Genomic DNA, 42,029 nt, shown 5'->3' on the forward strand with positions numbered 1-42,029 from the left:
CCACTCTGCGGCCTCCGATGCCAGTTCGCTGTGTTCCCTGAGTTTCAGAATTTCCATAGCGTATCATTCCTCCTCATCTCCGCCCTTTTTAGAACGGCTCTTGTAGACATTGTACTGGTTCTTGCACCGTGGGCTGCAAAAGGCAGCGTTGGATCGGCTGCCCAGGAACACCTTCTGGCAGTGCTTGCACAGGCGCAGGGGCTGGTCACCGTCCACCAGCATGAAGCTGAACATCATCTGGATACCCAGCAGCAGGGAGTGAAAATCCCAGTAAATGGTGGGCTTATCCAGCAGCTCAATGTGGTATGTGGGGGCAATCCCGCCAAATGCGGCCATAGCCTTGCGGTGCAGCCCCCGTTCGTCCTCGCCCATGAAATCATAGTCATTGTAGTAGAAAAAGGCGGTGGTCAGCGTAAAGGCCCAGTCCTTGAACTGTTGAGCAACCCACTCGTAGGGTTCCGCATATTCCCGCTGGAAGCTCATGTTTTTCGCCATCGGCTCGTCCATGAAGGTCATGGTCAGGGCAATCATCGTCCGGTCACCGGACACATTCCACGTGGATTCTATGCCTTTCTTCACCAAGTCCAGCTGGTCAAAAGGATAAAACAGGGACAGGTATTTGTCTGTCGCCATGGATTCTTCCTTAATGAAGTGGTTTTTGGGCAGGTATACCGCCTCATAGTCCATAAAGGACGGCGTGGTGGGCAGGGCGGTCATCAGCCCCAGCAGGCCGTACCGGGTGATAAACTCCATTACCGCCTTTTCCACTTCTGCTTCCGGCTTGCGCCCCATCATCAGCATCCCCACATTCAGCGCATCCAGCACAATGTTGGGGACCTCTTTCAGCGGATTGTAGACATCCGGCTTTGCGCTCTTGCCGGGGGTGATATACCGCTTGCCATCTTCCGCTGTTTTCAGCTCATAGTGATCGTACCGCACCCAATGGGAACGGGACTGTTCAAATAAATTTTTCATCATACACGCCCTTTCTCCTTAATCGTCCCAATTATCAGGGGCGGTTTTTCTTTTTTCTGCGCTTGGTCTTATTCTCCCGCCGGATCACGGCGTCCTTGCCCCGTTTCCTTGCAATTTTCGAGTATTCCTCCAAAAACTGGCGTTCCCGCAAGGTCAAGCTACTGCCATGCTCCTGCTTGCCACACAGATGGTCATACATCTGGCGCTGCAATTTTTTGTGGATGGTCTTTCGCAGCTTGCGGATATTGCGGTCAGACTGCCCACGGACAGCGGCAAGCCGGGTGGTGCTGTACAACCGCAAAGAGAGAAAATACAAAACTTCCTTGTGTTCCTCGCTTAGTTCCTCCACCATGCGGGAAATAAAGGGATCAGCGGTCAGGTTGTGCATCTCATAGGGGCAGTCAAACAGGATGTCCAGAAAGTTCCCGGCCATCAGCTGACGGTATGCGGGGTTGTTCATCCAGCGGGGAATGAGTTTCGGTTCCGGCACCGCCTGATATTCCAGCGGCACATCCCCACGGAAGTTTTCGTGGTCCCGTTCCCGGCGCTCCCGGTTCCGGTCCAGCTTGTTCCATTCCTCCACCACGGCCCGGAAATCCTTTTCGGTGCGTGCGGCTTCCTCCAGCCGCCGTATGGCCTCGGCCCGCAGCTCCCGTTTCAGTCGCTTTTCGCTGACCGGGGCGGCTTCTTCTTCCTCGGTTTCCAGTTCGGCATCATAATCGACGGGATGCTCGTCCTGCTCCAGCTCATTTTCCAGCTCGGCCAGACGTTCTTCCGCAAGCGCCTGTTCCAGCGTTTCTTCCGCCCCTGCGCCTGTCCCATTGTCCCATCCGGTGAAGCCACCCTCGGTATCCAGAAGCTCGTCATCAGACAGATACGCCATGACCCCACCTCTTTTAAAAAAAATATTTTGCGATTTTTCAAAAATGGTTCCGTTTTGCACCCCGGATTTCTCCTATTAGTGAAAGAGTAATCTGAAAACAAGTTACTTAGGTTACATTGGCTCGTTCATGCAGGAGAAAGGGGGCTTTCGCCATGTTCAGGCTTGACACAAAAAAGTAGTAACATAATCACAGGTTACAAGCAACGGAACTATAACAACAGTATACACCGGATGCACTGAAAGCGCAAGAAAGAGAGGTTCTATGGCAGATAAAAACGCCGTGTTTCTGACCCGGCACATTTGTTATGGAACAACCATTTACGCACAGCGGCACCCGCGACCCGGCCCCGAGCCCACGGGAACAGGAGAACGCCGCCCTGGCCCGCCAGGCGGCCGCCGCGGGGATCGTTTTGCTGAAAAACCGCGGTGTGCTGCCGCTGAACCCCGGCGCGCCGGTAGCGCTGTTCGGCGCCGGGGCCGGGCGGACGGTCAAGGGCGGCACCGGTTCCGGCGATGTGAACAACCGGGCCAGCGTCTCGATCTGGCAGGGCCTCAAAGAGGCCGGCGTCCCGCTGACGAGCGAGGACTGGCTGGCCGACTGCGAGGCCCGCTATACCCGCGCGCGGGAAGACTGGCGGGCGCAGGTGCTGGCCGCCGCCAAACAGGTGGACAACCCGTTTGACGCCTACGCGACCCGCCCCTTTGCCCTGCCCGAGGGCCGCACCATCCGGCCGCAGGACCTCAAAGGCGCCAAAGCGGCCCTCTACGTCATCAGCCGCATCGCCGGCGAGGGAAAGGACCGCCGGCTGGAACCCGGCGACTACTACCTCAGCGACGCCGAGCGGGCCGACCTGCAAACGCTGGACGAAAGCGGCCTACCGGTGGTCCTGCTCCTCAACGCCGGCGGCCCGGTGGAACTCGCCGGCCTGCTGGACGGCATGCAGCATCTCGACGCCATTTTGCAGCTTTCCCAGCTCGGGCAGCAGGGCGGGCAGGCCGTGGCCGATGTGCTGCTGGGCCGCGCTGTGCCGGAGGGCAAGCTGACCGCCACCTGGGCCCGCCGGTACGACGACATCCCCTGCGCCCGCGCGTTCGGCAGCCTGAACGGCGATGTCAGCCAGGACACCTACCGCGACGGGGTCTATGTGGGCTACCGCTACTTTGACAGTTTCGGCGTCCGGCCGCTGTTCGCCTTCGGGTTCGGGCTGTCCTACACGACCTTTGCGCTGCGCGCCGCCGGGCTGGATGTCCAGCCGGGCCACCTGGCCGTGCAGGTGGAGGTGGCCAACACTGGCGCCCGCTTTGCCGGGCGGGAGGTTGCGCAGGTCTACCTCAGCGCCCCGCAGGGGGAACTGCCGCGGGAACGGCGGCTGGCCGGCTTTGCCAAGACCCGGCGGCTCGCCCCCGGCGAAACCCAGACCCTGACCCTCGAGATCCCGCAAAAGCAACTGGCGGCCTTCCACCCGGAACAGAACGCCTGGGTGGTGGACGCGGGCCTGTACGGCGTCTGGGTGGGCAACAGCAGCGACGCGCTGCGCCTGTGCGCGCTGCTCGAGGTGGATGCGGCGGTGACGATGGAGCGCACCCATCCGATCTGCCCGCCGCAGCACCCCATTGGGGAACTGGGCGCCGCCCCCGGTGCACAGGACAGGGAAGCCGACCAGTGGCGCCAGAAAGTGGAGTACGACCTGCCGGTGTACAAGTTTGTGCCGGTGGCCCCGGCGGCCCCGGCGCCCGCCGCACCGCTGTTGGCCGAAGGGGATTTGGACAGCCTGGTGCCGCTTTTGTACGGCAACATCACGGCGGGGGCCAGCACGCTGGGCTCGGCGGGGATCCGGGTGCCCGGTTCCGCCGGCGAGACCTCCGAAGCGCTGGAGGCCAGCCGCCAGATCCCCAGCCTGATTATGGCGGACGGCCCCGCCGGGCTGCGGCTGCGCCAGTGCTACCAGGCGGACCGCGCCACCGGCGAGGTCTACGGCGCCGGGGTGCTGGGCTCGCTCGAAAACGGCTTTCTGGAAGCGCCGCCCCGCCACGAGAGCGCCGACACCTACTACCAGTTCTGCACGGCGTTCCCGGTGGGCACCGCCCTGGCCCAGAGTTGGGACCCCGACCTGCTGGCGCAGGTGGGTCGCGCCGTCAGCCGCGAAATGGACGAGTTCCATGTGGATTTGTGGCTGGCCCCCGGCATGAACATCCAGCGCAACCCACTGTGCGGGCGCAACTTCGAGTATTATTCCGAGGATCCGCTGCTCACCGGCACGCTGGCGGCGGCCATCACGGCCGGCGTGCAGGAATCCGGGCGGCACGGGGTGACCCTCAAGCATTTTGCCTGCAACAACCAGGAGGACAACCGTATGGCGGTGGACGCGCGGGTGTCAGAGCGCGCCCTGCGGGAAATTTACCTGCGCGGGTTTGAGATCGCGGTCAAAGCCGCCGCCCCGGCCGCCGTCCTGTCGGCCTACAATTGCATCAACGGGGTGCACGCCGCCAACAACCGGGACCTGTGCACCGTCGTGCTACGGCAGGAATGGGGCTTTGCCGGCCTGGTCATGTCGGACTGGAATACCACCGTGCCGCAGGACGGCTCCACACCCTGGCGGTGCGCCTGGGCCGGCAACGACGTCATCATGCCGGGCAACCCCCACGATGATGCCGACATCCGGGCCGCCCTCGCGGACGGCCGCCTGCCCGAAACCGCTGCCCGCCAGTCCGCCGCCCGCCTGATCGCCCTGGCCAGCGCCCTGCGCGGGGGGTGAGCACCGGACGGCCGTGACTTTGGGAGATTTCTTTCACACGCTGACATTCTTCTGTCTTGTATAGTACGCGGCGCGGGGATTTGTGCACGCCACACAAATCCCCGCGCCGTTTCGGTTTCAGCCCCATCGGCGGATGCGCGCTTTTCTGTGTTGCTTGCAGCGTTGGCGCTGTAAATCCATACCAAATAGAACGCAAACCGGACAGAATCGACAAACCAAATTGACAAAACCGGTGCTACCTTTTACAGTAAGTATAAGAAGCGGACAATTCGCGCCTGCCGCCCCCGGGACGGCCGCTATTTTCATTGCAGAAAGCGAGGGAACCACCCATGAACACACTCCTTCACGGTTTTACCGAAATCCGGCAGGCCCCGCTGCCCGAGCTCGACGCCACCCTACACGAGATGGAACACACGCAGACCGGCGCGCGGCTGGTCTGGCTCGAGCGGGACGAGGAGAATAAAACCTTTGGCATCGCCTTCCCCACCCTGCCAAAAGACGACACCGGCGTCTTTCATATCCTCGAGCACTCGGTGCTCTGCGGGTCGGACCGCTACCCGGTCAAGGAGCCCTTCGTCGAGCTGCTCAAACACTCGATGAACACCTTTTTGAATGCGCTGACCTTCCCGGACAAGACGCTGTACCCCATTTCCAGCCGCAACCCCAAGGACTTTCTGACCCTGATGCGGGTGTATCTCGACGCTGTGTTCCACCCGGCCATCTACCACAACCCCGCCATCTTCCGGCAGGAGGGCTGGCGGTACGAGTTTGACGCCGACGGCCAGCCCCACTACAAAGGCGTCGTGTTCAACGAGATGAAGGGCGCGTTCGCCGATGCGGATGAGCTGGAGACGAACGCCCTCAACCGTGCCCTCTTTCCCGACACGCCCTACCGGTTTGTGTCGGGCGGCGACCCGGCCTGCATTCCAGACCTGACTTACGAACAGTTTTTGGCCGCCCACCGCAAGTTCTATGCGCCCTCCAATGCGCTGATCTTTCTGGACGGCGCCGTGGACCTGGACACCGTGCTGCGGGTGCTGGATGAGGAATATCTGCGCAGTTTTGCGCGCAGCGAGCGCACGGTGTTCCCGCCGCTGCAAGCCCCGGTGGACGGCGGCGTGCAGCGCATCGAGTACGAGGTGGCCAGCGAGGCCGAGGAGCCCGGCCGCACCCGTCTGGGCTACGGCTTTGTGCTGGGCAGCTACGCCGACCGCGAGACGCTGGTGGCCGCCGGGGTGCTGGCCCAGGTGCTGGCCGGCGACAACGAATCCCCGCTGTGCCGGGCAGTTTTGTCCCGCCAGCTGGCCAAGGACCTGATGCTGCGGGTGTATGACAGCGTAGCCCAGCCCTGGCTGCAAATGGAGATCACCGACCTGCACGCCGAGAACGCGGCCGCCGCCGAGCAGGCGGTTCTGGACGAGCTGCGCCGCCTGGCCGAGCAGGGCATCGACCGCGCCAAGCTGGAAGCCGCCCTGGCCCGGCGGGAATTTGAGATGCGGGAGCGGGATTCCGGCCCCTACACGCCGGGCGTGGGCCTGTGTATGCAGACGCTGGAAAGCTGGCTGTACGGCGGCCAGCCGGAAGCCAACTTGCAGGTGGGCGCGCTGTTCGACAGCCTGCGCGCCAAGATGCGCGAGGGCTACTTTGAGGAGCTGCTGCGGCGCATCTTCCTTGAAAACCCGCACAAGGCCAAGGTGGTGCTGACCCCGAGCCACACCGCCGGCGAGGCCCGCCGCCAGGCCGAGGCTGACCGTCTGGCCCGGGAGGCCGCCGCCTGGACCGAAGCCGACCGCACCGCGCTGCAACAAAAGCAGCAGGAGCTGGACGCCTGGCAGCAAACGCCGGACAGCCCCGAAGCGCTGGCCACGCTGCCCAGCCTGACGCTGGCCGACCTGCCCGCCGCCCCCACCGACCTGCCGCTGGAAACGGCCACATGGGCGGGGATTCCGGTGCTGCGGCACCGGGTCAAGACGCGGGGCATTGTCTACGTGACCTTCTACTTGGACGCCGACGGCCTGCGCCCCGAGCAGATGAGCGAGCTCGGCTATCTGTGCCAGTTGCTGGGCCACCTGCCCACCCGGCATTACACGGCAGAACAGCTCAACGACTGCATCCGGCTGACCTGCGGCGAACTGCGATTTTACGCCACCGCCTATGCGATCCCCGGCGAGACCGACCGCTGCCATGTCAAGCTCTGCCTGAGCCTGAGCGCGCTGGAGCCCAAGCTAGACGCAGCGCTGGACCTGGCCGCCGAGGTGCTGACCACCACCGACCTGAGCGCCGAGCCTGCCGCCCGAGACATTCTGCGCCAGCTGCGGACGCAGCGGATGCAGAACTGCATCATGGCCGGGCACAATGTGGGCATTGGCCGGCTGGCGGCGCAGTTCTCGGCTGCCGGCGCGGCGCAGGAATATCTGACCGGGTTTGCGGGCTACCAGTGGGTCAAAGCCCAGGAGGATCATTGGGACTGGGCCGCCCTGCGCCCGGCCTTGCAAAGCCTGCTGGACGCCATCGCCTGCCAGGCCCGGCTGACGCTGGCCGTGACCACCGACCATGACCTGGCCGGGCAGACCGCCGCCCGGCTGGCCGCGGCCCTGCCCGCAGGCGCCGCCGCCCCCGAAGCCACCGCGCTGGCCCCCTGGGGCGCGCGGCGGGAGGGCATCGCCATCCCGGCCGACATCGCTTTTGCCTGCTGCGGCGGCAACGTTCTGGCAGGCGGGCAGCCCTACACCGGCGCCTGGCAGCTGGCATCCAAGCTGCTGGGGCTTGAATACCTGTGGAACGCCGTGCGGGTACAGGGCGGCGCTTACGGCACCGGGCTGGCGGTGCGGGACACCGGCCTGGCGGCCTGCTGGTCCTACCGCGACCCGCGGGGCGTGCAGAGCTTGCAGGCCTATACCCGCTGCGCGGAATTTCTGCGCCAGTTCTGCCGGGAGGGCCGCGATTTGACGGGCCTCATCATCGGCGCAGTGTCGGACAGCGAGCCGCTGCTCTCGCCCCAGGCCCAGGGCACCACCGCCGACACCTGGTACTGGCAGGGCGTGGACTACGCCGAGCGCTGTCGCCGCCGCAAAGCGCTACTGTCCGCCACGCCGGACACGCTGCTGGCCCTGGCCGACGCGCTTGAAACGGCGCTGCAAGGCGGCGTCTGCGTAGTGGGCGGCCGGCCCCAGTTGGAAGCCTGCGGCCTGGACCACATCGAGAGCGTTTGAAAGGCCACTGAGGAGGATACCATGGAGGACAAAATCTACAGCGAATACTGTGCCATCCTGGCCGAGGAATTGCAGCCCGCGATGGGCTGCACCGAGCCCATTGCCGTGGCCTACTGCGCCGCGTTGGCCCGCAAGACGCTGGGCTGCCTGCCGGAGGATGTGCAGGTGTACGCCAGCGCCAACATCATCAAGAACGTCAAGAGCGTTGTCGTGCCCAACACCGGCGGCCAGCGCGGGCTGACCGTCGCCGCCGCCGCGGGCATTGTGGCGGGCGACGCCGACGCCAAATTGCAGGTGCTGGCCGGCATCACGCCGGAGCAGGTGGAAGAGATCGCAGCCTATGAAAAGCGGGGCATCGTCCACGTCCACCCGTCGGACAAAGACTTTATTTTTGACATCCAGGTGCGGGTTTCGAGCGGCGGCCACACCGCCTTTGCCGAGATCGCCGGCTTCCACACCAACGTCATCCGGCTGGAACAGGACGGCGCCGTGCTGCTCGACCGCCCCTACACCGAGGAAGGCCCCAAGCACGCCACCGACCGCAGCCTTTTGACGGTGGAGCGCATCGTCGAGTTTGCGGACGCCGTTAAGATCGCCGACGTGCAGCCGGTGTTGCAGCGGCAGATCGATTGCAACACCGCCATTGCCCGGGAGGGCCTGCAGGGCCAATGGGGCGCAAACATCGGGCGGATTTTGCTGGAATCCTACGGCGACTCCACCCACAATCGGGCCAAGGCCTGGGCCGCCGCCGGGTCGGATGCCCGGATGAACGGCTGCGAGCTGCCGGTGGTCATCAACTCGGGCAGCGGCAACCAGGGGCTGACCGCCTCGCTGCCGGTCATCATTTACGCCCGGGCGCTGGGCTCGGCGCAGGAGGAACTTTACCGGGCGCTGGTGGTTTCAAACCTGGTGACCATTCACCTGAAAACCGGCATCGGCAGCCTGTCCGCCTACTGCGGGGCCACCGCCGCCGGGTGCGGTGCCGGGGCCGGGGTGTGCTACCTGCACGGCGGCCGGTACAAGGAGATCGCCCACACCATCGTCAACGCGGTGGCCATCGACTCGGGCATGATCTGCGACGGCGCCAAGGCCAGCTGCGCGGCCAAGATCGCCTCGGCGGTGGAGGCGGGGTTGCTTGGCTGGAAGATGCAGCAGCACCACAGCCAGTTTTACGGCGGCGACGGCATTGTGGTCAAGGGCGTTGAGAACACCATCCGCAATGTGGGCACCCTGGCCAGCGAGGGAATGCGGGAGACCGACCGCACGATCATCCGGCTGATGACCAGCGGGATGTGCTGAGAGGCAAGCCAGCCAAAGCCTCGCCGCCGGCGCCAAACCCAAACGAATAGCAATAAAAACCGGCCTGCCGGGAGATCGAGAGATGTCCCCGGCAGGCCGGTTTTTCAAAAGTCAATGTTGGCGTATTTTTCTTTCAGCAAGGCGATCAATTCGGGGTATTTGTCCCGGCTGAGCAGGATTTCGCCGTCATAGCCGTCAAACTGGATGGCATAGGTTTTGCTGTTGCCATCCGCCCGGATGAAGGAAACCTTGGACAGGTTGACGATAAAGGACTGGTAACACCGGTAAAAGCCGCACCCCTCCAGCATCTGTTCCAACTGGTTCATCGTGTAGCCCAGCGGGTGGATCTCGGTGCCGGACTGGGTGACGATGCGGTTTTTGCGGTTGCTGCGCTCGACAAACAAAATGTCGATGACCGGCGTGAGCTGGTAGCCGCTGCGCGTTTTGATGAGCAGGCTGCGGTTGGCGGCTTCCCGCTTGGTCTGCTGCAAATCGAACACATAGCGCAGGCGGTTGACCAGCGCCTGCAGCGCCAGCGGGTCGAAGGGCAGCAGCAGGTAGCCGGCGCACTGGCTGCGGTAGGCTTCAAACGCCCACTCTGTGGTGTCGGCGTACATCACGACCTGTATGTCCGGCTGGTTTTGGGCGAGAACCGTGGCCAACCAATCCCCCGTGCTGGTGCGGTTGGGCGGGGCCGGCTGGTGGTTGCAAAATACAACATCCACCTTCTGCTTCTGGAGCAGGGTCACAGCCTCCTCCGAAGTGTCCGCCTCGCCTGCCAGTGTAAACACTTGATACATGCGCAGCAGGTTCCACAGTTGCGCCCTGCGTTTTTGATCGCTTTCGACGAGAAGAGCCCGCATTTTCATCTCTTCACCCCGCTTCTGTTTCACTTTGCCCAAAGGCCATAAACGCATCGGTCAGCGCGTCCACGTCGCCGGTGTAGCCCGTTGTCAGCAGCGCGAACGGGCCGTTGCTGGCCGGGGAGATCAGGCTGCCGCTGTTGAACAGGTCAATGCTGCCCTCAGTTTTCAGGCTTTCATAGGCGGCGTACTCGGCGCTGTCCTTGTCCAGCGCATCCAGGTCCCACCAGTAGAACTCGGCCCCGCTCTCCGAGACGGCCAGCGAGCACAGCCCCATCGCTGGCCAGCGTGAGGCGCTCCCCGCTGATCAGCCCCTTCTCTTCCAAACAGGCAAGAAGGCTGTCCATCGTTTCGTTCCAGACCGGGGCGTCCGGGTCCTCCGCCTGCGCCGCCGGTACGGCGGCGGACGGCGGCACGAAATCCGGCGTGGCGGCCACATACGCAAGGGTGCCGCCAAAACAAAGCACCAGCAGGATCGAGAAGATCACCGTAAACCGTTTCATTTCGCCGCCTCCTCCCCGGGCAGGGCAAAGCCCTGCTTTTTCAGATAGTCCCGATAGGTCGGGCTGGCCGCCAGCAATTCGTCGTGGGTGCCGGTGGCTTCCAGTTCGCCGTGGTTCAGCACAACAATGAGGTCGGCATCCATCACTGTGCGCATATCGTGCGCCACCACAATGATGGTATGGCCCTTGAGTTCCTCGCGCACTGTGCGGAAGATCGCCGCGTCGCTGCGGTGGTCAAGGCTGGCCCCGGCTTCGTCCATCAGCAGGTAGGCGGGGCGGATATACAGGGCCCGCGCAATGGCGATGCGCTGCCGCTGGCCGCCGGACAGCAGCGCCCCCGCCGCGCCCACGTCGGTGTCATAGCCGTTTGGCAACTGGCGGATAAAGCTGTCGGCATCGGCCAGGCGGGCCGCCTGCTCGACCCGGCGCTGGTCGGCCGAGCCGGTTTCGCCGTAGGCGATGTTGTCGCGGACCGACCCGGAGAAGAGCGGGTTATTTTGCAGGATATACCCGAACTGCCGCCGCAGTTCGCAGGGCTTCGACTCGTCCACCGGCGTGCTGCCCAGCCAGATACGGCCGCTGTCCGGCGCATAGATGCCCTGGAGGAGTTTGAGCAGGGTGGATTTGCCCGAGCCGTTGTTGCCGATGATGGCCGTCACCTTGCCATGGGGGATCGTGAAGGACAAATCGTGCAGCACCGGCTGCTGGGGGATGTAGCCGAACGAGACCCGCTCCAGCCGGATATCCTGCGCCGTTTGTTTGTCCGGCAGCGGATCGCCGGCCTGGGGGTCCTCCTCCGGGCCGTCCAGCAGCACGCCCACATACTGCAAAGCGCCCTGGGTGCCCTTGAGGGTCTGGTAGTGGGTCAGCACCTCCGCCGTATACTGGTCCACCCGGCCCTTGTAGGTGGAGAAATCGTTGATGCCGGTCTCGGTCATTTTGCCCTGCCGGATCAAATCCGACCCGCACAACGCGATGACGATGGTGCCGATGGTGTTGTAGAGGGAGTTGGACAGCGTCTGAACCGCCACCATGAAGGCGTAGTAGAGGTCGGCCTTGTACCGCGAATCAATGGCTTTCAGTCCCTCCGTCACTTCCAGGTCCTCCATCGCCTGGGCCTTGACGTGTTTGGCCGCCGAGATATGCTCGGAGAAAAAGGTGGTCATCACGTTCAGGCTGTCGTACCGTCGGAGCATCATCTGGTATTGCAGATGGCCCACCAGCGCGAACACCAGCACCGCGATGGGTAGCAACAGCAGCATATACAGCGAGAGCGTGCCGTCAAAGCGGTACATCTCCCAGCAGCAGCGGAAAAAGCTGTACAGGGACACGATGGTGTTAAATGCCATCTGGACCACCAGGCTGGCCTGGGTGATGTCGTTGACCAGTCCGGAGATCAGGGCGGAGGGCTGGCGGCGCTCCACCTCCCGCATGGGCAGGTGGAGGATCTTGCGCCAGAGCAGTTTGCGCGCCCGCAGTGTGACCAGGGCGCTGCCGTACCCGCCGGTCAGGTTGATGAGCATGCTGAGCAGGGCGTTGAAAACGTTCATCAGCGCATAGCCGATGATGACCCCGTTGTACAGCTCACCCTTGTTGATGCGGATCAGATAGTTGGAGACGGCCAGAACGACCTCGGTGTTGGCAAAGCCCAGAAGCAGCGAGAGCAAAAACAGCCACCACGGGATCGGGAAGCGGGTAAAAAAGGACAGGTACGCCCCAAAGGAGAACTTGGCTTTCTGCTTGTTTTTCATGCGGAGGCCCCTCCTTTCAGGTCCATCATTTCACGGCAGAACGCGCTTTGCTGCAAAACCGTCTGGCGATCGCCCGCCGCGGTGACCGTCCCGTGTTCCAGCACCAGGATCCAGTCGGCGTTTTGCAGCGTCTGGGCGTCGTGGGCCACATACACCACCGTCTTGCCGGCCATCAGGGTGCGGATGCTCTTCCAGACACAGTCCTTGCCGGATATATCCATGGCGGCGGTCGCCTCGTCCAGCAGCAGGATGTCCGACTTCTGCAAAAGTGCCCGCGCTACCGAGAAGCGCTGCCGCTGCCCGCCGGACAGGCTGGCCCCGGCTTCCCCGACCGGCGTGTCGTAGCCTTCCGGCTGCTCCCGCACAAAATCCAGAATGCCCACGGCCTCACAGACCCGGTCCAGTTCCTGGTCGTCCGGCGTACGGTCCAAACCATACAGCAGGTTTTGCCGGATGGTGCCGGAATACATCACGCTCTCCTGCGTCACATACCCAACGGCCTGGCGGAAACTGTGCAGGGAAATACCGGCAATGTCCCGCCCGTCCACGGCGATGGTCCCCTTTGCCAGCGGGTACAGCCGGTCGATCAGGTTCAGCAGCGTTGTCTTGCCGCTGCCGGAAGGGCCCACGATCGCGGTAATTTTTCCGGCAGGGATCTCGGCGTTGAGACCGGTAAACAGCGCTGTGTCCCCGTAGGAGAAGCACACGTCCCGCAGCGAGATGTTCCCCCGGAGCACTTCCGCAGCACAGCCCTCGTCCAACGGCTCCTCCCGCTCGTCCATGATTTGGGACACGCGGTCCACAGATCCCTGCGCGCCCTTGAAATTGGACCAGGAATTGCAGTAGTTGCTGAGGATGTTTGTGAGCTGGATCGCAAACCCGTAGTAGGCGATCCACTGGGTCAGGTCCAGGGCGCCGGCGCTGTAGAAGGCACGGCCCGCCAAGATGATCGCCACGCTTTGCAGCGCGCTGGCGATGGCGTTGATCGGCAGCGCCAGGCCGCGCACCCACAGGTCGGTCACCTCGGCCTGGTAGGAGGCTTTCATCCGTGCTTCGCCGGCGACCGCTTCTTTTTCCTCGGTGCCCATCGACTTGATCAGCAGCATATTGTTGGCCCGCTCCGCGATGGCCGCGGTCAGCTGTGCGTTGCGCCGGTTGATCAGGTCCGCCACGCCAAAGCGCATCCGCCCCAAAACAAAGGAGATCAGGATGTTGACGGGCAGCACGATCACCAGCGCCCACATCAGCCGCTGGTCATAGCTGGAAACGCGCCCCAGCATCAGCAGGCTGGAGTACGCCGTGGTGAACACCGGCAAAAGCACCTGCATGATCAGGGTGCTGATGCTGGTTACATCGGTGGTGATGCGGCTGAGCAGCTCCTTGGGGTTGTTGGCCTCATAGAATTGCAGCGGCAGATGCACGACCTTTTTCCACACCATCCGCCGCAGGTTCCGGTCGATCCGCGCCAGGCACAGGTTGCTTGTCAGGCTGGAAATGGAGCCGATCACCAGCGATAGCAGCGTAAAAAACAGGTAGGGCAGCACGACGGCGAAAAGGCCCACCTGGCCGGCGAACAGCGCGGCGCTGTATTCGGTCGTGCTGACGCTCACATTGGCAATGAGGGCCGATACCGCCAGATACCCCACGATCCAGAGATAAGGCAGCCGCGCCTTGCCCAGCATGGCAAAAAAGCGCCGGAAACTGCCGTACCGCTTGCGGAACAATGCGTTCTGTTCCATTTGTTCCTCCCTTCCCTTTCCGGCAATGCCCCGGAAAGCAAGAGAGACCCGCCGGTTTTGCGGGGAGCGCGGCGCGCCCGGTGGCCGGGGGTGCCGCAGCCGCGCACAAAACTGGCTAGGTCTCCATTGACTTTACTGTCCTGCCTGCGCCCGGTCAAGCGTTCGGGCGGCAGGGGCCGGCGGCGCCGGGTTTGGCTGTGTGAGGGCTGCCGCTTTCATCCTGCACACATCCTTTCCCAGACGACCGGCTTGGTTATTGGCTGTATTTTACCACATTTTTACACGGGAAAACAGCAGCGGTGTCGATTTTGTCCGGTTGCGGGTCTATTCTGCCGCTTTCCGCCGCAGGGCTCAGTCATACATGTACCGGGCGATCACATCCTTGACCTGCTGCGGCTGCATCACGCCCACATGGCTGTGGACCAGCTTGCCGTCCTTGTAAAACTGGACGGTGGGCACCGCTCGGATGCCGTACTGTTCGGCCAGGCCGGGGTTCTCGGTGGTGTTGAGCTTGACGATGTTCAAAAAGGGAATCTCGGCGTCCAAATCCTCGAGAATGCGGGCAAAGAGCTTACAGGGCACGCAGGTGGTGCCGTAAAAATCGACGATCACAAAACCGTCTTGGACAAGGCTTTCAAAGTTTTCGCTGTTGGCCTGTTGAATCATAGGGGTGCCTCCTGTTGTGTTTCATGGGGATGGGTCATTCCGCGTCGGGCAGCGGGTTTTTGTCCCGGTACAGCCGGTCCGCGTGGGCGCGCCAGACCTCCTCGGCATGGGCAGCGTACTGGTTGAATGTATAGGTTTCTTTGGGCATGGCGGCCCGGGCCTCCTCCGCGGTGGTATGCCAGGTGGCGGCGTAGTCCTGCAGGAACGCGGCGTAGCCCGCCTCGGTCACGGCAAAGCCATCGTTTTGGGCGTAATGCTGCCCCAGCAGGCAGCAGCGCAGGCTGTCAAAGCAGGTGTCCTGGGTCATGGCCACCAGTTCGGCGTAGCTCTTGACCGGGATGTTCCCGGCAAACTGCTCGGGGGTCATCTGTTCCAGCACCATGCCGCTCTGCCGGGCGATGGCCCGGCAGCGGTCCAGCTCCCGCTCCACCGCCTGCTTCCAGTCCGCCTTGCAGAGCACAAACGCGGATTCGTCCAGCACCGCCCGCTTGATCCGGGCGGCCAGCGTCCAGGCGGCCTGCGCGGCGGCTTTGTCCCGCTGCTGCGCCAGCAGGTAGCGCCGGTACCCGGCCACCGTGCGCACCCCCGGCAGCTTGCACGCGGCGGCCATCTCGTCGGTCAGCGCGGGCACAACCCGCTTTTGCACGGCCTGCACGGTCAGGGCGACCTCGCCCTCCGGCAAGGTCGCCGTGCGGGTCTCGCCGGCCTGCATGCCGATGGCCAGGGCTTCCAGCGTTGGATTGTACATCCCGCTGCCCGCCACAAAGCGGATGCTGTCTTTTTGAAAGCGCGGCAGCGCAGAGTGCAGCGAGCAGCGGAGCATATCGCCGGCAGCCGCCGTGCCGCCCGGCTCCCAGGTCACATACGGGTTGCGGAGCCGGTCCAGCTCTTTTTGCAGAGCGGCCTGGTCGGGCACAAACGCCGGGATGTCCAGAGCCACTTCATGGTAGTCCTTGGCGGCAACAAGTTTGGATTGCATACGTTTCCTCCTATTTTCCCACCGGCAGGGGGATGCGCGCGGCGGTGAACCCCTGGCCCTGCACTTCCCGGACGGCGGCGATGGTCAAAAATGCGCCGGGGTCGATGCGGCGGATGGCCGCCTTGACGCCGTACAGCTTCTTGTTAGGGATGACGCAGAACACCACGCTGCCCGGCGTCCGCCGCAGGCCGGTGTCTGCGTGGAGCATCGTCACGCCGGCCTGTGCCTCGCAAAGCAGGGCCTGCCGGATCTCCTCGTAGTGGTCGGAGATCACCAGCAGCTGCAGCTGGGCGGCGCCCGCCAGCATGGTCCGGTTCATCACAAAAGTTTCGATGGCCAGGGCCATCACGCTGAACCAAAGGTTGCGCCCGCCAGCCATCCAGAACGCCATGGCCATCACGCCGTAGTCAGCGGCCATTTTGACCCCCGCTACCGGCAGCCGGATGGTTCGGTGCAGGATCATGGCCAGCGAGTCGCTGCCGCCGGTGGAAGCGCCGGCCCGAAGTGTAACCCCCACGCCGGCCCCCACAAAGCAGGCCCCGCACACCAGGGCCGCGAAGCGGTCGGTTTCGAGCAGGGAAAAGGCGGGCAAACGCTGGCACAGCCCCAGAAACACTGGATAGGCCAGCGACCCGGCCGCTGTGTTGATGGCAAACTCCCGCCCGATGCAGGCCCATCCGGCCACCAGCAGGCCCAGGTTCAGCACAAAGACGGACACAGCGGTGTCCAGCCCAAACAGTGTGTGGAGGATCAGCCCTACGCCAGTGGCGCCGCCCACCGCCAGCCCGGCAGGCAGGTAGACCGCTGCCACCCCGTAGGCCAGCAGCGCATTGCCGGCCAGCACGCCCGCCAGCCGCCCCAGGTAGCCCAGCCAGCCGGGTTTCATCGCGGCTCCTCCTGCGGTTGTGCCAAGAAAGCCAGCGCGCTGTGCACCGCCACATTGCCCTCGCCCACTGCCTTGGCGTACTGGTAGGGGCGGCCGGTGCAGTCCCCGGCGGCAAAGCAGCCGGGCAGGTTGGTGCGCTGGGCCCGGTCCACCTGGATATGGCCGTTTTCCATGGCAAGGCCGGATAGGAGCGCCTGCGGGGCCACCGTTTCCCGCAGGCAGAACACGCCCTCCACCGGGAGGGTCGCATCCGCCCAGCGCACCCCGGTCACCCGGTCGTCCCCCTCGATGGTCTGGGGCCGGCCTTTGTGGCAGCCCGGTGTATCGGCCAGGCCGCCCGCGTAGGTGCAGAACAGTTCCACATGGCCCGCCACGCTTTGCAAAAAGCGGACGTCCTCCTCCAGGCTCTGGCTTTCGCACACCACCGCGATGTTCCGCCCGCGGTACAGCTCGCCGTCGCAGGTGGCGCAGCAGCTGACCCCCTTGCCCAGCAGCCGGTTTTCGCCGGGGATCTGCCCGCGTGCCGCCACGCCGGTGGCCAGGATCAGGCAGCGCCCTTCATAGAAATCCGGCCCGGCGCAGACAGCATAGTGCCCGCCCATCTCGTAGACCGCCGCCACCCGTGCTTGCTGGATTGGGATGCCAAGATCATCCACCTGCCGCAGAAAAGCGTCCCGCAGCTCCCGGCCGGTCACCCGGGGCAGGCCGGGGTAATTCAGGATACGCTCTGCCTTTTCGACCTTGTCACTGAGCCGCCGGCTGCCAAACCAGAGGAACGAAAGCCCCCTGGCCCTGGCGGTCAACGCGGCAGATACCCCGGCCGGGCCGGTGCCCACGATCAGCAAATCCCACATGAACGGCGCCTCCTGTCCATCTTTTATTATGCAGTATACAGGGCCCGCTGCCGCAGCTCAAGGGGGATTGTCTATCTCGTCCGAAATCCGGCCTATTTTGCCGGGGCGAGGCTCAGGGGCCGCCAGCGTTTGAACTTTTTCATTTGGCCCTTCGATTTGCCCTTCGGCGCCGGATCTGTATGGCGCATATTTTGTCAAGTCTCCCACCTTTCCTCACAAGCGCCCTGCCCACCAGGCATCGGCCGACATTTTGGACATGCGGGCCGATTTGGAAAAGCTACCGAATTGCTATGGTTATCCAATGGGGCGGGCATATTTTGTCACGGAAAGAAAAAGCCCCCTTGACAAATCGCTTGCCAGGAACACATTTGAGCGATGCTCCCCTTTTCGATATGCAGAACTGCTATGATAAATTTCAAAAAAGAGGAATTGATATGGCATCTATCGTAAAACGAAACAAAAGTTTTGGCGTGGTTTACACCTCATACGAAGGCAAAAAACAGAAGCAGCATTGAGAGACCTATCACTCTTATGAAACGGCGCTTCATCGAAAAGAGCAGGTTGAACTCATACAAAAAAGCGTTAGGAGAGGTTACTAAGCCGTGCTGATAATCTGATGGAACTTCTTAAAGCAGACTTCCCTGTTGTGCATTGTACTTACTGCTGCAATATCATATACTTTGCCATCGACACAGATCGGGGGAATTCACACTCTGGTGGCAGGCTGCATATCATGAAACATCACATAACGAAATGGAGGAAAATCCCATGAACCACGATTCCTGTTTCAGCAACTGCGACCAGACTGACCACGGCCCCAACCCTTATGCAGCCAACATTCCCTGTGCCGCACGTGCAAACGAAAACTACCGAACTGCATTCTGGACCGGTCATCATCTCCAGATGACCCTGATGTGCATCCCTGTGGGCGATGACATCGGCCTTGAGATGCATCCCGATACGGACCAGTGCATCCGAGTGGAGGCAGGCAAAGCCATTGTCAAGATGGGCTCCAACAAATGTCATCTGAACACCACGTACACCCTGCATGTTGGTGACGCTGTCTTTGTGCCCTGCGGCACCTGGCACAACATTTTCAACGATGGCGATTGCTCTCTGAAGCTGTCGTCCATCTATGCGCCCCCTCACCACCCCTGGGGTACTGTCCAACCCAACAAGGAGGACGCCGACTCCTAAAAAAACACCTTTTTGACGGCTTACTGAAACAAAGCGGCACTTCTCAATAACCAATGAGAAGTGCCGCCACAAAACGCCCCAGACTCAGCAGAGCTTTCTGCCGTGTCTGGGGCGTTGTTCGTTTTGGGCGTTCTCCCTGCAGGAGATTGTCCGATTCAAGAACCCTCCGGCTTCTCCACGCAAGGTAAAAAGAAAAGAAACTTTCACTGTCCAACAAGGAACCGGCAAAGCAGCATGCCAGGGCATAACCGCACCCAAGGAAAAAGCAGCTTCACTTTCTGCTTCTTCCCTTGCTTTGTTTCTACCGAAAACAAGGACGAATGTACCACCATACAATCCGTAATGAAAAACGCAGGCGGTTTTGTCTTAAAAAAACCCGAAAATCTTTCTATAATAAGGAACCCTCGATGAACGGAGGGACAAGCCCTTCACGACCATAAGTCTCCCCTTCGAACTTACCGAAAAAATTTGTACGCAGCCATATGCAAAAAAACTGGAAAGAATCCGAAAAAGGGGTTTCATAAGAACCAAACAGCACAAATTCTTATACCCTCAGGAGGATTCGGCATATGAGCCATTCCAAAAACGACTTTCCGATCATGGGCGGAACCGGCCGCCAAGTCACCAAACCATATAGAGGAAGCTACGACGCTTTCTATAAGTTGATCAACCCCAACACCAAAAAGCCATATACCAATGCCGAGCTGGCTGCAGAACTGGAACATCGCCAGCAGGAATATTCTGTCCTCTCCCAGCTGATTACCCCGGATTTGGAGGAAATTCAAAGGAAGGCACGTTCCCATCCCAATGCCGAATTCAAACTCGCACGCCGCGGAAAAAGCCGTAAAAAGGCAGAAGAACTCCTTCACAGGGAAGCCTACCCGATACTGGAACGCATCGCCAAATTGCTTTTTCGCCCCCTCTGGAAAAGTAATTTGAAATGTGGAAACGTGACCGTGCGCGATTACGTCCATTTTGTGGGCGACACCCTTTACGCAGACAAATCTCTCAAAGAAGCTGCATCACTGCGGTCTTGTATCAACAGAATTATATTGCCGATGATCGGCGACATCCAGCTTCATCAGCTGTCGCCCGATCGGCAGAAGGCGATCGTTCAGAGACTCAATAGTCGGCTTAAAAACGATGAGACCATCTCGCTAACTGCAAAAACCCATACACAGGCGGCATACAGACTGTTGTTCCAATCGCTTGTGCAAAACGGATATCCTGCTGCACGCGAAGGAGTGCGACTCTCTGATGAAATCACCCGCATAAAGCGCCAGAACCGTGGGATCATCAACAGCTGCCGTGAAAATCATCTGGACGATACATTCCGCGCCGCTCTCTTTTCCATTCTTGCCCCCGCCGATCGTCTTTATGATCTCTGGCTGGTTGCACTGATCTACACCGGTCTGGCTCCCAACGAAATTCCCGCTCTGTGTTTTGGCGACATCGATCAGCTGGAACTGCGTGATGAAAACTGCTACACCATCACGGTGACCAAACAGATCCGGGACACAAACACTGTTTGCCGTGCAATCAGTGCCGATAATGACGATTTCCCGATTCATCGTTTGCGGCGTGTCGTTTTCCCTCCATGGGTGGCAAACGTTATGCTGAAGTATATTGAGTATCTGCACAGCTCCGGGTATTCCGATGCTCAAATTGCTGACATGCGCCTTTCCGGCACGATTTCGGGCAAAATCGTTGGAGCAAAAGATATCCGTGATCGCATCAACTCGATCATGCAGCAGGCCGGCATCCCCAAAGCGAACATTCCACGCACGAAGAAGAGCGGCAAATCCAGGTTTCAGACCGAAAAGCGGGACATTGAGCTGTTACAGCGGGATGCCAAATACATCGCCAAATGTTGTGGGGCCGATGATGCCATGGTTCACGCTATGTTCGGCCTGCCCGCTACGACGATGGACGAGAAACATTACCTGGACACCCTGTGCGACGATTATGCCGTTACCCGCTATCTCAGACTGCGCCGGTACACACCGTTTTCAGACCAGTCTGTTCCGCAGCGTCGCATTTTCCATATAGAAAACAACACCGATACAGCGCAAACCATCCGCATCAACAGCAACTATGCTATTCTGGCATCATGGAGGTCCACTGATTAATGGAAGATTTTGAACACAACGGCGTATATTTTAAAGCAAACCTGTCGTATCCCTCCTCATACAAAGCAAGTGACACACCATGCCGTATTCGCATTACACCCCGTGATCCGAAAACCGGAAAGGCGATCACAAAACGGCAGCTCCGCGGCAGCGACAGCGACAAACCCGCCGAAACAGCAATTTTCGGCAGGGACATTGAGGATATCCGAAAGAACCTCTTCCCGCCCGTTGCTGACGGTATCATTGCACAGATGCATCTGGCTGGATTTTTTGATTCCGGGCAGGCTTCCACCGCTCCCGCGGTCGATCTGGGAGAATTGGCCCGCACCTACCGGGATGCATTTTTTGCCTTTTCACAGCGCGAAAGAAACTGGACTCCGCTCACGGTCAAGGATTATGGTTATCAATTCGATAAACTGATTCCTCATCTGGATGGTATCAACGCGCTTACAATCAACGATGAGATTTATACCGCTGTTTTCAAAGCCATCTGCGATGCTGCACGCAAAGCGACAAAAGGCAAAAAGGATGATCCGTATCAGGAGGTGCCATCTGCGGCACAGAAGCGTTACGGTTTGCTGAAACAGCTGATCAGTTACCTGATTGAAGAGGATGATATACAGATTGACTGTCTTCCCCCGGACTTCGACGGCAAAACATCCCACCTGTCATCGATTATGTCTCAGGTGGATGGAGTTCGCAGCTTGCCGCCTGACGAGCTGCTCGCATTGTGCAAAAACTCCCCGCTTGCCGATGTGATCAGCATTCTCACCGATACCGGACTTCGAATCGGCGAGTTTACCGGTCTGCTGTTTTGCTCGCTGGGCTATCTGGATGGATCGCAGGGACGGATGTATTATCTGCGTGTTTCCGGCCAGCTGCTGCCAGACGGCAAGCGCACCGAAATGCCCAAAACTCTGCCGTCCTATCGCATCATCCCCTTATGCCCAGAGGTAGGCGAAGCCATGTATCAACGGGCGATGACTTTGAGTGCAATCCATGGAGACCTCTCCCTGCAGCTGCTTTGCGGTCAATCGGAAGGTGACGCCTTCCTCACCGATCCCGCAACGATGCGCATTTATCGGGATCATCTGTCGAACGCTATTACTGACTTGCTGCGCAATGAGGGCATGCTCCAGTCCTTGTACGCTGCCAGACAGTATGTATTCAATATCAAACAGCAAAACGAACACGTATACCGTCGACTGACCGGTCACTCGGAACGACGCAACTTCTGCACCTTCCTTTATTGTCACAGCGGTTTCGATGCTCCGGAAATCCCCAAACTGATGGGACATGCAGACAAAACCCGCAAACAACCGTCCACTTCATACGGGGCGACTCCCAGCGAGATATACCGCATGTGCCTGAGACGATATGTCTCTCAATCCTTGCTGCATTCTGCACAGCCTTTGCGCTACCAGGCGGATAACTTCAAACGCAGCGAAGTGCCTTCCTGCGCCCTGGAATTGACCCTGCCTCCTCACAGCAGTTATGACCTGATTGTTGATGATATGGATCCGGAAAACGAGCTGCATTTCTCCGGCACCCTTACCGTACAGAAGGTGCGTCAGGATGATTTCACGCCTGGTCCCTATCCATACGCCCTTTTGGCGGATCCCGACATGTACATGGTGCGCAGAAAGAGCAAGCTCTTTTCTTGATGGCTGGTTTTTGATTCAGCATTGAATAGGAGCTGCTGATTCCGGAAGTTTCTTATGTTCTTTTTCAGATTCACTGCGGGGTGGTCCGACCAACTGGTCAGGGCCACCCTGCTTTTTTGTGTTCTGGAAATCGTTCGGGACAGAATGCGCCTGCTTTGGGAGGATACGCCCGGGCCATTCTACGACTTTATATCCGGGCGTAGCGCAGTTGGTAGCGCGCCTGCTTTGGGAGCAAGATGGTGCCAGTTCTGTCGCTCGGACCTCCTTTCTTAGGAAAACCACCTTTTTAGGTGTTTTTCTGCGTTTTTATTCTAATTGTTGCATCTATCCAGGCTGCAAATCAAAATTTCAAATGGAAAGGCTGGTCAAAAATAAGGCAGCATATTATCCCCGTCTCAAAGGGTGGCCGCACTGAAGAAACGAATCTACAGACCCTATGCTGAAAGTGCAACCGTACAAAGAGCAAGAAGATTCTTACGTAAATGAGAAAAGGGGCTGTTGCAAAACGAAAGTTGCGCAACAGCCCCTTTTGTTTTGACATCACAGCCACACTCTTACGGCAAACCCGCCTTTGAAAAAACAGGTGTTCGTGTAATGTCCGTCTGGTGGACAAAGGTGGCGCAGAACTCCTTTGTCCACACAAGCTCTCATCAATCCCACCAGAAATACCAGACAGTTGACTGCCGCAGCACATCGGCCAGAGTGCCCACGGTGGCGTCCTGCGGGCCTTGGTCAATCACATCTGGGCAGAAGCCGTACAGCTCCACCGCCACATCTATGGCCTCTTTCTCGGAAACAGGAGCCGGGAGCAGAAACTCCAACTCGTCATGGCTCATGGCAGCGGGCACCGCCCCATGCTGTTCAAACCAACATTTCGCAACTGCCATTAATTCCGGCGTGTTAGGACATTCATTCCAGCCACCAAAGGGCAGATAGGCAAAAATCTCCCAGGGGTTCTTCACAGGGATTTTAGCCAGAATGAGAGGATATGTCATCTTATTATCGGAGTTCCAGTAGCTTGAAAAACGACGGTTCTCATATCCGCCTTCCATCTCGCCCAGGATCTCCTCAACCCAATCCATATCGTCATCCTCGGCTTCTTCTTTGCGCTGCCCAATCATTTCCTCCAGAACTGCTTTACTGTTCTTGATGGGGGCGGAGAGCATTTCCTTTCGGTATGCGGCAACTTTGTCCGGGTCGAAAGCATAGCCGTCCTCGCCATCGCTGTCCGGATCGGAATTTAGAATCAGGCATTCCCACAGGATTTCGTCATCCGCCTTAATCAGAACCGGCACAAAGCCCTCCTTGACACTTTCCCGTTTGGCGTAGTTGTATGCCGACATAATGGGGTCATCATCCGTCATTGAGGGAAAATAAGTACATTCACAGTCCAGATATTCCATCATAGCTTTAGCAAGGTCCGAAGGCTCCAGAGTGGCCTCATTGAAACTCTGTCCCTGCCAGTTGGCAAACCGCTTTTCCATGACTTTTGCCATAGCCTGATAATAGTTTTCATCGAACGGGATGAACAGATAGGCTTCATCCTGGAACTTATCGGAATAATATTGCTCCGAGCCGAAATATTCCAAGGCATAGTTGTCAATGTCGCTGGGGAAGTACGGACTGTCCGCCTCGCCATAATAATATCCGGCAAAGGCTGCGCCCTCCTTGTTGAACAGAGCCCCAAAGAGCTGCCCTTTCAGCTGGTCCCGGATGAAGCCACGCAGATCAGCGCGGCTCAGATCTGCCATAAACAGCTGCACCTGCTCCCAGTACCGCTCCATAAATTCCGCGCTCATCAGATCATGCTCCATGCACCAGCGCAGATAGATTGCCATGTGGTTGTAGGCATTGATCTCGTCCACCGGCAGGCCCTTTTGCTGAATGGTTTCCAGATGCCAGTCGGCATCGTCCATATCGTCGGTGAACTCCTCTGCAAGCGTTCCTCTGGTGATGGCATTCTGGCGGGTGGGGTTGACCACAAAACTGATGCCTGCCATCTTTTCCAGCAGAGCGTCCACGTCATGCTCCATCTTATACTCTATTTCATTACGATAGAGCGGGATCACTTGATAGAAGTTGACCTCCTCGCCGCTGGGCAAAGTGCAGACTTCTCCTCCGTTCCAGACAACATCCTGCGGGCCTACCAGAAGTGCGCCGCAGAGTGCCGTGTTCTCCGCAAATGGCGACTGCTTGTCCATTGTATGGCCAAAGCCCAACCAGGTATCGTTGGAAATGGGCAGGCGGGCCAACACTTTCAAGAGGCCAATGGGCCAGTACCACCGCTCATCCTTCAGGGATTCCTCATCCAGTTTCCAATCCGGCGGCAGAGCGATGGCCAGTTCCGCCCGCTCCAGCTTGTATTCCTCCAGCTCCTTCGGCACATTCATCCGGTGAGCACCCATCCCCATCGTTACCAGTGTGTAATAATCCCGCTCTTCAGAAGGAGGAACAATGCAGATGTCCACATGGATGTCGGGAGAAACCAGCTCATGGAATACATTCTCAAACTCACCAAACATGTTTTTGATGTGCTGCTCTATCGCAGACATCTCATCCTCCGAATAAACCTCAGGCTCACGCTTGTCCGCCGAGGACCAGATGGCATCCGCCTTTGTACCGTCCGGATTCAGAAAAATCTGAAAATACTGATCGTCTCCCGCCTGCTGATAGACAAGACTGATGCGACGGTTCTGCTCCACGAAGACTGCAACCAAAGTCCCCTCCGATTCCCCTTCCGGGGTGTGGAGCAACCATTCCCCGCTGTCCAACCGTTCTTTGAGCTGCCGCAGCCAGTCCGTTCCCATTTTGGAGAGTCCGGCTTCGTTCATACGGAAGGAAAGATCCACAAGATGTTCCTTCACCATGTATCGAAATTCGCAGCAGGGTGAATTTTTCTCATAGCCATACTTCTCCGGGTGGAACAGCTCATAAAATTCGGCAAGACCTGCTTTGTCTACTCGGATACACGCCAGAGCATATTGTTTCCCATCCGCATCCTCGTCCAGTCCCTGCTGGAGCGTTTGGTCAGCATCCGGGTTAATCCAGTGGTATTCCATCTGCTCCAGAGTCGCGCCGGATTCGATCTCCTGCTGCAAGGTCAGGAACTCATAATCACCGGGTTCCAGTTTCAACCCTTGTTTAACAGCATCCAGCGCGCCAGCTTTGTCACCAAAATGCGCTCTCAATTTCCCCACCTGCAGCCAGATCCAGGGGTAGTCCGGCTCTTCCTGAGCACCCTTCTCCGCATAGTTGAGCGCTTCTTCCAGCCTGCTGCAGTACATCAGCGCCACAGAATACCGATAGTACCAGGTAGCACAGCCTGTGGCTTTTTTCTCAGAATCCTTCATCCACTGGGCTGCCTGATAATAATGGATATAGTCATCCAGATTAAGGCAGGCAAAAGCGTACCAGAGGGCGATCTGCAGATCCTGGTGGGCCTGCTTTTCGGTGAATCTTCCTTCTTCAATGCCAGTTTTGATGAAATCCTCCAGCCATTGGAGCATTCTCCAGAAGTAGCCGGAGATTCCGTCATCATAAGATTCCAGTGTTTCAATATCCTCTGTCGAGAGCAGGGAGCCAGTTTCCTCATGAATATCAGGCTCCGGTTCTTTCTCGTCCAGTAGCGGCACACCGCCCACATCCCGCCGAAATGCGTGGAAGTGAGCATAGGGCAGGTCGCTTCCCTCAAAGAATGCCTGTGCCGCTGTTAGTACAGCGGGCAGATCCCAGGCGATAAAATCCAGATACCCATAGTACAGACCGGTCGCCCCACCCAGGAAGGTCACGGCTTCCGCTCCTGCCTCCTGCAGAATGGCATCTCTCAAATCATCCCGGAAGTCCAGAATGGCTTTGCTTCGCTCCTCTCCGGTAAATCCATCCAATGGGTAGCAAAGGAACCCCGCTGCGATGCCATCCCTGTGGTACTCATCCACCGCATCGCTGCGGGCAGTCAGATAGTCGTTGATGAGCACTGGCAGACGGCAGCTTCCAGTATAGACATCCAACCGCCAGTCGGCCTCCGGGTCCTCCACCGGTTCCAGCTCGTAGGTAAGATAGCTGTTCTCCAAATAGTCGCTGCTATCCCTCCAAAGGGAGAGTCCCATGCTCTGCAGCAACTCCGGCAGCTGGGTAAGGCGCATGGCCGGTTCGTCTTTCGGCTGAGCATAAACATCAAACCCGGCAACAAAGGCGATCGCGGAAACTTCTCCGATGGTTTGATCCACCAGCATAGAGAGCGCCCACCAGACCTTGTCGGTGTCCTCTTTCAGGATTGGTGTCAGCTTTTCACAGCAAAGGACCAGACTCACCCGTTGATCGTCGGTTTTCTCGGCCCACATCTGCACATCCTCAGCCCGAACCTTGATCTCTCCAGCCCGCAGCTCGAACCCCTCACAGGGCTGACGGCCTACCCTTATATCCCAATGCTCCAGCACCGATTCCGGGGCCTGCTTCTGGAAGTACACAAGCGGGAACAGCCGAGACCGAAGGCCCTCCGGACTGAGGATCAATTCATACTTTTCGCCATTGAAACCCAGCTCAAAAGAAGTATCACGCAGGGCCGGCTTGAGCGCATTTCCACATTTTTCAATCAGTTCTTCGCCGCGCTGGCGCGTTTCGTCGGTATCCGTGATTTGACGCAGCTCCGCCTCAATCTGAGCAAAGGCCGCCCACGCTTCCTGCGTTCTTTCCCGGAAGTTCTTTTCAAACCGGGGCAGAGACAAACGGCGGCGGCAATCGTCTATGTACTCCTGGGTATCTTTGTCGCCCGGGCGGGCTTTCAAGGCCTTTTCAAAGTAACGCAGGGCGGGGCCTTCCTCATCCAGATAGTAATAGGCCGAAGCAATTCGATAATTCCAGCAGTGATCTTCGGCAAAATACTCCTCATGGGGGGCCAGAAGTTCCAGCGCCTTTTCAAAAGGCTCCCGTTCCCCTATGCCTGCAACGGCGATATATGCCTTGGCCAGTTCACTGTCCAGTTCCGGGGCGCGCTCCTCAGCGGGAATCGCTTCCAGGGCATCGATCACCTTCTGCACCTCGTCCTGCTCAAACCAGAGCTGGCATTGTTTCAACAAATCCATATCCGTACCTCCTTTATTTCGGCTTTCTATACGGTTGTTCTTTCACCGTAAATCATCGTTCAAATATCCCAATCTATGAAATCTTCACGGTTCCATACAAAGTGCTGATACAGGCATTTCAAATTCCTCTGTTCATCCCGGGAAAGCTTTATCCCGTTTTCATACCGCAAAGTATCGGCATACAGGATAAAACCATCCACTTTCCCTGATGAAGCCCGAAACTCACCGTTTCCAATAACGGCTATATCGCCACATTCAAATGTAACCGAAGAAGAAGTGGTGTGGATTTTCGTAATTGCTTCGATCATCTGGGAATATCACCTCTCATCTCCGGGCGCTACCATTCTCCACCCGGATGTCTGCACCCGGATCACAGGGCGGAAAAAGTCATAGTCATTGTGGATCTCATTATCTTCCCGAACCTCCGGTTTACAGTGAGGGGAACAGGGCAAATATCCCAGCAAAGGACCCATGCCACCGCAGATATTGCAGCCGCCGTCGCCGCCGCAGGTGGTCAATATTTTCCCGTCTACCAGCTCCCGCTTATAAGGGTCATAGGCAATAGACAGGCCAAAGAAGTTTGCCTGCTCCATGTCGTATGGCTTGCCCTGGTCTTCCTCGCTTTCAAAGTGATGCAGATGCATGGAGTAGTCCAGTCCATCCCCCCATGGAAACAGGGTACGGCATCCACCTCCGCACAGATAGGCCCACTCATCCGGCGTGGGAAGGCTGGCTGCCAGCTCCCATAACAGGGATCGCTGAAACTCCGGGTAGGTCATTGGATGGCACAGCCACGCTCGCCAACTATCACCATTTCGTTCAAAGCGAACAGTTTCATGTATCTCAAAACTCTGGCTGTTCTGGCCTGCCCATTTCTGCAAGTTCTCCAGCCAGTCGGGGTGGGCGGTGATGCGTAGATCGTTCATGGGTACGCTTTCCCAACCGATCTCCTCCAGTTTTCTGCCCACGAACATGGGGCCGATGGTCACCTGGCGTACTGGAGTCATTCCCTGCCGGAGAAATTCCTCCGCAGTGCCCTCGTATTCGATTTCCGCAAAAGTATCCGCCAGTTCCTCCTGGTTGGCCTTATCCATCCCTTGGACAAAGCTCTCCCAGCCAAGAATCACGGTATCGCCGGGGACAAAGACAAACTCCCGGCCACCTTTTTCAAACAGACCGGTGGTGCAGCTTTGTCCCCAACGGGAAAAGGCGTACAGTTCCTTGAATGTCAAATGATAACGAGTCGCCAGCGTCTGCATCAGCCAGAGCTTATCGGACAGTTTCAGTGCATTAAATTGTGGGCGAAATAGTTTTTCCTTCATAGCAGCGCACCTCACAGCAAGTCCACTTCGATGCCGCACCGCTCCAGAATGGGCAGCACCTGTTCCGGCTTGGAGGACATGAGAGTAATATGTTTGAGATTGGGGAACTGGCGCAGTTCCGCCTCAGTAATGGTATTAAGATCAAAGGCTCCATCTTCGCCATCCCAGAACGGACAGAGCTGGGTATAAATCTCGCTGCCGCCATCCATCTCGATTTCTGTGACCTCCGGGGCCAGCCGCTCCGGGACAGGGTATTGTTCCAGCCACTTCCGAATCTCTGGGATGGATTCATACCCTTCCGCGTCAATGTCGATCTTGCGCCGGCTATACTCTCTGGCAAACTCACGGGCATCCAGTTTAGGCACCAGTAAGCCTTTCTCGTACATCAGGACTTCCATGACCGCGAGCTTGAAGTTGAAGGTATCAAAGTGCAGCACTGGTTCCGTCGGTTTGGACAACTTGTATTTCTGTGCTTTCGCCGCCTTTTTCTCTGGCTCTTTCCAGCTGATCTGTACCATGGCGGAGAGGGCCTCCAGCTTTGCTTTCTGCGCTGACTGCTCCTCCGGAACAGGCCCCGGCAAGCGGGTATAAACGGTAAAGCCGCCTAATTTGAGGGTATGGGCAAATCCGGCGAAATCCTTCCAGCCGGCCTCCCGGTAGTCCCTGGACCCGATCCAAACCGCTCCGTCAAATGTCTGCCGGACCGCATACTCTCCCTGTGCCGCTACCCGGACACCAAGGGTTTTGATGGTCTGCTCATCTTCATCCAACCAGCCCTGGAGTCCAAGTTCGTCCCACAAAGCAAGTGCCTGGGTATAGGGACTCTCTCGGCCTGTAATGGGGCTTTTCCGTGTTCCATTTTGCAGGACAATGCGGGCGGACCCCAGCTTTTCCGCAAGTTGCGACAGGGTAAACGGCGGCGTAAATACCGACCCCAGGATGGTCAGGCTGTCTTTTTTGAGAATGATTTTTCGCTCCGTGGCCTTGGGCGGTAGAGAGGCGGGCAGATTCGGATACACTTCTTTGTACTCTCGCCATTCCAGCTTTTTGGGCTTGTTTGCTGTCCGAAGGAACCCCCAGAAGTCGATGGGATAACGAAACACCGGCCCAACCCTATCCCGCCGGGTGACGATCACCACCGTGCCATCGGTGAGTATTCCAATGTGCTGCATTTTCTCCCCGCCGAACATTCCCGGACGGATACGCAGCACTTCACGGGTGTTCCTATTGATAAGCTGGGCAAAGTCATCGGAGAGGATCTCGCCGTTCCCCTGCACCAGCAGCCAGTCCCCGGTAAACCAGCGCAGTTTCAGTCCCTCGCCCATTCCGGGCAGCGGGGCAATGCGGCACCGCCCGGTGTCCATGTCCAGTTCCAGCAGGCATTCTTCCATTCTCCCCTTGCCGCTGACTGCGTGGATCATGGTAATGCGGCCTGTGCCGGGAACGGGAACGGCCTCGGAGAGATGGTCGTATCCATTCAGAGAGAAGGTGTGTTTTGTTACCTTGCCGTTTTCCCAGCGGTAAATCTGCCCCTTGTACCACTCGTTGGAAAAGTAGACCCGGCCCAGACCGTCTGTCGTAATGCCGCAATGGTATTTGGTGCTCCATCCATCTTCCGGCAGAATCCAGTTTTTCACATCCTGGCAGGTGCCCCGGTCAGTCAGTTCGATCCGTGTGGCGTTGCTGGGATCACCCACCCAGAGGGAATGGTCAGCCCAGCAAAGGGTGCGGGGCGGGCCGTCATATCCAATGGGGGACGGTTCGGCCCAGTTGAGCGTGGCTGGATTCTTGCTCAGTAATGCCCGGCCAATCGTCCCGCTGCCAGCGGCTCTGGACGCGGCATAAAGTTCATGTTCCGGGGAATAGGTAAGGCACCCAAGTTGCGGCAAGCTGCGGGCGCGGGTCACCTGGGGCGGACGCTGGCGCAGATCGGCCACGCAGCCGTTTTTCCATTCTTCTGTATCCTGGTTTTTCCATTCGCCCGCCGCAAAATCACCCGCCAGGGAGTTGAAGAAATAATCGTACTCATCCTGAAGTATGTACTCCTCGCAGGGCATCAGCTTCCCAGGGTCCTGCTCCTTGGCATGGTCGCCCCATTTTCGCCCTTGCTGTTTCATCAGGTGGCAATATTGCCCCTGCTTTTTGCAGTAGCGTTCCCATTCGTTGCGTTCTTCTTCTGGGATCAAGGCAAACAGATACTCGTCCTCATCGTCCAGGTTATACAACGCCCAGCCGAAGGCAGAGAGTTCCTGCCCCAAGGCCGCCGCTCCTTTTTCATGGGGCAATTTCATATATTGGATGCCGATGGCGTCAAAGCGTTCATCCAGCAGCGCCGGGACCTGTGCGCCCCATTTCCCTCGAAGTTCCGCCAGAGTGTCCTGTACGGCTCCGTCAAATTTTAGAATGTCCAGCGCATCGGATATGATTTGTGCCCAGTCTGGCATGAAAGTACCCCCTTTTTAGTGCCTCAAAGTTTGCTGCTCAGCCGCTTGACTGGCGCAGACATTACATCTGGAAAATGCTTACACAGAATCTCTGTAATAAGGTCATTGCAAGAAACGGCTTGAGATTACCTGCTGCAATCTCAAAATATTGAGAATAGCCCCAATCCAACTCATCTTCTCCGCACCAAAAGTTGAGAAGTTCTGCCCCCAGATCCATCCGCTGACTGGATAGGGATTTCCATGGAATCTGTGACCGCAGATACTCCTGAACCTCTCTGAGCTGTTCTGCGGCAATGCGCTGATGGGCATAATCCCACACATTCTTAAAATAGGTATCCAGTTCTACATAGCCAGAAAAGAGGATGCCGCAATCAATCTTGGAAAATATCTCCACCATACAAAGGATGCGCCGCCGGTGAAACGCCTCCATTTCCCGTTCCAAGGCCTCAGCCTGAATCATTTCGTGTTTCTCTATACAGGCATAAGCTTCATTTTCTGGTATCTGGAACGCTTCATCTACTTTTTTGGCTATGGTAAACATCTGGATTTCATCGGCATTCTTGCGCTTGCGTAGGTCATCCCAACTGCCTCGCTCCCATTTATCCTCTTTTGAATAACAAGCAGAGCATATCGCCTGTGCCGGGTCAATTTCTCTCGTCAAACAGTAAGGACAAAGAATTTTCGCATTCTCACACAATCTGATCGGCTCCTTTATATTATTCCATGTCCGCTTCTATTTCTTCCGCTTCCGACAAGCCATATACATCCGTTGGCGTATCCCCTGAAAACTCAACCATAAGTCCAAATGGCTCCCCCACAGGAAGGGTACAAATCTCAAAGTGCAGGCCCCATTCTGTCTCATCATAAAACAGAAATTGCGGCTGCTCGGCGGGAATCTCCGTTTCGGGGAATGGAGCGCGCTGCAATCCAAACTTCTCAGGGCTTTTACCAATCTGCGCCTGAATCTCATGCTCCGCTTTTGAAAGATACTCCCGCCAGTTTTGAAGCACAGAACGGATAAAATCCAGGTTTGCCGACTGAAGTTCAGATGTGTTCAAAATAATGGAAAACAGGATCTCTGTGTCTGCGATTCTTCCAGTCCAGCAGTGGATGGTCCCTGGTCCTTTCTGAAAGGTCAGTGCTCCCAATCCCAAATCGGAATGTTCAAAAAACTGTTCCATATCATTCTTGCCCCAATCCCCAGGTTACAGCGACAGCCATGTGGTCAAAGCACTAATTTCCTCCCGCAGCAATCCGGATTTCCCAGCGGCGACAAAGGCTTTTTGGATACTGCCATAGCGCTGCCCGGAGCGGTCTACCAGCTGGAGCGCGGCTGCCTCCAGACCGGGAATTGCCAGCACAGCATCTGCCAGCGCCTGGGCGGAGAGTTTATCCCCGATCAGAGAGGCGGCAAAGTAGCGCAAATGGCTGTGAGAGAGGGCGGACAAATCGCTGAGTTTATGCAGTTCATAGAGTTTCAGGGCATAAAGGGAAGGAAGCCCATCCAGAGCCGGTAGTTTCTGCACAGCTGGTAGTGACTGGAGATAGAGTTTCTGAAGCCGGGTCGCTGGAGTCAGGAAAGGGGCAAGATCTTCCGTTTTCCGCATTTCCTCCAAATGGAGATAGGTAATGCTGGTGAGAAGTGGGGTAATGTCGCCATTCTTTTCTCCACGCAGGTGGAGAACACGCAGGCCGGGGAGAGAAACATTGTCCCAGGAAACAGGGGCCGACAGCCATAGGGACAGTGTATGAAGCTGCTTTAGCCCGGAGAGAACTTCTACACCCTCACACTTTTCCATTAGGGTCAGTTCCTCCAGATTGGGATAATCTCGCAGGAAGGACAGATTCACCTTCCGCTCTCCTGTCACAGACAGACACCGTACCGCATCTGGTTTTAGTCCATTCAGATCAATCTTTTCTCCGCCGCGCCAGAAAACTGCGGTGCAGTATGCCTGTTCCATTTTGCTTCTCTCCTTATTCCTCAAACTCGCCCTCAATCATTCCATTAAGATATTTTCCGGGATCAGCAATAAATTCCTCCCATTTGGCTAACGGATGAAACTCCTTATGCTCAATGTCCAGATACCAGAGTTTCTTATCTCTGGGACTCCACAGCAGCAAATAGTCGCTGTAATTGTCCATTTTCGCCATAAGGGAGAGCAACTTTTTCCGTTTCCAGGTCATCTCCTGTAAATCCATGTAGGGGTACAGTTCCACCCATTTCACCAGTTCCCGCTCTGGAAATTCCAGACGCAAGGGGCCGGTCTTTAAGTATTCCACCAGCTTGGCAGGCAGCTTGTAAGGCATGAGTTGACGCGCCTTTTCCTGTTCGTTATGCCATTCCTCCGGCTCCAGAGCTTTTAAGTAGGCGGCCATTTCCTGATTTTTGTTCTGTACTGCCACGGTGTAGGGCCGGTCACCGTATTTATCCGGGATGGTGATGTCTGCACCCTGTTCCACAAGCCAGCGCACCATAGAAAAATCGTTGTGCCGTGCAGCTTCAGTGACAGGAGTCGAAGCGTAGGGAAACACCATATCTGGCTTGTGATAGTTGATGTCCGCCCCGTTTTGAATCAGATACTCCACCAGCAGCTGATTTCCATGGCTCGCCATACTGCGCAGGGCTTCACCGCCGTATTGTTTCAAATCCATGCCCATCCTTTTCAAAATGGGGAGTACATTAGGCTCATCCCGATCCACCAAGTGGAGAAACAGCCTGCATATATCCCTTTGCGTTGCGGGGATTCTGACTCCCACATCTACCAAAAAGGAAAACAGGGTCAGGTCTTGACTGCGCAGGGAACCACAAAGCAATTCTTCCGGGTTATGGGTCAAATCTGCTCCGCATTCGATCAGGAGCTGTACCATGTCCATCCGATTTTCCAGTACAGCCAATTCCAGCGGAGAGGCTTCGCCATCCCGCGGCCACTCTCCAATCATTACCTGATAGCACTGCGGCTCATTGGGAGAATGCCCTGCATGAAGCAAGGAACGAATCGCCTCTATGTCACCACTTTTGATGGCAGCCATCATGGGAGGTACATTTGAATAGCTTACTTCACTCATCCGAATTCTCCTGACATTCTATTGAAAAATTTCCGAATACCGTTCTTTCAGTTCCTCTGAAGCTGCTTCCACCACTTTCTGACCACCCTTGGCGCTGGCTTTGCCCCAGATCACATAGCAGACCGTTTCCCATGCGTATTGCAGCACTTCCTCCGGGCTGGCTTCTGTTTCTTCGGCGGGTTCCTCGTCATCATCGTCATCCTCGTCGGAGGAAAAACCGCTTGGAACGATCTCGGACAGGTGGATTTTTGCCTCCCGCAGAGCGTCCAGGCTTTCTGCATTTTCCATCCACGCGGTATAGTCCTTGGAATACTTCATGTTCTGCATGGACAGCACCCCACGGACAAATACAGGGACGGTATCGGCGGTAAATCCGAACTGTTTCACATACTCCCGGAGGAATTTTTCCTGTAAGTGGGAGTGCTCATCATCGCAGAGATCGAGATAATCCCATACCAGCTGCCGCCACTCTTGCCCCAGCATTCCCAGGGCGAACACGGCAAAACTTCCGGGGAGCGCACACTGCTCATCGCTGAGATTGGTATACTGCTCATATTGCCGCATGGCAAGCCGGGCGTACCGTTCCATCAGGGGGTGGAGACCGGGGTACTGCGCGGCACAGGCAAAGAGCTGGTTTACTCCCTTTTTAGGCAGGCCTGTGATGGGCAAATACCTCTTTTCCGGTCCTTTGAACTCCACCGCATAGCTTCGGGGAAAATCCTCCTGCTCCAGAACCTCACACAGGTAATTCAGCACTTCACGGCAGCATTCCTCGGTGTTGTCTCTAGCCGTAATGCGGATCACGGCAAAGGCATCGTTGGCCGATGCGGTGAAGTGCTCTGTTTTCCTCTTTTGCAGAGAGATCGGCAGCCTGCCGGTTCCATGTTCTTTCAGCTTTTTCACCATATCAGGACGGACTTTCTCTACCAATCCAAAGAGGTAATTGGTGTCCAGATACTGAAAATCCATACCATACACTTTATAGCTCACTGCCACATAGCAGGCGAAACGCAGCAGCGGCTCCGGGACCTCCTCTGCACGGATACCTGGTTTCAGGGAATACTCCCGATCCCAGAAGCGATCATCTTCATCGCCTGTTACAACAAAATACTTCTCTTGTAGCTCCCGTTTCAGCATATCAAGTAGATGGTGGTCAATTTCACCCCAGCGGCTCTGGCGGCGCAGGTTTTCGCTGAAGGCGATGGCCTGTTCCGCATCGAGCGTTTCAGCCCGCTGCGCTTCGGTCCATTTTCTCACCAGAGCGTGCACCTCAAAGGGTGCGCCTTCGCTGCTGACCACTACCGGCGGCCAAAGGGAATCAAGCCGCGTGATTCTCCCGTCAATGGCATCCTGGATGCACTGGTCAAAGAGCGGTTGCAGTTCCTCCTGTACCTCGAGCTTCATCCAGTAACAGCGCCCGTCCGCACTATTTCGTTTTGGTAAATTCATATCAGGCACCTCTTTCCGAACAATAAAAAATGCCCTGCGACACCCTGTCACTTGGACAGGCTGACGCAAGGCATAAAAAGGCCGCACAGACCCGAGACCTGTTTTCCAAGGCCCCGTGCTCAATGATATTCTGCTGTCTTTCGTGTCCGTTTGGACATAGGAACCCACCGCTATACATCTGCTTTCACCTGCCGCGCATCCTCTTTTGCACGCTCCATCTCGTCCACCAGAGCCCTGACCTGGAATTCCACCATATCTTCCGCCACCTCCGGAAACAGGAAGGGCATGGTGTCCGGGATGGCCTTGTGCACCATCATCATGGCTAGAGCCAGATTACCGAACAGCCGTGAGTCAATACTGTCTGTGGGGAGGCCAAAGATGGAGAGCAGTTTCCCATAAAAACTGACCTGATCCTGTCGGAAAGCCTGAAAATTCTCCTCGGAAAGGCAACGGCGTACTTGCTGCTCCTCTTCAATGGACAAAACAGCGACTCCGCTTTTGGCTCCGTAGCAGCAGTTTTTCAGGAAGGTCTCCACGCCCGCCCGCCAACTGAGCGTCGGGTCTTCCATCAGCTGACGGGCGTAGTCTAACAGTCTGGGCTGCTGATATCGCAGGGCGTAGAGCACCAGTTCCTCCTTGGATGAGAAGAAACTGTAGAAGAAGGTCTTGGAGATCCCTACTTTTTTGCAGAGGACATCAATGCTGCTATGAATCAGCCCCCGGTCCGCGATACACTGGATCATGGTGACCATCAGGGCTTCCTTTACCTGCGCCCTCTCCTCATCGGAGTACGCCTTTCTTGCCACAAGCTGTCACCTTCTCATATAAAGTATAAAATCAAAAAATAGTCTTTATTTGTATTATAGCGAAACTCTATTGAAATGCAAGACTGTTCAAAAAAATAAGTCTCCCAGTGCACCGCACTGAGGGCACAGCAGGCTGCGTTCAAGTATGCCAAAAAGCAGCTGTGTGACACCGCTTCCCTCGACGCTGTCTCCATACTCCTTTTCCTGTGTTCACAGCGCGGCATCCTGCAAAGCAATGCTTTCGCCACCCTGTGTTCTGTATTTTAAGTTTCAATTAAGTTTCAGGGAATATGATAATGCTGTTCTCAAGCGAACAATCCACAATGAGAAAGGAACCTTCCCATGAAAAAGCAGCTACTTGCAATGGTTACCGCCGGTGCACTTCTGCTTTCCGCAACCGCCTGCGGCAAAAGCGAAAGTGAACAAAGTGTCACGGTCAGCCTTGCAGAACAGACCTTTACCGGCACGGTCAACGCCATCAGTGCCGATGAAATTTCCTTGACCACAGAAGACTCCGGTACGGTGATCATTCCCCTTTCCCCTGACACCGTATTTCAGCAAGGACAGCCCAGCATGGGCGGTCAGGCTCCCGGTGGCTCTGCTCCCGACGGCGAAGCTCCGCCGGACGCACCGGACGGTGCAATGAGCAATGGCGAAACTCCTCCGGCTGCACCAGACGGCGCAGCTTCCGGCGAGGCGAACGCCCCTGATATCCCGGATGGCGCCGTTTCCGGAGGGGAAGAACCTCCCGCTATGCCGGAGAACGGAACAACTTCCGGGCAGACTCCTCCTGAAATGCCGGAAGGCTCGGCCCCCGCAGACATGGCGCAGCCCTCCCTGAGCTATGAGGATATTTCCCAGGGCGATACGGTAACCGTGGAAGTGGGCGATGATGGTATTGCCACATCAGTCACCCTTTCCGGCGGCGGGCCCGGCGGTGGCGGTATGGGCGGTGGTATGGGTGGCCAGTCCTCTGCACTGGACAGTTATGACGCTGCCAGTGAATATACCGAGGATTCCGAGGTTTCCAACAGTCAGCTGTCCTCCACCGGAACCGATGAAAATGCCGTTCTGCTTGCCACAGAGGGCGTGACCGCTCAGCTGAATAATGTGACCATCACCCGCCAGTCTGACAACAGCACCGGCGGCGACAGCTCCAGCTTTTACGGCGTGGGTGCTGCAGCTCTGGTGACAGACGGAACACTGGTCATCTCCGACAGTACCATCACCACCGATGCCGCAGGCGGCGCAGGCGTCTTTTCCTATGGCGACGGTATCGCGTATGTGTCCGACACCTCCATCACCACTGCACAGAACACCTCCGGCGGTATCCATGTGGCCGGTGGCGGCACCCTCTACGCCTGGGATCTGAGCGTGGTGACCGAAGGCGAATCCGCCGCGGCCATTCGTTCCGACCGGGGCAGCGGCACCATGGTGGTGGATGGCGGCAGCTACACCTCCAACGGCACCGGCTCACCCGCTGTTTACAGCACGGCGGACATCACCATCCACAACGCCGCACTGTCCGCCACCGGCTCCGAAGCCATCTGTATTGAAGGACTCAATACCATCCGACTCTTTGACTGCGACCTCTCAGGAAACATGAGCGATCTGGAGCAAAATGACTGCACCTGGAACGTGATCCTCTACCAGAGCATGTCCGGCGACTCTGAGGTCGGCAACAGCACCTTTGAAATGGTGGGCGGCAGCCTTACCGCAGAAAACGGCGGTATGTTCTACACCACCAATACCGAATCCACCTTCGTCCTCTCCGATGTGGACATCACTAACGCCGCCGACAGTGAATTTCTGCTGCGCTGCACCGGAAACGCCAACGACCGCGGCTGGGGAACCACCGGGGCCAACGGCGCAGACTGTCACTTCACCGGCATCCAACAGACGCTGGAGGGTGATATCATCTGGGATTCCATCAGCTGTCTGGACTTTTATCTCACGCAGGGCAGCACGCTTACCGGTGCTGTGCTTCAGGATGAAAGCTATGCCGGCAATGGCGGCGACGGATATGCCACTCTCTATATCGATTCCGACAGCACCTGGGCAGTCACCGGTGACAGCACTCTGACGAATCTTCAGTGTGCAGGAACCATTGTGGACACCGCCGGGAATTCCGTATCAGTCGTGGGAACGGATGGCACCGTCTATGTGACCGGTACCAGTGATTTCACCATTACGGTGGAAACCTATTCCGACAGCGCGGATCTTTCCGGCGCATCCACCGCAGAAACTTGGAGCGACTACGAAGTGTCACAGTTCTGATCCCCCAAGCAGCAGCGTTGTGAACAAAAGAATACCCTGCTTGCAAAAAACTCCCTCCCCTTTCATTCCGCAGGAATGGATCGGGGGGGGGAGTTTTCTGTTTTGCGTCCTGTTGCTTCTTTCTTTTCTGTGCAGCTGCGTTATGGCTTCATCAACATATATCATCTTGCCTGACCGTATGAACCAAAACGCGGGCAGCATCAATCTTTTTTCAAGAGACAAATTTCAAATGACCGGTTACGAAATATCTCTGGGCAGAGCATAGCGTACGAATTGCAATTTCACCATCGATTCCCCCGCCACTGCCAACGATGAACCGAAAGCCGCCGAACGGGCTCTGAATAAGCAGGTGGCAGGCGAAGGCGCTGTACTGCTGAAACATGCCGACGGTTATCTGCCCACACCCTCTTCACAATTTTGCAGCCTGCCAGTGGATGCAGGTTTTTATCCTGTTGGCAATGTATGCCCGGTCCCTTTCGGCATAGAACTTTAGCGGTTCCTCCAGTACAGCAGTTATTTCGGCAACCGTAAAAGTCCATTGCAATTGGGGACCGTAGAGGGATCTGGCCGCCCGGACCTGTCGTGTGAATGTTGTGTTCAGCGGCTGCGCCCGCAGCAGCTTCATGTGGGAATGAGGTTCAATATCCATGGGATAGTCGCGCACATTGGAAAGAAGTCCCGCACCAAAGTCAAAAATGGGACAGTAGTCGAACTTCTCTCCTCTGCGCAGAACAGCAATATTATTCAGATGGCGATCCTCGTTGCCAAACAGCATATCCCCTTCAAACAACAACGTGAGATAGTTTCCAAACTGCTCCAATTCGGTGAGGCGTATCGTTTGTTCCACCATCCAGCGAACCTTCCCGGCGAGGTTAGGCTGTCGGGCTACAACACCTTGCCAGTCTGGTCCAACGCCTTTGCGAAACAAGTCAGCAAGGGTCAGGATGCTTTCCCCGGGCATCAGAAAGTTGGGGCTGGAACAGCCATTCCGAATCCGTTGATGCACGTTCATCCGCTCCATACAGTAAGTCACATAGCGGAAGCCCAGTTCTTCTATGTTAGACTGCTGCAACAATTGGGAGGTTACGGTTTCCGCCAACCCTTCATATCCAAATAGGTCAAGTTTGTACCAACGGTCATTTTCCAGCCACTTTTCCTGATTTCCCTTGGAGGACGTTTCTGCAATGCGATTTCCGGTCACTAATCTGACTGCCATCTTACCCCTCCACAATCTTAATCCAGCAGGAATCTTCTGCCATGCGGCCGGCAGTCTTGCGGATGATCTCCATCGGATCGTATTTCTCTATCCCCAGCTGTGCCAGATAGTATTTCAATCCATCCCGCTGCCGCGGAATACAGCGAGATTCCAAAAAGGTCATAAAGTCCTCCCAATTGGGTGTCTGGTTGACCCCAAACGCGGTTGAAAGAATATCGTCCGTCTCATTTTCGATAACCAACCGCCGGGAGGTCCGATCCAGGCAGATTTTGGTGCAAAGAGTCTCCCCATCATAGTAGTGAAGAATCAATAGATCGTGCTTTTTTTCTCTCGTCTCATTGATAAAGGAATGATATTCTCCCGTGCCAGCTCTGCGGATGGTAATACATTCGCCGTCAAATTGCAGAATGACATCACGGCTATTCTCCATAACACCCAGTTGTTTGGCCCATACAGGGGGCAGCACTACACGATAGCTTTTTCCTTCTGGCCCAGCTGTCCCACCAGCCTTGTTGATGAGAATTTTTGCCCGCCGTTCTTCCAGCGTCATACCAGCATCACCTCTTCGAAAACATTATACTTATTGGACACCAACAAATCAATATTTTCCACACTTGTGAGAACAGGAAACGGGAGCTCCCCCTTTTGCAGATAAAGAAAGGCGTGATGCATAACAATGATTTTGTGGTATAATGAAAAGCAGAAGGGAGGGGCCGAGATGGACTGGATTTTGCTGAACAAAGACACTCCCTTTCTGGAATTCTCTACCCAAGAAGATGAATTTGGCGATGTGATGGCTTTAGAAAGGACCTGGTTTTCGTCTTTGCGCCCCATTGGCTATAAATCTCTTCTGAGCTTTTTGGAGGGGCGGCGCGCTCCCAAGCACCGAAAGCATATCGAGCAGCTTCTGGCACAATATGGGTGCCGCACATTGGACGGTTTTCTGCAGGTCAGTCATACGCTTTCACTCAACGATACCTTTTGGGTAAAACAGGCGGATTCCCAGTTGTGCTGGCGAGATGTCTCCCTGTATCAGAATGACTTTGATGAGATCATTGCCGAGGCTGCGTTGAACGGCTCCTTCAGCGAACAAAGCCTTTCCTCCTCCCCCTCACCGGAATTTACCACGGACGGATACTATGCCAAGTGCTGGAAGCGAGAATTGGACGGTATTTACCTCTATAAGGCCGGCAGCGCCACCTATGAGCTGGAGCCGCTGTCGGAATATCTGGCTGCTCAGATTTCCAGCATCCTGTGCCCCGATGCAGTTCCATATGATATGCGATTCCATCATGGAAGACTGGTATCTACTTGTCCCCTGTTCACCAGTGAATCCATCGGCCTTGCCAAAACAGCTGCCATTACCCGTGAAGAGCGGTCTATCTCCAGCCTGCTGGAGTATTTTCGTTCCATCGGCAGCGAGGATGCCTTTCGCCGCATGATGATTCTGGATGCCATTATCCTGAATATGGACCGGCATCCGTGTAACTTCGGTGTTTTGTTTGATACGGATACCATGCAGGTGAAAACTATAGCCCCGGTATTTGATAACAACCGCAGCTTGCTGTTCGATCTGGATGCCGACCAGTTAAACCATGCTGAACGTTATATTGCTCGGCTGACTCCACGGCTCGGATCTGACTTTATCGTCGCTGCGAAAGACTTAATGACGGATGAGATTCGTAATGACCTGAAAAACCTGCATGGTTTCGCGTTCCGGGAGCATCCGCAAATCCCAGTGGCAGATAATCGTCTGGAGAAGCTGAGCGGTGTTGTGAACGGACAGATACGGCAGTTGATTTGATACATTGTAAAAGAGGAGCCTGCGCAGCCAATTATGGCCCTGCGCAGGCTCCTCTTTCGTTTATATAAGGTTCTTCATCTCATAAAAAATCCCATACCAATAAACTTGGTTTCTGGTTAGTGCTGTGGCCTTATTCGGGTCGGGCGAAACTAACCTTCAAGTGTCGGGAGTTCGCAGCCACACCTAGTCGGAAAAGATAAAGCCACTA

The 42,029-nt window shown here is 57.0% G+C and carries 31 protein-coding genes and 1 tRNA gene; 10 read left to right on the top strand and 22 right to left on the bottom strand.

What is annotated here, in order from left to right; all coding sequences use genetic code 11:
• Nucleotides 1–63: 63 nt before the first annotated feature.
• Both B5F28_RS12680 and B5F28_RS12685 read right to left on the bottom strand, forming a co-directional pair.
• Nucleotides 64–978: a DNA gyrase inhibitor YacG gene (locus B5F28_RS12680; RefSeq protein WP_087296234.1), complete on the bottom strand. Its 915-nt coding sequence runs from the start codon at nucleotides 976–978 to the stop codon at nucleotides 64–66.
• Nucleotides 979–1,009: 31 nt separating this feature from the next.
• A complete protein-coding gene (locus B5F28_RS12685; protein WP_087296235.1) occupies nucleotides 1,010–1,858 on the bottom strand; it encodes a hypothetical protein in 849 nt (282 codons plus the stop codon).
• Nucleotides 1,859–2,163: 305 nt separating this feature from the next.
• Between B5F28_RS12685 and B5F28_RS12690 the strand changes: the two genes are divergently transcribed.
• The 3 genes from B5F28_RS12690 to B5F28_RS12700 all read left to right on the top strand — a co-directional run bounded on the left by B5F28_RS12690 (nucleotide 2,164) and on the right by B5F28_RS12700 (nucleotide 9,125).
• On the top strand, nucleotides 2,164–4,614 hold the full coding sequence (locus B5F28_RS12690) for a glycoside hydrolase family 3 protein (RefSeq protein ID WP_087296236.1): 2,451 nt from the start codon (nucleotides 2,164–2,166) through the stop codon (nucleotides 4,612–4,614).
• A gap of 329 nt (nucleotides 4,615–4,943) precedes the next feature.
• On the top strand, nucleotides 4,944–7,826 hold the full coding sequence (locus B5F28_RS12695; protein ID WP_087296237.1) for an insulinase family protein: 2,883 nt from the start codon (nucleotides 4,944–4,946) through the stop codon (nucleotides 7,824–7,826).
• A gap of 21 nt (nucleotides 7,827–7,847) precedes the next feature.
• Nucleotides 7,848–9,125, top strand: a complete 1,278-nt coding sequence (locus B5F28_RS12700; protein WP_087296238.1) for an L-cysteine desulfidase family protein — start codon at nucleotides 7,848–7,850, stop codon at nucleotides 9,123–9,125.
• A gap of 104 nt (nucleotides 9,126–9,229) precedes the next feature.
• Here the strand turns inward: B5F28_RS12700 and B5F28_RS12705 are convergent, their stop codons facing one another.
• The 8 genes from B5F28_RS12705 to B5F28_RS12740 all read right to left on the bottom strand — a co-directional run bounded on the left by B5F28_RS12705 (nucleotide 9,230) and on the right by B5F28_RS12740 (nucleotide 17,366).
• Nucleotides 9,230–9,925, bottom strand: a complete 696-nt coding sequence (locus B5F28_RS12705; RefSeq protein ID WP_158097604.1) for a LytR/AlgR family response regulator transcription factor — start codon at nucleotides 9,923–9,925, stop codon at nucleotides 9,230–9,232.
• Nucleotides 9,926–9,998: 73 nt separating this feature from the next.
• Nucleotides 9,999–10,265, bottom strand: a complete 267-nt coding sequence (locus tag B5F28_RS12710; RefSeq protein ID WP_087296240.1) for a hypothetical protein — start codon at nucleotides 10,263–10,265, stop codon at nucleotides 9,999–10,001.
• Between the two features lie 222 nt (nucleotides 10,266–10,487).
• The gene (locus tag B5F28_RS12715) at nucleotides 10,488–12,242 is read right to left on the bottom strand and encodes an ABC transporter ATP-binding protein (protein WP_087296241.1); all 1,755 of its coding nucleotides are present in this window, start codon (nucleotides 12,240–12,242) and stop codon (nucleotides 10,488–10,490) included.
• Entirely contained in the window at nucleotides 12,239–13,981 is a 1,743-nt protein-coding gene (locus B5F28_RS12720) for an ABC transporter ATP-binding protein (protein ID WP_087296242.1), read from the bottom strand. Before B5F28_RS12720 ends, B5F28_RS12715 begins: the two co-directional genes overlap by 4 nt.
• A 351-nt stretch (nucleotides 13,982–14,332) precedes the next feature.
• Entirely contained in the window at nucleotides 14,333–14,647 is a 315-nt protein-coding gene (locus B5F28_RS12725) for a thioredoxin family protein (protein ID WP_087296243.1), read from the bottom strand.
• A 34-nt stretch (nucleotides 14,648–14,681) separates the two neighbouring features.
• On the bottom strand, nucleotides 14,682–15,626 hold the full coding sequence (locus B5F28_RS12730; RefSeq protein WP_087296244.1) for a trigger factor: 945 nt from the start codon (nucleotides 15,624–15,626) through the stop codon (nucleotides 14,682–14,684).
• Between the two features lie 10 nt (nucleotides 15,627–15,636).
• Nucleotides 15,637–16,512, bottom strand: coding sequence for a YitT family protein (locus B5F28_RS12735; RefSeq protein WP_087296245.1), 876 nt, complete (start codon nucleotides 16,510–16,512; stop codon nucleotides 15,637–15,639).
• Complete coding sequence (locus B5F28_RS12740; RefSeq protein WP_087296246.1) at nucleotides 16,509–17,366, bottom strand: NAD(P)/FAD-dependent oxidoreductase; 858 nt, start codon at nucleotides 17,364–17,366, stop codon at nucleotides 16,509–16,511. The genes B5F28_RS12735 and B5F28_RS12740 overlap by 4 nt, the downstream gene beginning before the upstream one ends.
• A gap of 768 nt (nucleotides 17,367–18,134) precedes the next feature.
• Here B5F28_RS12740 and B5F28_RS12745 point away from each other — a divergent pair.
• From B5F28_RS12745 to B5F28_RS15445, 5 genes are all read left to right on the top strand, one after another.
• Entirely contained in the window at nucleotides 18,135–18,563 is a 429-nt protein-coding gene (locus B5F28_RS12745) for a cupin domain-containing protein (protein ID WP_087296247.1), read from the top strand.
• A gap of 569 nt (nucleotides 18,564–19,132) precedes the next feature.
• The gene (locus B5F28_RS12750; protein WP_087296248.1) at nucleotides 19,133–20,692 is read left to right on the top strand and encodes a site-specific integrase; all 1,560 of its coding nucleotides are present in this window, start codon (nucleotides 19,133–19,135) and stop codon (nucleotides 20,690–20,692) included.
• Nucleotides 20,692–22,356 (top strand): site-specific integrase, encoded by a 1,665-nt coding sequence (locus tag B5F28_RS12755; RefSeq protein WP_087296249.1) that lies wholly within the window; start codon nucleotides 20,692–20,694, stop codon nucleotides 22,354–22,356. The genes B5F28_RS12750 and B5F28_RS12755 overlap by 1 nt, the downstream gene beginning before the upstream one ends.
• Before the next feature lie 193 nt (nucleotides 22,357–22,549).
• Nucleotides 22,550–22,616: transfer RNA gene (locus B5F28_RS14805), tRNA-Pro, on the top strand.
• Nucleotides 22,617–22,646: 30 nt separating this feature from the next.
• Nucleotides 22,647–22,799 carry an HNH endonuclease gene (locus tag B5F28_RS15445; protein ID WP_087296250.1) on the top strand — a complete coding sequence of 51 codons (153 nt, stop codon included), beginning with the start codon at nucleotides 22,647–22,649 and terminating at the stop codon, nucleotides 22,797–22,799.
• A gap of 207 nt (nucleotides 22,800–23,006) precedes the next feature.
• On the opposite strand, the gene B5F28_RS12765 is transcribed toward B5F28_RS15445, so the two are convergent.
• The 10 genes from B5F28_RS12765 to B5F28_RS12810 all read right to left on the bottom strand — a co-directional run bounded on the left by B5F28_RS12765 (nucleotide 23,007) and on the right by B5F28_RS12810 (nucleotide 36,524).
• Nucleotides 23,007–27,437, bottom strand: a complete 4,431-nt coding sequence (locus tag B5F28_RS12765; protein ID WP_087296251.1) for a suppressor of fused domain protein — start codon at nucleotides 27,435–27,437, stop codon at nucleotides 23,007–23,009.
• A 59-nt stretch (nucleotides 27,438–27,496) separates the two neighbouring features.
• Nucleotides 27,497–27,745, bottom strand: coding sequence for a hypothetical protein (locus B5F28_RS12770; protein ID WP_087296252.1), 249 nt, complete (start codon nucleotides 27,743–27,745; stop codon nucleotides 27,497–27,499).
• A 9-nt stretch (nucleotides 27,746–27,754) separates the two neighbouring features.
• Nucleotides 27,755–28,759, bottom strand: coding sequence for a hypothetical protein (locus B5F28_RS12775; RefSeq protein ID WP_087296253.1), 1,005 nt, complete (start codon nucleotides 28,757–28,759; stop codon nucleotides 27,755–27,757).
• A gap of 11 nt (nucleotides 28,760–28,770) precedes the next feature.
• On the bottom strand, nucleotides 28,771–31,203 hold the full coding sequence (locus B5F28_RS12780) for a DUF6892 domain-containing protein (RefSeq protein WP_087296254.1): 2,433 nt from the start codon (nucleotides 31,201–31,203) through the stop codon (nucleotides 28,771–28,773).
• 61 nt (nucleotides 31,204–31,264) lie between these two features.
• Entirely contained in the window at nucleotides 31,265–31,900 is a 636-nt protein-coding gene (locus tag B5F28_RS12785) for a hypothetical protein (protein ID WP_247643489.1), read from the bottom strand.
• A gap of 19 nt (nucleotides 31,901–31,919) precedes the next feature.
• Nucleotides 31,920–32,384, bottom strand: a complete 465-nt coding sequence (locus tag B5F28_RS12790; RefSeq protein ID WP_087296255.1) for a hypothetical protein — start codon at nucleotides 32,382–32,384, stop codon at nucleotides 31,920–31,922.
• Nucleotides 32,385–32,408: 24 nt separating this feature from the next.
• On the bottom strand, nucleotides 32,409–33,164 hold the full coding sequence (locus B5F28_RS12795) for a hypothetical protein (RefSeq protein WP_087296256.1): 756 nt from the start codon (nucleotides 33,162–33,164) through the stop codon (nucleotides 32,409–32,411).
• A gap of 13 nt (nucleotides 33,165–33,177) precedes the next feature.
• Nucleotides 33,178–34,269 carry an ankyrin repeat domain-containing protein gene (locus B5F28_RS12800; RefSeq protein ID WP_206423087.1) on the bottom strand — a complete coding sequence of 364 codons (1,092 nt, stop codon included), beginning with the start codon at nucleotides 34,267–34,269 and terminating at the stop codon, nucleotides 33,178–33,180.
• An 18-nt stretch (nucleotides 34,270–34,287) separates the two neighbouring features.
• On the bottom strand, nucleotides 34,288–35,718 hold the full coding sequence (locus B5F28_RS12805) for a DUF6138 family protein (RefSeq protein WP_164474892.1): 1,431 nt from the start codon (nucleotides 35,716–35,718) through the stop codon (nucleotides 34,288–34,290).
• 170 nt (nucleotides 35,719–35,888) lie between these two features.
• Nucleotides 35,889–36,524: a TetR/AcrR family transcriptional regulator gene (locus B5F28_RS12810; RefSeq protein WP_087296257.1), complete on the bottom strand. Its 636-nt coding sequence runs from the start codon at nucleotides 36,522–36,524 to the stop codon at nucleotides 35,889–35,891.
• A gap of 342 nt (nucleotides 36,525–36,866) precedes the next feature.
• On the opposite strand from B5F28_RS12810, the gene B5F28_RS12815 reads away from it, so the two are divergent.
• Nucleotides 36,867–38,801 (top strand): autotransporter outer membrane beta-barrel domain-containing protein, encoded by a 1,935-nt coding sequence (locus B5F28_RS12815; protein ID WP_087296258.1) that lies wholly within the window; start codon nucleotides 36,867–36,869, stop codon nucleotides 38,799–38,801.
• 409 nt (nucleotides 38,802–39,210) lie between these two features.
• On the opposite strand, the gene B5F28_RS12820 is transcribed toward B5F28_RS12815, so the two are convergent.
• Nucleotides 39,211–40,017, bottom strand: coding sequence for a hypothetical protein (locus B5F28_RS12820; protein ID WP_087296259.1), 807 nt, complete (start codon nucleotides 40,015–40,017; stop codon nucleotides 39,211–39,213).
• Nucleotide 40,018: 1 nt separating this feature from the next.
• Nucleotides 40,019–40,567 carry an AbrB/MazE/SpoVT family DNA-binding domain-containing protein gene (locus B5F28_RS12825; RefSeq protein WP_087296260.1) on the bottom strand — a complete coding sequence of 183 codons (549 nt, stop codon included), beginning with the start codon at nucleotides 40,565–40,567 and terminating at the stop codon, nucleotides 40,019–40,021.
• A 168-nt stretch (nucleotides 40,568–40,735) separates the two neighbouring features.
• Here B5F28_RS12825 and B5F28_RS12830 point away from each other — a divergent pair, with 168 nt between their 5' ends.
• A complete protein-coding gene (locus B5F28_RS12830; protein ID WP_087296263.1) occupies nucleotides 40,736–41,821 on the top strand; it encodes a HipA domain-containing protein in 1,086 nt (361 codons plus the stop codon).
• Nucleotides 41,822–42,029 lie beyond the last annotated feature (208 nt).

Origin of the sequence: Gemmiger sp. An194, assembly GCF_002160145.1 — a bacterium.
In the GTDB taxonomy this organism is placed as follows: Bacteria; Bacillota; Clostridia; order Oscillospirales; family Ruminococcaceae; genus Allofournierella.

Excerpts from the sequence above, each read along its gene's own strand:
- B5F28_RS12680 (WP_087296234.1), bottom strand. The coding sequence starts at position 978 with ATGATGAAAAATTTATTTGAACAGTCCCGTTCCCATTGGGTGCGGTAC.
- B5F28_RS12685 (WP_087296235.1), bottom strand. The coding sequence starts at position 1,858 with ATGGCGTATCTGTCTGATGACGAGCTTCTGGATACCGAGGGTGGCTTC.
- B5F28_RS12690 (WP_087296236.1), top strand. The coding sequence starts at position 2,164 with ATGGAACAACCATTTACGCACAGCGGCACCCGCGACCCGGCCCCGAGC.
- B5F28_RS12695 (WP_087296237.1), top strand. The coding sequence starts at position 4,944 with ATGAACACACTCCTTCACGGTTTTACCGAAATCCGGCAGGCCCCGCTG.
- B5F28_RS12700 (WP_087296238.1), top strand. The coding sequence starts at position 7,848 with ATGGAGGACAAAATCTACAGCGAATACTGTGCCATCCTGGCCGAGGAA.
- B5F28_RS12705 (WP_158097604.1), bottom strand. The coding sequence starts at position 9,925 with ATGTATCAAGTGTTTACACTGGCAGGCGAGGCGGACACTTCGGAGGAG.
- B5F28_RS12710 (WP_087296240.1), bottom strand. The coding sequence starts at position 10,265 with ATGGGGCTGTGCTCGCTGGCCGTCTCGGAGAGCGGGGCCGAGTTCTAC.
- B5F28_RS12715 (WP_087296241.1), bottom strand. The coding sequence starts at position 12,242 with ATGAAAAACAAGCAGAAAGCCAAGTTCTCCTTTGGGGCGTACCTGTCC.
- B5F28_RS12720 (WP_087296242.1), bottom strand. The coding sequence starts at position 13,981 with ATGGAACAGAACGCATTGTTCCGCAAGCGGTACGGCAGTTTCCGGCGC.
- B5F28_RS12725 (WP_087296243.1), bottom strand. The coding sequence starts at position 14,647 with ATGATTCAACAGGCCAACAGCGAAAACTTTGAAAGCCTTGTCCAAGAC.
- B5F28_RS12730 (WP_087296244.1), bottom strand. The coding sequence starts at position 15,626 with ATGCAATCCAAACTTGTTGCCGCCAAGGACTACCATGAAGTGGCTCTG.
- B5F28_RS12735 (WP_087296245.1), bottom strand. The coding sequence starts at position 16,512 with ATGAAACCCGGCTGGCTGGGCTACCTGGGGCGGCTGGCGGGCGTGCTG.
- B5F28_RS12740 (WP_087296246.1), bottom strand. The coding sequence starts at position 17,366 with ATGTGGGATTTGCTGATCGTGGGCACCGGCCCGGCCGGGGTATCTGCC.
- B5F28_RS12745 (WP_087296247.1), top strand. The coding sequence starts at position 18,135 with ATGAACCACGATTCCTGTTTCAGCAACTGCGACCAGACTGACCACGGC.
- B5F28_RS12750 (WP_087296248.1), top strand. The coding sequence starts at position 19,133 with ATGAGCCATTCCAAAAACGACTTTCCGATCATGGGCGGAACCGGCCGC.
- B5F28_RS12755 (WP_087296249.1), top strand. The coding sequence starts at position 20,692 with ATGGAAGATTTTGAACACAACGGCGTATATTTTAAAGCAAACCTGTCG.
- B5F28_RS12765 (WP_087296251.1), bottom strand. The coding sequence starts at position 27,437 with ATGGATTTGTTGAAACAATGCCAGCTCTGGTTTGAGCAGGACGAGGTG.
- B5F28_RS12770 (WP_087296252.1), bottom strand. The coding sequence starts at position 27,745 with ATGATCGAAGCAATTACGAAAATCCACACCACTTCTTCTTCGGTTACA.
- B5F28_RS12775 (WP_087296253.1), bottom strand. The coding sequence starts at position 28,759 with ATGAAGGAAAAACTATTTCGCCCACAATTTAATGCACTGAAACTGTCC.
- B5F28_RS12780 (WP_087296254.1), bottom strand. The coding sequence starts at position 31,203 with ATGCCAGACTGGGCACAAATCATATCCGATGCGCTGGACATTCTAAAA.
- B5F28_RS12790 (WP_087296255.1), bottom strand. The coding sequence starts at position 32,384 with ATGGAACAGTTTTTTGAACATTCCGATTTGGGATTGGGAGCACTGACC.
- B5F28_RS12795 (WP_087296256.1), bottom strand. The coding sequence starts at position 33,164 with ATGGAACAGGCATACTGCACCGCAGTTTTCTGGCGCGGCGGAGAAAAG.
- B5F28_RS12800 (WP_206423087.1), bottom strand. The coding sequence starts at position 34,269 with ATGAGTGAAGTAAGCTATTCAAATGTACCTCCCATGATGGCTGCCATC.
- B5F28_RS12805 (WP_164474892.1), bottom strand. The coding sequence starts at position 35,718 with ATGAATTTACCAAAACGAAATAGTGCGGACGGGCGCTGTTACTGGATG.
- B5F28_RS12815 (WP_087296258.1), top strand. The coding sequence starts at position 36,867 with ATGAAAAAGCAGCTACTTGCAATGGTTACCGCCGGTGCACTTCTGCTT.
- B5F28_RS12820 (WP_087296259.1), bottom strand. The coding sequence starts at position 40,017 with ATGGCAGTCAGATTAGTGACCGGAAATCGCATTGCAGAAACGTCCTCC.
- B5F28_RS12825 (WP_087296260.1), bottom strand. The coding sequence starts at position 40,567 with ATGACGCTGGAAGAACGGCGGGCAAAAATTCTCATCAACAAGGCTGGT.
- B5F28_RS12830 (WP_087296263.1), top strand. The coding sequence starts at position 40,736 with ATGGACTGGATTTTGCTGAACAAAGACACTCCCTTTCTGGAATTCTCT.